Annotated in this window: 57 protein-coding genes (2 of these 57 cut by a window edge); 22 read left to right on the top strand and 35 right to left on the bottom strand. The window is 60.6% G+C overall.

Annotated elements, in window-relative coordinates; translation table 11 throughout:
• The 4 genes in view from HGP14_RS27410 to HGP14_RS27425 are tightly spaced (at most 58 nt apart) and all read right to left on the bottom strand, a layout consistent with a single transcriptional unit that may run on beyond the window.
• Nucleotides 1–806 carry the 5' portion of an ABC transporter substrate-binding protein gene (locus HGP14_RS27410; protein WP_246704606.1) on the bottom strand. 280 nt of this gene lie to the left of the window's left edge, so only the first 806 of its 1086 coding nucleotides appear in the window; the start codon lies at nt 804–806; the stop codon falls past the left edge of the window.
• Nucleotides 807–864: 58 nt separating this feature from the next.
• A complete protein-coding gene (locus HGP14_RS27415; RefSeq protein ID WP_168833022.1) occupies nt 865–1977 on the bottom strand; it encodes a cupin domain-containing protein in 1113 nt (370 codons plus the stop codon).
• A 38-nt stretch (nt 1978–2015) separates the two neighbouring features.
• A complete protein-coding gene (locus HGP14_RS27420) occupies nt 2016–3755 on the bottom strand; it encodes an ABC transporter permease (RefSeq protein ID WP_168833023.1) in 1740 nt (579 codons plus the stop codon).
• 52 nt (nt 3756–3807) lie between these two features.
• The gene (locus tag HGP14_RS27425; protein ID WP_168833024.1) at nt 3808–5577 is read right to left on the bottom strand and encodes an ethanolamine ammonia-lyase reactivating factor EutA; all 1770 of its coding nucleotides are present in this window, start codon (nt 5575–5577) and stop codon (nt 3808–3810) included.
• Nucleotides 5578–6153: 576 nt separating this feature from the next.
• Here HGP14_RS27425 and HGP14_RS27430 point away from each other — a divergent pair.
• The 6 genes from HGP14_RS27430 (at nt 6154) to HGP14_RS27455 (ending at nt 12075) form a co-directional block, all read left to right on the top strand.
• Entirely contained in the window at nt 6154–7155 is a 1002-nt protein-coding gene (locus tag HGP14_RS27430) for a Bug family tripartite tricarboxylate transporter substrate binding protein (RefSeq protein WP_168833025.1), read from the top strand.
• A gap of 100 nt (nt 7156–7255) precedes the next feature.
• A complete protein-coding gene (locus HGP14_RS27435) occupies nt 7256–7990 on the top strand; it encodes a hypothetical protein (protein ID WP_168833026.1) in 735 nt (244 codons plus the stop codon).
• 166 nt (nt 7991–8156) lie between these two features.
• A complete protein-coding gene (locus tag HGP14_RS27440; RefSeq protein ID WP_168833027.1) occupies nt 8157–9158 on the top strand; it encodes a tripartite tricarboxylate transporter substrate binding protein in 1002 nt (333 codons plus the stop codon).
• Between the two features lie 96 nt (nt 9159–9254).
• Entirely contained in the window at nt 9255–9887 is a 633-nt protein-coding gene (locus HGP14_RS27445) for a cupin domain-containing protein (protein ID WP_168833028.1), read from the top strand.
• A 1-nt stretch (nt 9888) separates the two neighbouring features.
• Nucleotides 9889–10494: a cupin domain-containing protein gene (locus HGP14_RS27450; protein WP_168833029.1), complete on the top strand. Its 606-nt coding sequence runs from the start codon at nt 9889–9891 to the stop codon at nt 10492–10494.
• A gap of 36 nt (nt 10495–10530) precedes the next feature.
• Nucleotides 10531–12075 carry an ethanolamine ammonia-lyase reactivating factor EutA gene (locus tag HGP14_RS27455; RefSeq protein ID WP_168833030.1) on the top strand — a complete coding sequence of 515 codons (1545 nt, stop codon included), beginning with the start codon at nt 10531–10533 and terminating at the stop codon, nt 12073–12075.
• Nucleotides 12076–12115: 40 nt separating this feature from the next.
• Here the strand turns inward: HGP14_RS27455 and HGP14_RS27460 are convergent, their stop codons facing one another.
• The 14 genes from HGP14_RS27460 to HGP14_RS27525 all read right to left on the bottom strand — a co-directional run bounded on the left by HGP14_RS27460 (nt 12116) and on the right by HGP14_RS27525 (nt 28074).
• Nucleotides 12116–13189, bottom strand: a complete 1074-nt coding sequence (locus tag HGP14_RS27460; protein WP_168833031.1) for an ABC transporter substrate-binding protein — start codon at nt 13187–13189, stop codon at nt 12116–12118.
• 176 nt (nt 13190–13365) lie between these two features.
• Nucleotides 13366–14124, bottom strand: a complete 759-nt coding sequence (locus HGP14_RS27465; protein WP_205927367.1) for an SDR family NAD(P)-dependent oxidoreductase — start codon at nt 14122–14124, stop codon at nt 13366–13368.
• Between the two features lie 23 nt (nt 14125–14147).
• Nucleotides 14148–14972, bottom strand: a complete 825-nt coding sequence (locus tag HGP14_RS27470; protein ID WP_168833033.1) for an NAD(P)-dependent oxidoreductase — start codon at nt 14970–14972, stop codon at nt 14148–14150.
• A gap of 18 nt (nt 14973–14990) precedes the next feature.
• Nucleotides 14991–16760, bottom strand: coding sequence for a hydantoinase B/oxoprolinase family protein (locus tag HGP14_RS27475; protein ID WP_168833034.1), 1770 nt, complete (start codon nt 16758–16760; stop codon nt 14991–14993).
• Complete coding sequence (locus HGP14_RS27480; RefSeq protein ID WP_168833035.1) at nt 16747–18819, bottom strand: hydantoinase/oxoprolinase family protein; 2073 nt, start codon at nt 18817–18819, stop codon at nt 16747–16749. The genes HGP14_RS27475 and HGP14_RS27480 overlap by 14 nt, the downstream gene beginning before the upstream one ends.
• A gap of 148 nt (nt 18820–18967) precedes the next feature.
• Entirely contained in the window at nt 18968–19918 is a 951-nt protein-coding gene (locus HGP14_RS27485) for a LysR family transcriptional regulator (RefSeq protein WP_168833036.1), read from the bottom strand.
• Between the two features lie 15 nt (nt 19919–19933).
• Nucleotides 19934–20947, bottom strand: coding sequence for a LysR family transcriptional regulator (locus tag HGP14_RS27490; protein ID WP_205927368.1), 1014 nt, complete (start codon nt 20945–20947; stop codon nt 19934–19936).
• 82 nt (nt 20948–21029) lie between these two features.
• On the bottom strand, nt 21030–21806 hold the full coding sequence (locus HGP14_RS27495) for a DUF1194 domain-containing protein (RefSeq protein ID WP_168833038.1): 777 nt from the start codon (nt 21804–21806) through the stop codon (nt 21030–21032).
• A 434-nt stretch (nt 21807–22240) separates the two neighbouring features.
• The gene (locus tag HGP14_RS27500; protein WP_168833039.1) at nt 22241–23026 is read right to left on the bottom strand and encodes an SDR family oxidoreductase; all 786 of its coding nucleotides are present in this window, start codon (nt 23024–23026) and stop codon (nt 22241–22243) included.
• Nucleotides 23027–23159: 133 nt separating this feature from the next.
• Complete coding sequence (hydA, locus tag HGP14_RS27505; protein ID WP_168833040.1) at nt 23160–24623, bottom strand: dihydropyrimidinase; 1464 nt, start codon at nt 24621–24623, stop codon at nt 23160–23162.
• Entirely contained in the window at nt 24616–25623 is a 1008-nt protein-coding gene (locus HGP14_RS27510; RefSeq protein ID WP_168833041.1) for an NAD(P)-dependent oxidoreductase, read from the bottom strand. Before HGP14_RS27510 ends, hydA begins: the two co-directional genes overlap by 8 nt.
• 82 nt (nt 25624–25705) lie before the next feature.
• Nucleotides 25706–26482, bottom strand: coding sequence for an amino acid ABC transporter ATP-binding protein (locus tag HGP14_RS27515; RefSeq protein WP_409527109.1), 777 nt, complete (start codon nt 26480–26482; stop codon nt 25706–25708).
• Nucleotides 26483–26484: 2 nt separating this feature from the next.
• Nucleotides 26485–27216 carry an amino acid ABC transporter permease gene (locus HGP14_RS27520; protein ID WP_168833042.1) on the bottom strand — a complete coding sequence of 244 codons (732 nt, stop codon included), beginning with the start codon at nt 27214–27216 and terminating at the stop codon, nt 26485–26487.
• Nucleotides 27217–27270: 54 nt separating this feature from the next.
• Nucleotides 27271–28074 (bottom strand): ABC transporter substrate-binding protein, encoded by an 804-nt coding sequence (locus tag HGP14_RS27525; protein WP_168833043.1) that lies wholly within the window; start codon nt 28072–28074, stop codon nt 27271–27273.
• A 164-nt stretch (nt 28075–28238) separates the two neighbouring features.
• Here HGP14_RS27525 and HGP14_RS27530 point away from each other — a divergent pair, with 164 nt between their 5' ends.
• The gene (locus HGP14_RS27530; protein ID WP_168833044.1) at nt 28239–28871 is read left to right on the top strand and encodes a GntR family transcriptional regulator; all 633 of its coding nucleotides are present in this window, start codon (nt 28239–28241) and stop codon (nt 28869–28871) included.
• Nucleotides 28872–28971: 100 nt separating this feature from the next.
• Here the strand turns inward: HGP14_RS27530 and HGP14_RS36520 are convergent, their stop codons facing one another.
• Complete coding sequence (locus HGP14_RS36520; RefSeq protein WP_168833045.1) at nt 28972–29637, bottom strand: GntR family transcriptional regulator; 666 nt, start codon at nt 29635–29637, stop codon at nt 28972–28974.
• 186 nt (nt 29638–29823) lie between these two features.
• On the opposite strand from HGP14_RS36520, the gene HGP14_RS27540 reads away from it, so the two are divergent.
• From HGP14_RS27540 to HGP14_RS27570, 7 genes are read left to right on the top strand one after another with little or no spacing between them, the layout of a single operon-like run.
• A complete protein-coding gene (locus tag HGP14_RS27540) occupies nt 29824–30303 on the top strand; it encodes an ureidoglycolate lyase (RefSeq protein ID WP_205927369.1) in 480 nt (159 codons plus the stop codon).
• Between the two features lie 4 nt (nt 30304–30307).
• Nucleotides 30308–31219 carry an allantoinase PuuE gene (locus tag HGP14_RS27545; protein ID WP_168833047.1) on the top strand — a complete coding sequence of 304 codons (912 nt, stop codon included), beginning with the start codon at nt 30308–30310 and terminating at the stop codon, nt 31217–31219.
• 28 nt (nt 31220–31247) lie between these two features.
• A complete protein-coding gene (locus HGP14_RS27550) occupies nt 31248–32111 on the top strand; it encodes a substrate-binding periplasmic protein (RefSeq protein WP_168833048.1) in 864 nt (287 codons plus the stop codon).
• 55 nt (nt 32112–32166) lie between these two features.
• Nucleotides 32167–32838, top strand: a complete 672-nt coding sequence (locus HGP14_RS27555; RefSeq protein ID WP_168833049.1) for an amino acid ABC transporter permease — start codon at nt 32167–32169, stop codon at nt 32836–32838.
• Between the two features lie 9 nt (nt 32839–32847).
• Entirely contained in the window at nt 32848–33528 is a 681-nt protein-coding gene (locus HGP14_RS27560) for an amino acid ABC transporter permease (protein ID WP_168833050.1), read from the top strand.
• Nucleotides 33525–34493 carry an NAD-dependent epimerase/dehydratase family protein gene (locus HGP14_RS27565; RefSeq protein WP_168833051.1) on the top strand — a complete coding sequence of 323 codons (969 nt, stop codon included), beginning with the start codon at nt 33525–33527 and terminating at the stop codon, nt 34491–34493. Before HGP14_RS27560 ends, HGP14_RS27565 begins: the two co-directional genes overlap by 4 nt.
• A 23-nt stretch (nt 34494–34516) precedes the next feature.
• Nucleotides 34517–35287, top strand: a complete 771-nt coding sequence (locus HGP14_RS27570) for an SDR family NAD(P)-dependent oxidoreductase (protein WP_168833052.1) — start codon at nt 34517–34519, stop codon at nt 35285–35287.
• Here HGP14_RS27570 and HGP14_RS27575 read toward each other — a convergent pair.
• The 8 genes from HGP14_RS27575 to HGP14_RS27610 form a co-directional block, all read right to left on the bottom strand.
• A complete protein-coding gene (locus HGP14_RS27575; protein WP_168833053.1) occupies nt 35210–35890 on the bottom strand; it encodes a LysR family transcriptional regulator in 681 nt (226 codons plus the stop codon). The two genes, HGP14_RS27570 and HGP14_RS27575, sit on opposite strands and share 78 nt — an antisense overlap.
• Before the next feature lie 227 nt (nt 35891–36117).
• The gene (locus tag HGP14_RS27580) at nt 36118–36657 is read right to left on the bottom strand and encodes a chromate transporter (protein ID WP_168833054.1); all 540 of its coding nucleotides are present in this window, start codon (nt 36655–36657) and stop codon (nt 36118–36120) included.
• Nucleotides 36647–37255: a chromate transporter gene (locus HGP14_RS27585; RefSeq protein ID WP_168833055.1), complete on the bottom strand. Its 609-nt coding sequence runs from the start codon at nt 37253–37255 to the stop codon at nt 36647–36649. The genes HGP14_RS27580 and HGP14_RS27585 overlap by 11 nt, the downstream gene beginning before the upstream one ends.
• A 44-nt stretch (nt 37256–37299) precedes the next feature.
• Nucleotides 37300–38070, bottom strand: a complete 771-nt coding sequence (locus tag HGP14_RS27590; protein WP_168833056.1) for a class II aldolase/adducin family protein — start codon at nt 38068–38070, stop codon at nt 37300–37302.
• Between the two features lie 44 nt (nt 38071–38114).
• Nucleotides 38115–38885 carry a class II aldolase/adducin family protein gene (locus HGP14_RS27595; RefSeq protein WP_168833057.1) on the bottom strand — a complete coding sequence of 257 codons (771 nt, stop codon included), beginning with the start codon at nt 38883–38885 and terminating at the stop codon, nt 38115–38117.
• A 48-nt stretch (nt 38886–38933) separates the two neighbouring features.
• Entirely contained in the window at nt 38934–39449 is a 516-nt protein-coding gene (locus tag HGP14_RS27600) for a tripartite tricarboxylate transporter TctB family protein (protein WP_168833058.1), read from the bottom strand.
• Complete coding sequence (locus HGP14_RS27605) at nt 39446–40948, bottom strand: tripartite tricarboxylate transporter permease (protein WP_168833059.1); 1503 nt, start codon at nt 40946–40948, stop codon at nt 39446–39448. Before HGP14_RS27605 ends, HGP14_RS27600 begins: the two co-directional genes overlap by 4 nt.
• A 24-nt stretch (nt 40949–40972) precedes the next feature.
• Complete coding sequence (locus HGP14_RS27610; protein ID WP_168833060.1) at nt 40973–41929, bottom strand: Bug family tripartite tricarboxylate transporter substrate binding protein; 957 nt, start codon at nt 41927–41929, stop codon at nt 40973–40975.
• A gap of 576 nt (nt 41930–42505) precedes the next feature.
• On the opposite strand from HGP14_RS27610, the gene HGP14_RS27615 reads away from it, so the two are divergent.
• Together HGP14_RS27615 and HGP14_RS27620 are read left to right on the top strand one after the other, a co-directional pair.
• Nucleotides 42506–43582, top strand: a complete 1077-nt coding sequence (locus HGP14_RS27615; RefSeq protein WP_168833061.1) for a helix-turn-helix domain-containing protein — start codon at nt 42506–42508, stop codon at nt 43580–43582.
• A 90-nt stretch (nt 43583–43672) separates the two neighbouring features.
• Nucleotides 43673–43975, top strand: a complete 303-nt coding sequence (locus HGP14_RS27620; protein ID WP_168833062.1) for an MliC family protein — start codon at nt 43673–43675, stop codon at nt 43973–43975.
• Nucleotides 43976–44047: 72 nt separating this feature from the next.
• On the opposite strand, the gene HGP14_RS27625 is transcribed toward HGP14_RS27620, so the two are convergent.
• Both HGP14_RS27625 and HGP14_RS27630 read right to left on the bottom strand, forming a co-directional pair.
• Nucleotides 44048–44326 (bottom strand): hypothetical protein, encoded by a 279-nt coding sequence (locus tag HGP14_RS27625; protein WP_168833063.1) that lies wholly within the window; start codon nt 44324–44326, stop codon nt 44048–44050.
• 337 nt (nt 44327–44663) lie between these two features.
• Nucleotides 44664–45464, bottom strand: a complete 801-nt coding sequence (locus HGP14_RS27630) for a class I SAM-dependent methyltransferase (protein ID WP_168833064.1) — start codon at nt 45462–45464, stop codon at nt 44664–44666.
• Between the two features lie 104 nt (nt 45465–45568).
• On the opposite strand from HGP14_RS27630, the gene HGP14_RS27635 reads away from it, so the two are divergent.
• The 4 genes from HGP14_RS27635 (at nt 45569) to HGP14_RS27650 (ending at nt 49496) form a co-directional block, all read left to right on the top strand.
• A complete protein-coding gene (locus tag HGP14_RS27635; RefSeq protein ID WP_168833065.1) occupies nt 45569–46708 on the top strand; it encodes an ABC transporter substrate-binding protein in 1140 nt (379 codons plus the stop codon).
• Between the two features lie 32 nt (nt 46709–46740).
• A complete protein-coding gene (locus HGP14_RS27640) occupies nt 46741–47808 on the top strand; it encodes a FecCD family ABC transporter permease (protein ID WP_168833066.1) in 1068 nt (355 codons plus the stop codon).
• A complete protein-coding gene (locus HGP14_RS27645; RefSeq protein ID WP_168833067.1) occupies nt 47802–48557 on the top strand; it encodes an ABC transporter ATP-binding protein in 756 nt (251 codons plus the stop codon). Before HGP14_RS27640 ends, HGP14_RS27645 begins: the two co-directional genes overlap by 7 nt.
• Before the next feature lie 294 nt (nt 48558–48851).
• Nucleotides 48852–49496 carry a metallophosphoesterase family protein gene (locus HGP14_RS27650; protein ID WP_168833068.1) on the top strand — a complete coding sequence of 215 codons (645 nt, stop codon included), beginning with the start codon at nt 48852–48854 and terminating at the stop codon, nt 49494–49496.
• A gap of 12 nt (nt 49497–49508) precedes the next feature.
• On the opposite strand, the gene HGP14_RS27655 is transcribed toward HGP14_RS27650, so the two are convergent.
• On the bottom strand, nt 49509–50723 hold the full coding sequence (locus tag HGP14_RS27655) for an MFS transporter (RefSeq protein ID WP_168833069.1): 1215 nt from the start codon (nt 50721–50723) through the stop codon (nt 49509–49511).
• A 132-nt stretch (nt 50724–50855) separates the two neighbouring features.
• Here HGP14_RS27655 and HGP14_RS27660 point away from each other — a divergent pair, with 132 nt between their 5' ends.
• A complete protein-coding gene (locus tag HGP14_RS27660) occupies nt 50856–51443 on the top strand; it encodes a TetR/AcrR family transcriptional regulator (RefSeq protein WP_168833070.1) in 588 nt (195 codons plus the stop codon).
• A gap of 57 nt (nt 51444–51500) precedes the next feature.
• On the opposite strand, the gene HGP14_RS27665 is transcribed toward HGP14_RS27660, so the two are convergent.
• From HGP14_RS27665 to HGP14_RS27685, 5 genes are all read right to left on the bottom strand, one after another.
• Complete coding sequence (locus HGP14_RS27665; RefSeq protein WP_168833071.1) at nt 51501–52247, bottom strand: ThuA domain-containing protein; 747 nt, start codon at nt 52245–52247, stop codon at nt 51501–51503.
• A gap of 13 nt (nt 52248–52260) precedes the next feature.
• Nucleotides 52261–53346, bottom strand: coding sequence for an ABC transporter ATP-binding protein (locus HGP14_RS27670; RefSeq protein ID WP_168833072.1), 1086 nt, complete (start codon nt 53344–53346; stop codon nt 52261–52263).
• 22 nt (nt 53347–53368) lie between these two features.
• Entirely contained in the window at nt 53369–54280 is a 912-nt protein-coding gene (locus tag HGP14_RS27675; RefSeq protein ID WP_168833073.1) for a carbohydrate ABC transporter permease, read from the bottom strand.
• 1 nt (nt 54281) lies between these two features.
• Nucleotides 54282–55169 carry a carbohydrate ABC transporter permease gene (locus HGP14_RS27680; protein ID WP_168833074.1) on the bottom strand — a complete coding sequence of 296 codons (888 nt, stop codon included), beginning with the start codon at nt 55167–55169 and terminating at the stop codon, nt 54282–54284.
• Nucleotides 55170–55248: 79 nt separating this feature from the next.
• Nucleotides 55249–56541 carry an ABC transporter substrate-binding protein gene (locus tag HGP14_RS27685; RefSeq protein ID WP_168833075.1) on the bottom strand — a complete coding sequence of 431 codons (1293 nt, stop codon included), beginning with the start codon at nt 56539–56541 and terminating at the stop codon, nt 55249–55251.
• Nucleotides 56542–56741: 200 nt separating this feature from the next.
• Here HGP14_RS27685 and HGP14_RS27690 point away from each other — a divergent pair, with 200 nt between their 5' ends.
• Nucleotides 56742–57671 carry the 5' portion of a Gfo/Idh/MocA family protein gene (locus HGP14_RS27690; protein ID WP_168833076.1) on the top strand. It continues 78 nt past the right edge of the window, so the window shows 930 of its 1008 coding nt (coding positions 1–930); its start codon is at nt 56742–56744; its stop codon lies beyond the right edge, outside the window.

The raw sequence follows: 57671 nt of genomic DNA on the forward strand, positions 1-57671 counted from the left end.
GCGCCGTCCTGCTTCAACTGCTCGGCCTTGTATTGGTAGACCGTCATCGACAGCGGCACTTCGCCCGATGCGACGAGATTGGTCAGCAACGTATGGCCGGAACGGACGGAAAGACCGTTCGTCTCGCTGAGCTTGCGGAAGAAGTCGATCCCTTCCTGCTCGGAGGGAAACCGTTTGATGACGGCCGCCATCCAGTCGGAATCCGAGGCCTCGACGCCGAGCTTGCCCTTCCACTGCGGATCGAGGAAATCGGTCCACTTCTTGGGCGCGGAAGCAGCGTCGACGAGGTTGGTGTTAAAGGCCGACGTAATCACGTTCAGGCGCGTGCCGACCCAACCGTGATGTGGGGACACGGCCTCCGGCAGCATCTGCTTGAAGGTCGGCGAAGAAATGGGCTGCAGGACGTTTTCGCGCGTCAGCGCTTCGAGCTCCGGACCGTTCGTCTCGAAAACGTCGGCGGTGTAGCGGCCGGCCTTGGTTTCGGTCACGCCACGCTGAAGCACGTCTTCAGAGCTGCCACGCCATATCTCGACCTTGATACCGTATTTTGCGGTGAAAGCATCCGTCAGCGCGGTCATGTCGTCGACTGGTGCGGAAGTGTAGACCGTAAGCGTACCTTCCTGCTTGGCGCCGGCAACCAGTTTCTCCATACGATCCGCCCCTTCATACTTGGCGAGATCGGCAATGGTCGACTGGGCAAAGGACGGCGCCGCGGCGAGCAGCGAGCCGGCCGCTACGGCGGCCATTCCAAGGCAGTGGAGCCAGGCGGACCGGCCGCCCTTGCTCCGGGTTGAATCCATGCTCATTTCTTTCCTCCTCCATTGTGGCCGGGACAGCAGCCGGCTCTCTGATGTTTTTGGCTGTCTATTTCGACGGCAGGTCCGCAAGTTCCGCCTCGTAGGCGGCATCCATGCGGGGGGTCAGGCCGTTCTTGGCCAGCGCGTCGGCGAATGTCGTTCGCACAATCGAGCTCTCGTCGGCATAGTCGATCTGGTCGCCCCCGAGGCGCCGGCTGATCCAGGCTTTCGGCACACCCTGCGCATTTCGGATCGAGACGACCTCATGCTTGAAGGCGAGGTAGCGGGCGGGCGTCGTACCGGTGTTGAAGTGCTGGTGGAACCACATGTTCGGCGGCACGATCAGCGTCCCGACTTCCCAGTCGTAGCGCTTGGGCTCCTCGCCTTCCGGCCACATCAGCGAATAACCTTCGCCGCTCAGGATGATGACGTAGGCGCCCGGCCCGTGGGCATGTCCCTTCTTGTAGGTGCCGACCGGGAACTGCGAGATATGGCTGTTCATCGAGCCCTTCGCCATGTTGAAGCGGATATGGCCGCCGCCCGCACCGCGCTCCTTGGCACTGATCAAAGGCAGGCTGACGGCGTCCGCGACGAAGTTTGTCTGAAGCAGAAGGCCCTTCTGCTCGCCCTTGTTGCTGAAGTAATCGGGCTCACCGGCAAAACGGTTCGGGAAGTCGTGCTTGCTATTGAAAACGAAATCGAGATCTTCGTAGAGATTGATGATCGGCGGCGCGTTAGTGACGCCGATGTAACGCGCCGGCTGCTGGCCGGACCCGTTGAAATGCTGGTGCCAGGTATTGAGCGGGATGGCGAAGAGCGATCCGGCCTGCCACTCGAAGGTGATCCTCTGGCCGGCGTCGTTCCAGACCGTCGTCGAGCCGCGCCCCTCGAGCACGAGGACCATTTCCTCGTAGAGCTGGCGATGAGGCGCAAGCTTCCCGCCTGCGGGAATTTCCATGACGTAGCTGTCATTGGACGTGCGGGAGGCGTCGTGGTTGACGAACACGGCATTGCCGCCCCGCCGCGCCCAGGGCTTCAGAGGCACGGTCCTCAGATTGCGCACGTAAAGGGCGGGGATGATGTCCAGCCCCTCGTCCCGAATCCAGCGTGTGTAAGGCGTTTCCTTCTCGGTCGCGAATTTCTTCGCCAAATCTTCCGAAACGAGTGCGTCTTTCGCCATTGGGGCTTCCTTTCAATGCGTTAGTTAAATGAAATGGCTCAGCTCTCGCTGACGCCGAAACGGCGGCCGACGAGCTGTGCGATGATGACGATTACAAAGAGTGCGGCGATCAGCATGACGCCGAAGGCCGAGAGTTCGACATATTGGCCGTTCTGCCAGAGCTCCCAGATCACGATCGAGACGACTTCCGAACCGGAGCTGTAGAGAAGCACGGAACTGGACAATTCGCGGACGGAAACGACGACCACGTAGATCCAGCCGGCGAGCAGGCCGGGTTTCAGGAGCGGCAGCAGGATGCGCCAGAAGGTGGTGAGCCAACCAGCTCCGCTCATCGCCGCGGATTCCTCGAGCTCCTTATGAATCTGCAGCATCGAGGTCATGTTGTAGCGCATGCCATAAGGCATGAAGCGCGTGACGTAGGCGATCAGCATGATCCAGAGCGTGCCGTAGATGCCGATGTCGAGGTAGAGGTAGCAGATCATCACCGACAGGCCGAGGACGAGGCCTGGGAAGACCATCGGCAGCGAGGCGAGATTGTCGAGCAGCCAGCGGCCGGGCAGCTTGGTGCGCACGACGATCCAGCAGATCACCGAGGTCATCAGCATGACCAGCGCCGCCGATCCCAGCGACAGGATGAGGCTGTTGATGACGGCGCGGTCGACCGTCGGGTAATTGATCATCTTGATATAGGCGGCGAAGGAAATGTTCTTCAGCGCCGCATAACTCGGCACGCTGTAGTATTTCTGCAGCGACGACCAGAGCAGCACGAGGAACGGCAGCACGACGACCAATAGGGTGTAGAAGACCAGGACGATGGCGGCCGGAACGCGCCAGACGCCGAGATCCATCGGCCGCGGGCGAAAGCCCTTGCCCGTCACCGTCGAATAGCGGCTGCCGCGGGCAACCAGCCGGGACTGGAAATAGATGCCGAAGGAGGCGATCGCCAGCAGCGTGATGGCATAGGCAGAAGCGAGGCCGACATTGCTCGGGTATTCGTGGATCGCCTTGTAGATCGACGAGGTGAAGACCTGGATACCGACAGGCAATCCTAGAAGCGCCGGCACTTCGAAGGATTCAAGCGAGCGGACGAACAGGATCAGGAACGAGCCCAGAACCGCCGGCCAGGCCAGCTTGAAGGTGATCCGCATCGCAATCTGCGGGATGGAGGCCCCGCTCATCATCGCCGACTCTTCCAGCGACGGATCCATGGCGCGGAAGGCGGCCGACATCAGCAGGAAGGCGACCGGGGAGTAGTGCAGGCCGTCGACCCAGATCATTCCGCCCATGCTGTAGACGTCGAAAATCGGGTCCTGAATGCCGAAAATGTTGCGCGCGAGCAGGTTGAAGATGCCGATCTTCGGGCTCGCCAGCATGATCCAGGCGACCGTGAAGAGGATGCCTGGGATAACGAGCGGCACAATCGCCGCCGCGTAGAAGAGCATTTTGAACGGCGTGTTGGTCCGCTCATTCAGCCAGGCCAGAAAGCCGCCCACGACGAGCGCGAGAGTGGCAGTGCCGAAAGCGAAGACGACCGAGTTGACGAAGAGGCTGAAAGTCTCGGGATTGGTGTAGGCCTCGATATAATTGCCGAAGGTCGCAACGGCAGGCGACGCTGCGGTGCCAGGCGTCAAGAAGCTCTGCCAGACCAGAAAAACAAGCGGCACGAGCGCCAGCCAGGCAACGGCCGCCACGACAATACCGATGACAATCCATTTGGCATCGAAGCGTGGAGTTCTCAGCGAAGCCGACTGCCCCGCATACTCCTGTTCGATCGTCATTCACATCCTCCCGATTATTTCTGCCTAGTGGAACCCGCCCCCCGGCTGCGGCTTACCGTTGACGTAGACCGCTTTTTTCCGTGGCGACGCCATGCGAATGCGCCTCGCCGCCATGATGGTGATGGTGGTGACCATGGTCGTGATCATGACCATGATGATGATGGTCATGGTCATGGTCATGACGATGCCCGCCGGTGGCGGAGCCGCTTTCACTCCATTCGCGGTGATGAATGCGCTGCGGCCGGTCGACCGTCGCTTCCGCCTCGCTGAAAACCAGGGACTTTACAGTCACCGGGACCGTTCGCGACGGCAGCCGGACACGCCCGAGGTCAAGGAAATCGAAATCGTGCAGCGACAGTCCATCGAGGACAAGGACGTCTTCTTCTACGCCAAGCTCCTCCTTGAGGATCGCACCGAGCGTCATCGCGACATCCCCATCGAGCATCACAAGGATGGGGCGATCGATGACTGCCGACTTCAGTGCTTCTGCGAGCGCCCGGATGCGGCCATATTCAGGTTCGCCGGCCCATTCAAAGGCCAGCGCAAACTCGACACCGCTGCTGTCTATGTCGAAAAGCTGCAGGTGGCGTGCAATTGCCGCGGCAACGGCCTGCGCATCGATTTCGCCCGAGAGATCGACGGGCGGGCGCAGCACCTGAAGATTGCGGCGCGGCAGCAGCCTGCCGGGATCGGAAATGAAGGACGTGCTGCCACTCAGCTGCACGCTGTATTCCGATGCGCCGAGCGCCGTGGCGCGGATGCACTCGCCTGCATCGAGCAGAGGCCAGGGCAGGACACCTTGATCGAGCCTCGCGCGCAAGGCTCTTCCGAGCCGGCGGCCGAGATCGCCGAAGTCGCGCTCTTCCCGCCCATAGAGATATTCGCCGACGCCGCCCGAGAAGATCAGGCCATCGATCTTGCCAAGCACCGGCAAGCGTTCGGTTAGGAAGAGATGCATGACCGACGGCTGAGGCTGCGGATCGGCAATCGCCGAGAGCAAGGTATCGGCCATGACGGCGGCGATATGATCGAGATCGGAGGATGAAACGGTGTCGCCCTCGCTCCAGTCGAAGCCCGCCTGGCGCGCGTGATGGCGGCCCGCGGGATCCAGCCGGACGATGCGATTGTTCTCGTCGACGACGATGAGGCGCCCGCCGACATGGACGGCCGCCGTGGCAACGACCTTACCGTGCTCGATCAGGCCGAGTTTTGCCGTGCCGCCGCCGATATCGACATTAAGGAGGCGCGTCTGGTCGTCATAGGATCGGCGGGCAGCGCCCGAACCATACGCTGCGAGCATCGACTCCATGTGATGACCGGCCGTGGCGCAGACGAACTGTCCGCCCTTGGACGCGAGAACCGCAGCGATGGCGCCGGCGTTCTCGCGGCGCAGAGCCTCGCCGGTCAGGATCACCGCACCCGTATCGATCTCATCCGGCGAGAGACCGGCGGCCGCATAGGCTTGGTCGATGATCTCCCCGAGCGCCCGCGCATCGATCAGTGTCTCGTTTTCATAGGGCGTGAACTGCACGGTCGACTGGAAAAGCGTGTCGCGCGCGACGATGATATAGCGGCTGGTAAGATCCTCGCCGCTGCGGCGCAGGTGAATGGCCGAGAAAATAACTTGCGTGCCGGAGGACCCGATATCGATCCCCACACTTTTCAGAAAGACGTTGTCCTGCAGCCAGATCGGATTGTCTTCGAGCGCTCCGATCGGGCCTAAATCATCATGGTCGTGATCGGAATCCGGCCCGTGCTCATGACTGAATGAATCCTCGTAACGATGGTCGTCCAGCGTATGGCTTTTCGTCTCACTCGTCATGCCACCTCCCTTTCCATCGCCGAAACCGACACAAACGCCGGCACACACGGCCTTTGCGGCCGTTGCTCGCGACAATCGATTCTTTAAATTGCGGCCCGCGGCCGCATCGGGCCGCAAAGCGCTTATCTCAAAGGCCACCGCATCTATCGAACGACCGCCTCACTGCGCTTCCTCCAAAGCGCATTCCCGGCCTTATTAAGTTTCGAGTGAAAGCGCGGACAGTCGCGCCTGCCATTTTCAGCGCCGCCGTTCCTGCCTGTCTATGAAGGCCTCGATGACAAAAGCCTATAGAGATGCTGAACGGCTGTCCAAGATCGTTCAGCAATGCAAGACATAACTTTTTTGCCGTAGCGATCAGGTCTGATCGCGTCCTTCGAGCCGAAGCCTGCGCAAGTTAGTGCGGGCGCAAGCGATGTCTATTTCGAGAGGCGAAACAATATGACCTGTCACCAAGTCACCTCTTTGGCCATTGCATAAAACTTATACCTTGCCACGCTTATCACTATTAGACACGCACCTCTGACCTTGTGACAATTGCCTCATGCCCAGGGAGACTGGGGCTAGAGGAGGAACATCATGTTTAGAGCCATATTGGGGCCGGCCGCTGCCGGCCTGCTGATCACTGCTGCCTGTTCACCGGCGCTTGCCGATTCTGGCGCGGATTTTTTCAAGGGCAAAACTGTCAATTATATCGTCGCGACTGGCCCCGGCGGCGGCTTCGACAGCTATGGCCGTCTCGTGGCCGAATACATGCAGAAGTACTTACCCGGCACCACCTTCGTCGTCCAGAACATGCCGGGCGCGGGGCATATGCTCGGCGCCAACTATATCGCCGGCTCGAAGCCGGACGGCCTGACGATCGGCACCTTCAATACTGGTCTCGTCTACAGCCAGCTCGCCGGCGTCAGCGGCGCCCGCTTCGACCTCGGCAAGATGTCCTGGATCGGCAAGGCAGCTTCCGATCCGCGCGCGATCATCGTTTCCAAAGATTCGGGTATCACCGATATCAAGAGCTTCATGACGGGCAGCAGCAAGGTGAAGTTCGCAGCCGCCGGCGTCGGCAGCGGTTCCTATGTGGAGACGCTAATGCTGGCGCAAGCAGCCGGGCTGCCGGTGGATATCGTCAGCGGCTATAATGGCAACGAGGACGAGCTCGCCATGATGCGTGGCGAGATCCAGGGCGTCGTCGCCTTCCGTTCCAGCTATGAGGACTTCGTCAAGGAAGGGCGCGGCAAGTTCATCGCTCAGATCGGCGGCTCCAGCAAGGATCTGCCGCAGCTTGCCGATCTCACCACATCCGAACAGGCCAAACAGGTGATTGCGCTGATTGCCTCCCAGGGCACGATTGCGCGGCTGACCGTCGGGCCGGAAGGCATTCCGGAAGATCGGTTGGCCGCGCTCCGCGATGCCTACAAAAAGGCCGTCGCCGATCCGGAATTCGTTGCCAAGGCAAACAAAATGGGCCTTCCTGTCGATGCCATGGTTGGCGACGATGTCAGCAATGCCATCAAGGCGGCGCTCAACCAGTCGCCGGATACGGTGGCGCTGATCAAGCAATCGCTATCCAAGAGCCAGTGAGAGGCTGTCCCCCCTGCCCGACAACTGCGGCGGCAGACATGCCGCCGCCTTTCTCGCCGGATTCCCGACCGAATGATTTAAAGGCATATTGGAGAAAAGCATGAGTTTCAGCAGCTGGCGCGGTACGATCGGATGCATCAAACCAACGATGCGTCCCGGCTCACTCGAGGAGCTTATCCGGATCCTGCCCGAGGGGATCGGTGTCATTCCCCTGTTTCTCGACATTAAGAAAGGGGCGAAGGACGAACTCGACCGGGCCGTGCAGGGCTACGAGCCGCTGATCGCCCGGCTGGTGGAAGAGAAGGTCGACCTGATCCATCCGGAGGGCGCGCCTCCCTTTATGCTGCTCGGGCACAAGGGAGAGGCGGAGCTGATCGCCGGCTGGGAGAAGACCTACAACACGCAGATCTTTACCTCCGGGACCAATCATATCCGGGCGCTGAACGCGCTCGGTATCAAGCGATTCGTCGGCGCCTCCTATTTCGGCGGCAAGATCAACGAGGTCTTTGCGCGCTACTTCACCGATGCCGGTTTCGACGTGCTGGCGATGGAGGGCATCGACGTGCCCTTCACCGAGGTCGGGGCACTCTCGCCGGAGACCGTCTATGCCCATATCAAACGCATCTTCCTACCCCATAAGGGAAAAGCCGAGGGTATCTACCTGCTCGGCTCGGGTTGGCGGGTCCTCCCGATCATCGACATGCTCGAACAGGATCTTGGCGTGCCGGTGCTGCATCCCGTGCCGGCGCGCTGCTGGGAAATCCAGCACCGGCTTTCGATCCGCCAGCCCGTGCGCGGCTATGGAAAACTTCTGGCCGAGATGCTGCCCGGATGAACCCGGGCTGCAGCAAGCGTCTTACCCTGTCTTCGGAAAGGGTTGGCGGAGGGACCATTCGCTTGAAGCAGATTGAATCTTGCCCGGGTCCGCGGAAGACCCCGTCACGGCTGGGAGGGCTGCGGCGTAGGACTTCATAAATTGATCGATTTTGGAGGAGGAAAACATGAATCTCATCGTTGATAGGCTCGCCGCCGCGGGCGTCGCCCTCGTCCTTCTGGCGGCGCCTGTCGCTGCGCAGGAGGGGGCGGAATTCTTCGACGGCAAGACCGTCAACTATATCGTCACCATCGGTCCGGGCGGTGGCTTCGACACCTATGGGCGGCTTGTGGCGCAATACATGCAAAAATATCTGCCCGGCTCCACCTTTGTCGTCCGCAACATGCCCGGCGCCGGCCATGTCCTCGGCACCAATTTCATCGCCGCCTCGGAGCCGAACGGATTGACCTTCGGGACGTTCAACACCGGCCTCATCTACAGCCAGCTCGCCGGCGTTTCCGGCGTCCGTTTCGATCTGGGCAACATGAGCTGGATCGGCAAGGCGGCGTCCGATCCTCGCGTCGTGGTCGTCTCCACCAAATCCGGCATCGACAGCATCGAGGAACTGATGGCTGGGAAAGGCGAGATCAAATTCGCCGCCGATGGGGTCGGTAGCGGCTCCTATGTCGAAACCATCATGCTGCAACAGGCCGTCGGCCTGCCGGTCAAGATCATCAGCGGCTATAACGGCAACGAGGCTCAGCTCGGCATGATCCGCGGCGAAATCCAGGGCGTCGTCGCCTTCCGCTCAAGCTACGAGCAGTTCGTCAGCGAGGGTAACGGCAAGTTCCTGGCTCAGATCGGCGGCAACGACACGACGCTGCCCCAGATGGCCGATTTCGCCTCCACCGACGAGGCGAAGCAGGTTATCGCGCTGATCGCCTCTCAAGGCACCATCGCCCGCCTGACCGCCGGCCCCGCCGGTATGCCGGACGAGCGGCTGGCTACTCTTCGCGAGGCGTACCGCAGAGCGATTACCGATCCGGAGCTCATCGCCAAGGCCGACGGCCTCGGCTTGCCGGTCGATGCGATGATCGGCGAGGATGTCGCCACTGCGATCAAATCGGCGCTCACCCAATCGCCCGAAACCGTCGCGCTCATCAAGCAGTCGCTGTCTTCGGGGCAATAGGAGGTGCCTTGAGCCCTTGTCGCCGGCCGACATGCTGCCGGGCTGAAGCGGTGTCCGACAATTCACAATTCCGAAAGCAGAAAGGACCTGGATCATATGGACCAGAAAAAAGACCGGGAGGAGACACCCGGAATCTCCCACAATTCCAAACACCTGACCCGCGATGAGAAGATCGCGGGGCTCTATCAATCAAAGAAAGACCGCGTCTTCGTTCGTCCTATCCAAGGCGCCTACAACCTAAAGGAAGAGCTGGATCGTTTACGCTCGGTCCCGCGTGTCAAGAAGGCGAAAGAAACGGCCTTCGTCGACGGGCCGCAGGCCTTCACCCGCCACTATGTCGAGCCGAAGGACGGGATCACCCAGACCTTCCACCTGCACCTGGAAGAATACGCGCCCGGCGCCGCGTCGCAGAAGCATGCGCATGTCAACGAGGCCGCCTTCTACATTCTCGACGGCACCGGCTACGAAATCCATGACGGCGTTCGTTACGACTGGGAAGCCGGCGACGTCGTTATCGTTCACAACAACTGCGTCCACCAGCACTTCAACGCCAGCAAGGAACGGCCGGCGCGCGCCATCGTGATCAAGACCAAGCCGATGTACATGTTCCTCAACATGCTCTTCCAGAAGACGGTTATCGACCGCTCCGTCGACGACACGGAGGAAAGTTTTGGCTTTGAGGTACGCGAAGCGGAAGAAGATCTGAACCATCCGAAGGGAGGCTATTGATATGGCTTGGGATGAAACCTCCGTATGGCTGAACGGCGCGGCCAATGAGCGCCTCTATCAGCGTTTGCTCGACGATGCGCAGGACGCACCCTCGCGCAATTCCCGCCGCAAGAAAATCCTGAAGCCGGGCGAACTGCCATGGGAAATGTCCCGCCAGGGGCTTTTGAAGCACCTGATCAACGAGAACATGAATACCCGCATGGAGACCGTTGACGCCTATATGCAGATCATTCCGCCGGGCTCCCGCTCCGGCCGGCATCGGCACCTCGCCGAGGAGTGTATCTACGTCATCGAGGGCAAGGGTTACGATATCCATCAGGACTGCGATGTGGAGGTCGTGGATGCCTTCGAATGGGTGCCGCAGGAAGAAAAGAAGCGTTATGAATGGGAAGCCGGCGATGTGATCTACATCCCGCCGAACACCATTCATCAGCACTTCAATCTCGATCCGGATCGTCCCGCCCGACTGATCGCGGCAACCAACCGCATCTTCAAGCAGATCGGTCTCAATACGCTCGACCAGCTCGATGATGCGCCGGAATATGATCCGCGTGTCGTCTTGACCGATGAGATCATCAGGGACTACGTCCGGGGTAACCGGCGCTGAGCGATCACCCTCGGCGCCGATGACGGAGTATTGCTCGTGGCGGACAGACCTCACTCGATCAACGACCACGCCCTCGGTGCCGATTACGACCACGATCATGGTTCCGGTATGGTCGACCACGACCATGATCACGACTTTCCCGAAGAGTCCGACATCCTGAAGCCGGTGACGTTCCTGAGCGCCGGCATCGATATCGGCTCTTCAAGCACGCAGGTCGCCTTCTCCAGGCTGTCGATGGCGTACACCGGTACGGATAGCCCGGGTTATCGGCGCGAGACGCTTTTCCTCTCCCCCATCGCGCCGACGCCATTCGACGAAAACGGCTTGATCGACGAGAGCCGGCTCTTCGCCATCCTCGGCAATGCATTCGAGGCTGCGGAACTAACGCCTGACGATATCGAGACAGGTGTCGTCATTCTGACTGGCGAGGCGGCCTTGCGGCGCAATGCCGATGCGATCGCCGGCCTCGTCTCCGAAACGGTCGGCGAACTCGTCTGCGCGGCGGCCGGCGATCATATGGAGGCAAGGCTCTCCGCCCATGGTTCCGGCGCGGTCGAGTGCTCGCGGCAGGAGGGCGGGCGGCGCATCCTCCTGGTCGATATCGGCGGCGCTACCACGAAGCTCGCGGTCGTGGAAAACGGATGCATCGTCGAAACCGCCGCGCTTGCTGCCGGCGGACGCCTTGCCGTCATCGACAAAGAAAACCGCATCCGCCGCCTCGACGCGGCCGGCGCTGCCTACGCCCGTCGCGCCGGTTTTGATTGGGAGGTCGGCGGCGTGATCGATCCCGCCGTGCGCCGCGCCGTCGCGTCCACGATGGCAGATACGATCCTCGACGCCATCACCGGGCGCATGTCGGAAACGCTCCAGCAAACCTTGCTGACTGCGCCTTTGCGGCAGGCTGCCGTCGATGGTGTCATGTTTGCCGGTGGAGTTGGGGAATATGTGTACGACAGGGAGAAACGCGATTTCAGCGATCTCGGCCGCACACTCGGAACCACACTGCGGGAGCGCATCCATACGGGGCTCTTGCCCTACCCTCTGCTTCCGCCCGGTGAATGCATCCGCGCTACCGTGCTTGGCGCTTCCGAGCATAGCGTCAGGCTGAGCGGCGACACGATTTTCATCTCGTCGCCGGCAACGCTTCTGCCTCGCCGCAACCTCCAGGTCTTCCGCCCGCTTATCCACCTCGAAGCCGATACGCTTGTCGCGTCCGAAATCGGTACGTCGATCGAAGGGCATGTCGCCGCCTTCGATATCGATCCATCCCGCCCCATCGCAATCTCGCTCGGGTTCGGCGGGATGCCCGCCTATCCTCGGCTGAGGGCGTTGGCAGAAGGGATTACCTCTGGCCTGGCAGCCCAGATTTCCCGTAACGTGCCGCTTTATATCCTCGTTTCAGGCGATATCGCCCGCAGCCTCGGCGCCATCCTCAAGGAGGAATTGCAGGTTGCAAGCGAAGTGATGGTGCTTGACGGCATCGAAGCAAGCGACTTCGATTTTGTCGACGTCGGTCGCGTCCGGCTGCCATCCTTCACGGTGCCGGTGACGATCAAGACACTGCTTTTCGGTACGCGATAGAATGAGGCGGGAGGTGCCGCGGCCCTCCCGCCTCGCAAGCTCAGCGCTCGGCAGTGACGATCTGCTCGTAGAGATCGCTCCATTTCTTGCCCTGGTCGAGCAGGAAGGCGGGGCTGATAATCTTGATCTTCGTATCCGCCGGCAGCGGAACACGCTTGATATTGGTCGTCGTCACATTGCGCTTGGCAAGCACCTGCTGTCCCTCGCTGATCATGTATTCATGGAACAGGATGGCCGCATTGGGATGCGGCGCGTATTTCGAGACGGCAACACCGTTGAGCCGCGCCGGGATCGCTCCGATGGTAAAGAGATCAAGCGGAGCACCGTCACTCTTTACCTGCTTGGCGGTGAAGTCGAAGACGGTAAAGGCGAGCGGAACTTCGCCGGACGCAGTGAGATTGGTGAGCAGCGTATGACCCTTGCGCACCGAAACGCCGTTGGTGGCCATAAGCTTCTTGAAGAAATCGATGCCCTGCTCTTCTGTCGGAAATTCCTGGGCAATGGCGGAGAACCAATCGTAATCCTCGTATTCGATGGCCAGCTTTCCCTTCCATTGCGGATCGAGGAAGCCATCCCAGGATTTCGGCAGCTGGCTCTTTTGCACTAGGTTTGTGTTGTAGACGCCGACGACGAGGTTCATGCGCGAGCCGACCCACATATGGTGCGCAGGAACGGCATCGGGCAGGATCTCCGGCAGCGTCGGCGAATTGATCGGCTCCAGCACGCCTTCGCGGGCCAGGGCTTCCAGCTCGCGGCCGCTGTTTTCGAAGACATCGACGCTGTAGCGGCCGGCCTTGATCTCGGTCAGGCCGCGCTGAAGGACGTCTTCGGACGAGCCGCGCCATACCTCGACAGGAATGCCGTATTTGGCGGTAAAGGCATCGGTGACGGCCTTCATGTCATCGACCGTGAAGGAGGTATAGACGGTGAGCGCGCCTTCCTTTTTGGCCCCCGCCGCAAGTTTTTCGAGGCGGTCCGCCCCATCATATTTGGCAATGGCGTCGACCGAGGCCGATTGCGCGGATGCCGTGGCTGCGAGGCCGACGGCGGCAATCGCCGCAGCGGCGAAGCCAAGCACGGATTTGCGTAAACTGCGATGAATGTTCTGTCGCATATCTCTCTCCCTTTTTATGCGAACAACGTGTCTCTCCCTGGCCGAAGCCACTCGCGCGACACAGGCCGGCGGCGTCGATGAATGAGCGGTGACATGTCTTGTGATCGGCGGACCGCTCCTCTGCGGCCGGCCTCACATAAGCGCCCGCACATCATGCGCGGGCGCCTGGACCTTTTTTACTCTGAACCCGGCATCAAGGCCGAAACACCGCCGTCGACGAAGAGCGTCGTGCCGTCGATGAAGTCGGAATCCGGTGAGACCAGGAACAGGATGGCACGGGCCAGATCCTCCGGCACGCCGGGCCGATCGCGCAGGTTCACGACCGGGCGCGTCGGATCGAAGGTGTCCTTGCCGACCGGCGAGCCGATCTTGTTCGGCACCACGCAGTTGACGCGGATCTTGTGCTTGGCGAGCTGGACGGCAAGCGAGCGGCTGAGATTGGCGACACCCGCCTTCGCCGCTGTATAGGCGATCGCGCGAGGGCGGCCGTAGAAGCCGGAGGTCGAGCCGATATTGACGATCGCTCCGCCATGTCCCTGGGCGACCATCTGGGTCGCGACATATTTCGACATCAGGAAGGTGCCGGTCAGCGTCACCGCGATCACCCGATCCCATTCCTCCTTGGTGACGTCGAGAATATGCTTGTTGTCGCTGATGGCGACATTGTTCACCAGGATATCGACCTTGCCGAAGTGGGCAGTCACGTCGGCCACGAGTTTCGTGACATCGGCTTCCAGGGCAATATTGGCCGTGAAGACTTCTGCCGCGCCACCTTCTTCGCGGATTGCCCTCGCAACGCCGGATGCGAGATCGCTGTTGACGTCGACAAGCGCCACGGAAGCGCCGCTGGCCGCCAGCAGCTTCACCGTCGCCTCGCCGATATTGCGGCCGGCACCGGTAACAATGGCAACCTGACCTTCAAGCTTCTTTTCCAACTCTCGTCCTCCTTGATCCATACTCAGGCGAGCAGGCTCTGCATCTTCTCGCGGTTCATCGTTTTCATGAGCTGGTCGACAAGACCGTTCAGCGGCAGCGGTAGCTTGGCCGACTGGGCGAGGTCGAGGGCGACATCCAGATCCTTCTCCGCCCATTTGCCAGTGCTCTTGCCCCAACGCGACAGCGACCAATTGGCGCCGCTGGAATGGCTCAAGGCCGCAACCAGCGTCGGAACATCGGCCCCGAGCGCACGGGCGAGGCTAAGGGCCTCGTAATTGGCGCAGATGCAGGCCCAGAGCAGCATGTTGTTGGCCGTCTTGGCGATCTGGCCGGTGCCACTCGGGCCGATATGCAGAATGTTGCGGCCGAAGGCGGAAAGCACCGGCCGGGCCTTGTCCAGCCACTTCGCCTCGCCGCCGACGAAGACGGTGAGCGTGCCGTTGTCGGCCGCTTCCTGACCAAGCACGACTGGCGTGTCGAGCACCCCGATGTTGCGCTCCGCGGCCTGGCGTTCGAGCTCGCGGCAGGTTTCCGGGGCAATCGAACTGGCGATGCAGATCACGGATCCAGGCGCCATCGAGGCCAGGAGTCCGCCCGGACCAATGACGTCGACCACCTGCTTGTCGGTCTGCACCATGACGATGACGACATCCGAGCGGCTGCCGACGGCGGCGATATCACTGCCGACCGTGATGCCGATGTCGGTCGATTTCTTCACCGCGTCGGCAGAGACATCATAGCCGGTGATCGAGAAGTTCTTTTCCTTCAGGTGCCGGGCCATCTGATAGCCCATGGCGCCGAGGCCGATAACGCCGGCCGTAGGGTTCTTGGTTGCATTCACATCCATCTCTGTCATTCCTCCCAATCAGGCCGAAGCGGCCCGTTTTTCATTCAAGGCTCTGAGTGTTGCCGTCGCCTTCTCGTCGATGGCAAACCCTTCGGTGCCGACGACAATGGCGACGCCGTAGAATTCACGCGCTCTCTCCGGCGAGACGTAGCCTTCGCGGACGTCGGCAAGCACCATGCCGGCATCCCGCGTCAGCGGGTCGCCGTAGCCGCCGCCGCCGGGTGTCTCCAGTTCGAAGACATCGCCGGCCATCAGCGGGTAGTCGGCGCAGCGTGTCGGCAATCGCTTCCGGTCCTCGCGGTCCGGATTGACCTGGATATCCCCCGTGCGCCCCGGCAATCCGTCGGAATAACCTTCAGCCGGGATGACGTGCTTGGTCGAACGGATCGAGAAGCGCGCATCGGCCAGGTTCAGGTATTTCCGCCGGATGCCGAGGCCTCCCCGGAACTTGCCGGCGCCGCCGGAATCCTTGATCAGCTCGAAGGCGATGAGGCGGGTCGGGAATTCGCTCTCGATGATCTCGACGGGTGCGATCTTGGCATTGCTCTGGTTGACCGTCGTTCCCGACGCACCGTCGCGGCTTGCCCTTGCCCCGGCGCCGCCGCCGACGATCTCGTATTGCACATAGCCCTTGCCCGTATTGGTGCTGCGCCCGCCGAGGATGATCGAGCGGCTGCCGCAGCCATCCGCCCGCGAGCGCTCCGGCACGACATGGCCAAGGGCCGCGAAGATCGCATCGACGACCGCGTGTACCGTCGGGTTATAGGTGTTGACGGGTGCGGGATAGCGCGGGTTGACGACGCTCCCCGGCCGAGCCGTCACCGCGTAGGATTTCAGGATGCCGCTGGTGATGAAGATGTTCGGGTCGACCAGCGAGATCAAAGCATAGGCGCAGGCCGCTTGCAGAAGCGGCGGACGGATATTGGCCGGCCCGCGCGTCTGGTCCGCCGAGCCGCTGAAATCAAAATGCATCGCGTCACCGGTCTTTTCGACGCGCACATGGATGCGGACCGGTTTCGCAAGCTCGATGCCGTCGTCATCGACGAAGCGCTCGGCTTCGAAGGTGCCGTCCTTCCAGGTTTCGATCACCGCCCGCATACGACGCTCGGCGATATGGCCGAGCTCGTCGAAGGCAGCGAGGCATTTGTCGAGGCCGAATTTGCCAAACAGCGCCTCCATCCGGCGCTCGCCAAGGCGCGCCGAACCGAGCTGACCGCGGATATCGCCGAGCACCAAGGCCGGCGTGCGGCTGTTGGCGGCGATGATACGCTCGATGTCTCCCCACGGCTGGAAATTGCGCTGGTAACGCACCGGCGGCAGTTGGAGTCCTTCGTTGAAGACTTCGCGCGCCTGGCCCGAGCAACTACCCGGCACCGGACCGCCGATATCGCCCTTATGCGCTATGCTCGCGCAGAAGCCCGAGAGCGTGCCCTCGAAGAAAATCGGCGTGATGACGGCCATATCAGGTGCATGCGGACTGCCGCCCTCATAGGGGTCGTTGATGAGGAAGGCATCGCCCGGCGCAATGTCGTCGCCGAAGGCGCGCAGCACGGCTGCGGTGCAGGCGGGGAAGGCGCCGAGATGCAACGGCAGCACAACGTGCTGGGCAATGACGGCGGCATTGGCGTCGAGCAGTGCGCAAGAGGCATCCTGGGATTCGCGGATGATTGTGGAAAAGCCTGTGCGGAACAGTGAGTTCTGCATTTCCAAAACAATGCCGCCAAGGCTTGCCCGGATCACCTCCAGCTCGATTGCCGTCGGTTTTGCTGAAAGATCACGCTGCAGCATTCTTGGCTCCCGTAACTACCAGATTCTTGAATTGATCAACGCGGACCGTCTGCTCCGGCATCACCACGGTCGTGCAATCGAATTGCTCGATCACCGCGGGCCCGTCGAAGGTGATGCCGACATCGAGACGCTCGCGCTGATAGACGGCGCATTCGATATCGCGACCATCCATCCGTACCCGCCGGCGGCCGAGGAAGGCATCATCAGCCGTGCCGCCCTGAGGCTGGTATTGCTTGGCATTGACAGGCGGCACGAGCCCGACCGCCTTGACGCGGTAAGAGATGATCTCCACGGATTCGCCGGAGGCCTTGTGACCAAACATCAGTTCATGCTCGTCGTCGAAGCGCTTCCGCACTTCATCGAGTGCCGCGCGGCTGCCCACATCCTCGACAGCGACGGTCAGCTCGTAACCCTGGCCGGCATAACGCATGTCCAGGGCCCGGGTAATGCGGATCTGCGACGGGCCGAAGCCTTCCTCGCTGAGTTCCGCCAGCGCATCCGCCTCCATGTCCGCAAAGATCTCGCTCACCGTTTCCGGCGCAACCTTGTCGAGCTGGGCCAGACGGGAGCGGACATAGTCATGGGTGACATCGGACATGATGAGGCCCATGGCCGAGAAGACGCCGGCATGCAACGGCACGACGATGCCGGCCATACCGAGATCACGGGCGATGCGGCACGCATGGAGCGGGCCGGCGCCGCCGAACGGCAGCAGCATGAAATCGCGCAGGTCGTGACCGCGCATGGTGGAAATGGCCTTGATCGCCTCTTCCATCTTCACGTCGATGATCTTGATGATGCCTTCCGCGGCATCGCGGACATCCATGCCGAGCGGCGTGGCGACGGCGGTTTCCACGGCCTTTTGTGCTTTTGCCGTGTCGAGGCGCATCTGGCCGCCGAGAAAATTATCCTCTGAGAGATAGCCGAGCAGGAGATTGCAATCGGTGATCGTCGGCTTGGTGCCGCCGCGGCTGTAGCAGGCCGGGCCCGGCACGGCGCCGGCGCTTTCCGGCCCCACCTGCAGCACGCCGAAGCGATCGACCTCGGCAAGCGTGCCACCGCCGGCGCTGACGGTATTAATGTCCATCATCGGCATGGCGATGTCGCGGCCTTCGACCTTGCCGCGATTGCTGATGACGGGCGCGCCGCCCTTGATCAGCGCCACGTCGCAGGATGTGCCGCCCATGTCGAAGGTGACGATGTCGTTCCAGCCGGTGGAACGCGCCATGGCGACGCTTGCCGTCACGCCGCCGGCAGGGCCGGAGAGAACCGTCGTGACACCCTTCCTCGCCGTCGTCGCGAAAGTTGCCATGCCGCCATTCGACTGCATGATGAATTTCTGCGGCGTATCGACGCCGATCGAGGACAGCTTGTCGGCCAGCCGGGCAATATAGCGTGCCAGGATCGGCTGCAGATAAGCATTGACGACGGTCGTGCTCAGCCGGTGATACTCTCGGATCTGGGGCACGATCTCCGACGAGAGTGAAATTTCGCAGTCCGGGAGTTCCTGACGGATGATCTCGCGGACACGCTGCTCGTGTCGCGGCTGAAGGAAGGAGAACAGCAAGCAGACGGCAACCGACTCGATGCCCTCGTAGCGCAGGTCCCTCAATGTCTCGCGCAATGCGCCCTCGTCGAGATCCTGAAGCACGCTGCCATCGAAAATGACGCGCTCGGAAACCTCGCCGGTCGTAGACGGCAGCACGATCGGCGCGGGCCGCTCATACATTACGTCGAAGATGGCAGGACCATGCGGTCTTGCCTGCTCACCGACCTCGTAAATGCCGCGGAAGCCCTTGGTGACGAGCAGTCCTGTCTTGGCGCCCTTGCCTTCCAAAAGCGCATTGGTGCCCACTGTCGTGCCGTGGCAGAAATAGCTGATCTGCTCGGGTTTAACGCCCTTCTGCAACAGCAGCTCGATACCGGAAAGGATCGCCCGTGACGGGTCGTCCGGCGTCGAAGGAACCTTCGAAATCGATGTTTCGCCAGTCGCTTCATCCATATAGACGAAGTCGGAAAAGGTACCGCCCGTATCGACGGTGACCCGATAGCCCCCCATAGCTTTCTCCTCATGAATCAATAACTTGCGAGAGCATCGGCCCGATGCCGCGTCTCGTTTGTTGTTGAGGAGAAGGTAGTTAGATCGGGTCTTGGTGTCCAAGACCGTTGAAAGCGATGAGCTATTAGTTTTTTGCTATGGCCCTGCCCTAGCAATCGGCAAAGCGCGGATCGACGATCGTGGCGTAAGGCCGCGAGGCCAGCCAGATATGCTGCACAACCTCCTTAATGAAGGGACCGACTGCACTGTCTTCGAGCGGGGAATGTTCTTCGTTGCGCCGGATCATGAAAAGCGTGCGGCTGGGGACCGGCCGCTCGATGCGGCGGATGGCGAAGATGCCGCGGCTCACACCATCGGCCACCGTTCCATAGGGCAGGAAGCTGGCTCCGCCTTCGGCGATCCGGGCGCGGATGGCAGGAACTGACTGCATGTCGGAGCGGATCAGCGGATCCAGTTGCAGACGTTGCGCCATCTGCCGGACAAGGGGTACGATGCCCTTCTCGCCGGCGAAGAACAATTCCTCCTGCAGTGCATCGGCAAAGCTGATCGGCCCCTCCCCCTTGCTCTTCGCGGCCGAGGTAACGAAGAGCAACTCGTCTTCGATCACCGCATCGCGCACGAGGCCGGTGCGACCTTCAACGTCATAAGCGAAAGCGAGATCGAGCTCCGACCGTTCCACCGCCGCGATCAGCGCATAGCTGAGCTCCTCGACCAGCTTCACCGGCGTCGAGCCTAGCCGCTGTGATGCGGACAGCAGGATATCGGCGCCGACAAGACGCATATGGCTTGGTGTCAGACCGATGATGAAAGGCTTCGCTACCGCCTGACCGGCCACGCGCACGTCCTTCAGCGCCTGTTGGAGGAAGCGTTCCAATTCGTTGTAGCGGTCGTAAAGCAACTCGCCGGCCTTTGTCGGCTCGACGCCGCGCGAGTGCCGCTTGAAGAGACTGACACCGACGGCCAGCTCGAGATCACGGATCTGCAGGCTGATCGCCGTCTGCGCCAGACCCAAACGATGGGCAGCACCCGAAATGCTGCCCGTCTTGATGACCGTGGCGAAGTAGCGCAGCTGCCGAAGATTTATGGTCGTATCGTCCATCTCAATCTAACGAGTTCAGCCGTTTCCCGGCGGCGTGTCAAAAGCGGCGCGCTTGCCGATCAAAGCGCCATAAGGACCCATCCTCTCGACGAGCAAGCCCACCATCGAACCCAGAAACCCCATCAGCGCCTTTTCGTTGACGAAAGCGGATCGGCCGGCGGCGTTGGTCAGATACAGCGTCCGCTTGATCGACGGTTCGCGGATAGGACAGGCAACGACCAGGCCCTGGTTTACCTCTTCGGCCATCAGCCCGTAAGGTACCACGCTGGTAGCTGCGCCGCGCGCGACGAGTGCCTTGATCGCCGGCATGGACTGCACCTGGAAGGCGACGTTCATGTCGATGCCCAAGCGAGCGGCCTCATCATGCATCAGCCGCCAGACAATGTCGCGCTCACTGACAAGCGCAAGGTCGGTCCGTGCCGCCTCCTTGAAGGTAATAAAGTCTCGCTGCGGCTGCGTCTTGGCACTCGCGACGAAGAGCAGCTCCTCCTCGGCCACGGACGTCGTCACCAGTTCCTTGCGATGGTCGAGCTCATAGGCCAATGCCAGGTCGAGTTCACGACGCAGGAGTGCGTCGACGAGCACGAAGCTCAGTTCCTCGACGATGCGGAGCGATATCCTCGGGATTTTCAGCGGCGCAGTTTCGAGCAGGTCCGGCCCGATCAGCGCTTGGATGCTGGGCGTGATTCCGAGATTGATGGCCTCCCTTTTGCTCTCGCTGCGCGCCATCACCTCGCGGCGCGCTTCCTCCATCGCAGCAAGGATGGATAGGGCATGCCGATACAGCACCTCGCCTGACTCTGTCAGCGAGATGCCGCGCGAATGCCTCACGAAAAGCTGCACCCCGAGCGATTCCTCAAGCTGGCGGATCTGCTGCCCCAGCGCCGTCTGCGCGACGTTCAAACGTTCCGACGCCCGAGTAATGTTCCCGGTTTCAGCGACTTTGACGAAATAGCGAAGCTGCTTGATATTGATGGCGCGGCCCTCGACGACGCGGAAGATCAAGCCTATGGATAGTGGAACGGTCAAAGCTTGTATAGAGAAGCTTGAGCAAGTCGGGATGCTGCGCCTTTACCTTTCACCGAAAGCGGATCAGGTGAGTCAGCGAGCATCATCGATCGAACAGGTCCAGCCATTGTTTCTCGCCGATCAGACAGTCAGAACCTGGCTGGTTGCCAGCAATTCTCTGCACCGTCTCCCGTGGGGTAAGGCCACTGATCTCCAGAACCAGCTTCCGGCGTATGGCAACGGCGAAATCCTCGATCTTGTGGACCGGCAGCACGAAGGAGCCGGGGCCGCCGATCACGCAATCCGCATAATATTTGTCGAGCCCGCCCGGTGCATCGGCGGGCCTCAGCATTATCGCAAGACCGTTGATGACGATGCCTGCTTCCATCGCCTTGTCCCGGACAGGTGAGACCGGATCGCCGGCATTGTTCGGACCGTCCCCCGAAACATCGATCACCTTTCGCATACCGTCATGGGGACCAGAAGCGATCATCGCTGCGCCTTGACCGATCGCGGCAGAGATCGATGTGCGGCGATACGTGTTGATCGGCCGGGCTTGGAGCCTGCCGGCGAAATCGAGCGCATCCTGCTCCGTCGCGATCACCTGCCAGTCGATCACGGAATCGGGCACCACATAGCCCGCCCACTCGAAATAGCTGATAGCGATGCGACCGGTGAGACCGCCCTTCACCGCATCGATGAATTCCTGATGTTTGAGCGCCTCGACATAACCCTCGCGCTGGATGCGAGCTTCCTCATAATCCATGGACCGGGACGTATCGACGGCAAGAACCAGTTCCACATCGACATCGCCTCCCCCGGCTTGCGCTAGCGCGGCCGTACCATAGAGGCCCATAAGTACCGCGAGTGTTATAAGCATCGGCCACCCAGACTGCGCTTATCCAAGACGTAGAACTGTAACACAGCCCGATACGGCGGTGACGTTCTGCTGCGGGGGGCCTTTCAATTTTCAGTGATCACACGCAGGCCACAGAAGGCAGTGCGTGCGGCATGGCAATGTGCGGGACAGGGCAAAACAGGAGGCGCAGCGGGATCGGCTGAAGCACGGATACGCGGTGATGCCTGAGCTGCGCACTGTTGGAAACACAGCCCCTGTCGGCACGAGCTCGAACGGTTTCGCCGCAAACTCGAACTCGGCCGACAGGGACCTCGTAGTTCGTGGTCACGCAGTGGGGCGATCGAACTGTTCAGCGGGTGGATGGCGCCGGATTGTAGGCTTAGGTCGCCTGTCATTTGCGCATCAAATGAATCATTTCGATCCCGGCCAATGCGTGCCGGTGCATGACCGCTTCCTCACACGCTCGCGATCAGCCCGCCGTCGACACGGATAACGGAGCCCGTCAGATAGGAAGCGCGGCTGCTCGCCATGAAGGCGACCACGTCCGCATATTCCTGCGGATCACCATAGCGGCCGATCGGAATGGACGCGGTGCTCGCCGCCGAAACCTCTTCGACTGCCCTGCCCTCGCGCTTGGCCTTCTGCTCGTCGAGGAAGGTGATGCGCTGGGTCGCAACGCGGCCGGGCAGGACGATGTTGACGGTCACGCCGTCCCGGCCGACTTCACCGGCCAGCGTCTTCGACCAGCCAAGGAGCGACATGCGCAGGGAGTTCGAAAGGCCGAGATTGGGGATCGGCGCGACCACGCCCGAGGAGGTGGAGGTAATGATGCGGCCCCACTTCTTCTCCCGCATCTTCGGCAGCACCGCGTCGCTGATGGCGATCACCGACAGCACCATGCTGTCAAAATACTTGCGCCAGCTCTCGACGCTCTGGCCGGACACCAGCGTCGGCGGCGGGCCGCCGGTGATGTTGACCAGCACGTCGACCGAACCCAGCTGCTGTTCGATGGCGGCAAGATTGGGTTCGATGGCGCCAAGGTTGGCCAGGTCCCATTCGAGCGCCATTGCCGATCCGCCGTTCGTGCGGATGTCGGCAACGGTCTTTTCCGCGGCTTGCCTGTTGATATCGGCAACGGCGACCAGCGCCTGTTCCCCGGCAAGCGTCCTTGCGATCGCACCGCCAAGGCCGCCGCCGGCCCCCAGCACGAGGGCCATCTTGCCCTTCAATCCAAGATCCATGGTCTGTTTCCTTTCGGTTGTTATTCAGTTCGTACTAGGCGTTTCGCCTCGGCCGGCCATCCATCCGCCATCAGGTTGACGCCGGTGATGTAGCTCGCGATGGCGCGCGTAATCGAGCGCAGCGGGATCAGCATCAGCGAAACTTCATGGTATTGTCCGTAACATCGAAGCCGGTGACCGGCTGTCCGGTCGGTTTTGCTGCGTTCGGCCGTGCGCATACGAGCAGCCGGCCGCCTCCGGTGTCGGCGAACAGCTCACCACGATGGCAAACGATTTCCCCCCTGACGAGCGTGGTCTGCGGCCATCCCTCGACCTGCATTCCCTCGTAGGGCGTGTAGTCCAATTCGTCGTGGAGCGTGTCTTTGCCGATCCGCACGCGCTTTTTCTCGTTCCAGACAACGATGTCGGCATCTGCACCAAGAGCAAGAATACCCTTGCGTCCCTGCAGACCGTAGAGCTCAGCCGGCCGCTCGGCTGTTACCCGAACGAAGTCCCCGAGCGATAATCTGCCTTTGCCGACGCCCTCCGAGAACAGAAGCGGCAATCGGGTTTCAAGTCCCGGCAGGCCGTAGGGAACCTTGTTGAAAGCGGCATTTTTGCCGTTCCGCATCTTTCCGTCCGGCCCTTCAAAAAAGAAGGCCGAGTGGTCCGACGAATAGACGTCGATCGAGCCATCAGCCAGCCCCTTCCACAAGGCCTTCTGATGCCGCTGGTCACGCAGCGGTGGACTGCAGCAATATTTTGCGGCCTCGAAATCCGGCCTATCGAGATCCTCTTCGCTGAGGACAAGATATTGCGGGCAGGTTTCTGCATAGGTGCGTACACCCTCGGTGCGCGACCATCGGATTTGCTCGAGGGCATCCTTGGACGATACGTGAACGATCAGGATAGGAACGTCGATGAGCTCCGCCATCGTGATCGCATGATGCGTTGCGTCCCGCTCAGCGATGATCGGCCGCGAACGGCTGAGATACTTCAGGTCGCCGTAGCCGTGCCCCAGCATCCGTTCCGTCAGCCACGCAATCAGGTCATGACTCTCGGCATGGATCATCACCATCATCTGCTCGCGGCGGGCGACTGCCAGGACATCCAAGGCGGATCGATCGTCGAGCCTCAGCGCGTCATAGGTCAGGTAGATTTTCACGGAGGTGAAGCCTTCGGCAGCAAGCGCCGGGATGTCCGTTTCAAGGGTTTGCGGTGTCGGATCGGTGACGATGAGGTGGAAAGCATAATCCACGACGGATTGGCCAGCCGCCCGCACCTTGTAGTCCTCGACCGCGGCCCGCAATGACGTGCCGCGATGCTGTACGGCAAAGGGCATCAGTGTTGTTGTTCCGCCGAATGCGGCTGGAATGGATGCCGATCGAAATGTGTCCGCCGTTCTCGCACCTGTCGATGTCAGCTGGTCGATATGGCAATGGGCGTCGATCCCACCGGGCAAAATCAAGTGGCCTTCGGCATCGAGCTCACGCCGACCACTTGGCAGCCCCTTGCCGATTGCCGCAATCACTCCTCCAGTACTCGCGATATCGCCTTCGACGAGGCCATCGGGCGTGAAGATGCGCCCGTTTCTCACGACGAGATCAAAGTCAGCCATAGCCCTGCCCTTTCAAGAAGTTGCTGTGAGGAGCGATCCAGCCCATGTAGTCGGCGAAGGCGGCGTCGAGGCCATAGCGCGGCTCGAATCCGATTTCGCCGCGCAATCGCTCGATCGCGAGAGGAGGTCTGTCACTTCCACCGTGGAAATCGACCGTCGCCTCCTCCCCGGGTTCGGCGAGGCGATACTCAAATGCTGGAAAAGAGCGGGCCAGTCGATCGCACCAATCGAGAACCGTCCATTCATATCCCAGCCCAATATTCACAGGCCCCGATATTGAGCCCTCTGCATTCAGAACCTTCGTAACCGCATTGGCGACATCGCGGCTGTAGATCCAGTCTCTGCGCCCGCGCCGGGGCAATACGCAGGGCTGCCCACCAAAGAGAGCAGTTGCAGTCGCCTGCAGGATCGCGCTTAACGTGTTTCGAACGCCTGAGGAATGCTCCCACGGCCCGAAAACTGAACCCAGGCGCACGCAGCGAAGGGAAATTCGCTTGTGCGACGCGAGCCGTTCCGCAAGACGCTCGGCGGCGTATTTCGAGATTGCGTAAACCGAGCGCGGCGATGGCGCGGTACGAACTTCATCCAGCGTCTCCGTCGTGCCGGCATGGGCGCCATAGACCGACGCAGACCCAAGAAAGACCATCCTGCGAAGACGTGTGCGGGCCGCGGCACGAATGGCGTTGACCGTGCCGCCGACATTGACTGCAAGCGTCAAATCAACGGATGACGCCTCGTTGGCATCATTGGGCGTCACCGCCGATCCGTGAATGACCGCATCGGTATCCTGAGCCGCCGCCAGCAACCGCTCGGCGTCACGGATATCGCCTTCGACGATTTCGATCCGACCGGGCAGTCGGCTGAATTCGTCGAGCGCCGTCGGCAAGGCGGGTTTTCTATCGAAACTGACGACCTCAACCCCGGCAGAAAGCAGCGCCTCCGTGAGGCTGAGGCCCACGAAACCGGAGCCGCCAGTGATAAGAACCCGCCGCACCGTCATCTATGCCAGCCACCCGCCATCGGCAGGCAGAATCGCGCCCGCCTTGCAGCTCCATCTGTCGCTCGCAGGAAACAGGGTTCCCTCATTTCAGTATTCTTTCCAGGAAGCGCTGCAGCCGCTCGCTCTTCGGATTGTCGAAGAGCTCTGCCGGCGTGCCGGCCTCGACGTCACGTCCCTGGTCCATGAAGACGACACGATCGGCGACCCGCTTGGCAAAGCCCATCTCGTGCGTCGCCACAATCATCGTCATGCCTTCCGCGGCGACCTGCTCCATGGTCAGCAGCACCTCGCCGACGAGCTCGGGGTCCAGCGCCGAGGTCGGCTCGTCAAAAAGCATCACTTTCGGTTGCATTGCAAGCGCCCTGGCAATCGCCACGCGTTGGCGCTGACCACCCGAAAGGTGGTCAGGATAGCTCCCGGCTTTATGATCGAGGCCAACCTTGGCCAACATTCTGTGACCGACATCCACCGCCTCGGCCAATGGCATGCCGCGAACGTCGGTCAGGCCGAGCGTGACATTCTCGATCGCGGAGAGATGCGGCCACAGATAAAAGAGCTGAAACACCATCCCAATTCCGGCGCGCAACTCCGCTAACTCGCGCCCCCCCATGGCGCGGCGTCGGACCGAGCCATTCTCGACGTAGCCGATCGGCCGTCCATCAACCCGGATTTCGCCGATATCTGGGACTTCGAGATGATTGATGCACCGAAGAAAGGTGCTCTTGCCCGATCCACTCGGACCAATGAGACAGACAACCTCTCCCTTGTTCACATCCATCGAAACGCCGCGCAGCGCTTGGACCGCCCCAAAGGACTTCTGAACGCCGCGGGCCTGGATCATCGTTTCCATGCTTCCCATCCTTATGCGCTCGCCGCAATCGCGACCGGCTCGCCGTCAATGACCTTCAGAAGCCGCTTGCGCCGCGCGCTCAAACCGCGCTCCTCGAACTTCATCTGGCCTTCGAGAAGCACCTGAAGCCCAGTCAGGCAGCTTGTGAGACAAAGATAAATGACACCCGTTGCGGACAGGATTTCGATGGCACGATAGGTGCTCGAATAGATCGCCTGCGCCGTCAGCATCAGTTCCTGAACCGTGATCACCGAGGCAAGTGAGGAGTTCTTCGTGTGGCTGATGAAGTTGCTCATGTAGGGTGGAATGATGATCCGAACCGCCTGGGGCAGAAGGATCTTGCGGACGATTGCGGGGTATCGCATGCCGATCGCCTGGGCGGCTTCGATCTGGCCGATGTGGACCGCTTGCAGGCCGGCGCGAAAGATCTCGGTGTTATAGGCAGCCGAACTCACCGAGAAGGCAATGATCGCAGCCGGGAATGCATCCAGCGTGACGCCGAACATGGGCGCGGCGTAGTAGACAAAGAAGAGGTGCAACAGCACCGGCGTTCCGCGAAAAATCCAGACATAGGTCCAGACGAGCCCACGCAGCCAGGCCATTCGCGATAATCGGCCTAGCGCGAGGAAGAACCCGGCGATCGTCCCGATGAACTGGCTGATCAGCGTCAGCACGACCGTCATTATGGCGGCGTTGAGCAAGGTCGGAAGGTTTTTCCAGACCACCGAAAAATCGAGATCCATGATCGTATCTCCTTATGGGTTGTCTCCCGGCGGCCGCCGAGAGACAAGACGTCATCAGGGAACCTTATCGACCAGCTGCGCGCTGAAATTGTCGATGCCGAAATACTTGCTCGCCCACTGATCCAGCAGGCCTTTCTGGCGCATTTCGGTAATTGCTGCGTCGATTGCCGCCTTCAGATCCGGAGATCCCTTCGGCATCGGCACGCCGACATATCGGATCTGGTACGGCTCCCCGACAATCGCGCCGATACCCTGGCGCTGCTTGAGGAAATTGGCGGCTGCCGTGTCTGGCGCGATGAGAGCATCTACACGGCCGATCGCCAGATCCTGGAACATCTCGGCGTAGCCTGCATATCCCTTGAACTGGCTGAATGCGCCGAACTTCGAAGCGATGTCCTGCGCGGGCATTTCACCATCGTTGGCGCCCGAGATCGCTCCTACGCGCTTGCCCGCCAAATCCTTGTAGCCGTTGATACCTTCCGCCTTGGAGCTCTTCACAACCACAACCGCCGACCGGGAGTACGGGATTGAATAATCGAAGGTCGCCTTGCGGTCCTCAGTGATGTTGACGTTGGAAAAGACGGCATCGAAACGTCCTGTTTGCAGGCCGGGGAGAATGCCCTTGAAGTCAAGCCGGTTCATCCGAATCTCCACCCCAAGCTTATCCTGGACGTACTTCTCGACCTGGATGTCATAGCCATCCAGCTCGTTGTCTTCGTTGAGGAAGCTTACAGGCGGCAGATTACCGCTCGTTGCGGCGTTCAGATAACCGCGGGCTTTGATGTCAGCAAGGCTGGCGGCGTTCGCAGCAGCGGCGACGATTGAAATCGCGGCCGCCGAAATCAAAAGTTTCAGCATCCTTCATTCCCCTTTGGTTCTGGTGGGAAATCCCTAGACAATCCCACTGGTATCCCACTAAGATACCGTAACAGCGACGAACCAAAAGTGTCAATCGCCAAAACAACGAACTCGCGGGGAAGACGGGTCACATCATTGAGGAGGCAGCAATGAGGGGAAGCGCTATGGTTGATGCAAGCCGCCTGTCCGAGCAGACTCATGAGCATTTGCTGTCGCTCATCGAAACCGGCGAGCTTAGACCTGGCGACCTCTTGGAAGAGCGAGCATTGGCAGCAAGGCTCAATGTCTCCCGAACGCCGATCCGCGCTGCTCTCTCACGCCTCGTCGGTGAGGGCCTTGTCGATCGCGCGCCAAATGGATTGTTGACGGTCACCGAACTTGGCCTGGAGGACTTTGCTCAGCTCATCCAGTTTCGGCGCCTCCTTGAGGGCGAAGCAGCGTTGCAGGCGGCGGGGAAAATTCCAGAAGCCGAACTGGGAAGTCTGATCGACAGGATTGAAGGAGCTATGGCCTCGCCTGATCCATCAGAGCATTGGCGGCTGGATGATGAACTGCATGCGCTGGTCGCCAGATATTGCGCGAACCGCTGGCTTGGCCGGTCCGTTACAACGGTGCGCCGCCTGATCAGAATGTGCAACGTCGAGAAGTTGCCTCACCGTTTCAATGAGACCTGCATGGAACATCTCGCAATTTTGCGCGCACTCCAGGAGACCAATGGAGATCTCGCTCGGGAATGCATGCGAAATCACATCGACCAAGTGAGGCTTGGATTCTTGAAGCTGTTGAGCATGCGCTAGAAAAGCGCCGCCTAGCATATGGGCTCAGGTACCGTAGAGCCGGAGGATTCGCGCCGAAGCGACCTGAAATCCGAATCTGCATCCGCTTCAGGGTGCCGGCCTATTCCGTGAAGAGCCAGCGCATGAAACGCTCCCTCACGCGGTCGATGTGGGTTGCCATTGCCTGCCGCGCTTCATCTGGCTTCTTTTCGGCAACAGCCTCCAAGACGGCGATATGCTCGCGGGCCTGCTGCTCGAAATTCTTCTCCATCCGGACCACGTGGCACATACGCGCCTTGTCTCTAAGATTGCGGATATACTGCGCAAGCAAGGGTTTGCCGCTCGCGTCCGCGACGAAGAGGTGAAACTCGTCGTCGTATTCCCAGAACGGATCGAATTCCAGGTCGGGGTCCTCAAGGATGGCGCGGCTCTTTTCCAGGATCTTGTCGACGCTACCGGGAGTGCTGCGATGGGCGGCCTGCGCGGCAGCCTCTCCCTCGAGCAGCCGGCGAATGACGAGGATCTCCATCAGCTCTTCGACGGCGACTTGGCGGATGACGATACTGCCGTTCGACAAGCGGGCCACGAGGCCCTCACCGACGAGCCGATTGATTGCGGCCCTTAGCGGCGTTCTCGACGCGTTGATCTGCTCGGCGAGTTTGCGTTCCGTGAAAACGTCTCCCGGCCCGAGTTCGCGCGCCAGTATCAGGCTCCGCATGTACTGGTAGGCCTGCTCGGAAATCTTTGTTTGATCCCGCGTTGTCGCGAGTGCGGCGTCGTTCTGCACTTTTATTCCTTGAATTATCCCGTCGAATTCTCCTTAGACGATTGGAGCTTGGGGAGCAATCCCAACGGGGTCCCGCCGGTACAAGCCGGCCCTGGCTTTTTCATTTCCGCTTTACAATATATTTTTTGCCGATAAATTCCATTCGTGCCCCGTTGGTATCCCAGTGGGATTTATGATGGAGTTTGCGTGGATCGAATTATTCAACCGCTCACCCAACGGGAATTCGCCGGATTCGGCGACGTCATCGAACATGAGGGTGACCAGCGCCGTCGTGCGCTGTCGATCGACTTCATCGACGCGCAAGACGACATGCGTCGTGCCTTCTGGGTTTCGAAGGTATCGGAGGCGGCGACTTTGCCGACGAAAGTAACACAGCTTGAGCGGCATCCCTATTCCGACCAGGGATTCGTTCCGCTACGCGATACGCGATTCCTGGTAGTGGTGTGCCCAGACGATGCCAAAGGCGATCCCGATGTCGAGCGGATTAAAGCCTTCGTCGCTGAGCCAGGTCAGGGCGTGATCTATCGCCGGAATGTTTGGCACGCGCCGCTGTCGGCGCTGACCGCGCCGGCGGAATTCTTCGTCACGATGGGAGTGACGGACAAAGCCGACAACGACGAATTTTTTGAGCTGGCGACGCCGCTCGGCATAAGCTCGGGAGGATAGAGCGATGAAGCCGATAGAGCATCTTACCAGAGACTTTGTTGGATACGGATCACAGGGCTATGACCCGAAATGGCCGGACCACGCACGACTGGCGCTGAATTTCGTCATCAATGTCGAGGAAGGTTCGGAGCCTTCTATCCTTGACGGCGATGCCGCCAGCGAAGCTGCCTTGACAGAGGGCGGCTCCGGCAATTTCCCCGGCCGCGACCTCGCCGCGGAATCTATGTTCGAATATGGAAGCAGGGTCGGGTTCTGGCGCGTGGCGAAATTGCTCGAGGAGCGAGGTTTTCCTGCGACCGTCATGGCATGCGCTCTGGCCTTGGAGCGCAATCCCGACATAAGCAAATACCTGCGCAAGAGCGCATTCGATGTCTGTGCGCACGGTTGGCGCTGGGAGCAGCACCGCGGACTTTCGATCGATGAAGAACGGGAGCGAATTGCCAGGACAGTGCGCAGCATCGAGGCGTCGATCGGCACCCCGCCGGAAGGCTGGTATTGCCGCTATGGACCCAGCATCAACACCCGCAACTTGCTCGTTGAACATGGCGGTTTTTCATACGATAGCGACGCGTATAACGACGAGCTGCCCTATTGGGTGAAGGTCGGCGACCGCAATCATCTCGTCGTACCCTACAGTTTGACCAATAACGACGCGAAATTCATGCGCGGCGCCATGGCCACGGCAGATCAATTCTTCCAATTCCTGCGCGACGCATTCGACCTCCTTTACGCGGAGGGCAAGCAGTCGCCCAAGATGATGTCGGTCGGTCTGCACCTTCGCATCGCCGGGCATCCCGGACGCGCCGCCGGGCTCCAGCGCTTCCTCGATCACGTCTCCGGCCATGACGGCGTCTGGGTCTGCCGTCGTGGTGACATCGCCAGGCACTGGCATCAGCATCATCAACCATCACCGTAACCAACGCATGCAACAAAAGGGGAATGCAATGACAAAAAAAACAATCAGCACAATCGCACTTCTGACCGCCCTCGCAGCCTTCGGAATGTCACGCACCGCCGCGCTTGCAGACGATCATCCGCAGGACCAGCCGCTCGTCGTCGGCTCCGATTTCGGCGTCGCGCCATGGATGGTGCGCGGTGCCAGCGGGCCTGAAGGTTTCGGCGTCGATCTCATCAACGAAATCAGAAAGAAGGTCAGCCGTCCGTCGGTCGATATTCAGGACGTCAACTTCTCCGGGCTCTTCGCCGCCTTGTTCGCAAAGCGCATCGAATTCACCGTCAATCCGCTCAACATCACCAAAGAGCGCTCGGAAAAGATGCTCTACACCGAGCCCTTCTTTGCGACGGGCAACGGTTTTCTCGTCAGAAAGGGTGAGAAGCTTGCGAACCTGGACGACCTCAAGGGGCAGATCCTTGCCGTCAACCGCGGCACAATCTCCGACACCTGGGCAACGCAAAACTCTGAAAAATATGGCTTCGAGGTTCAGCGTTACGAAACTTTCCCGGATTCAGTTCAGGCAGTGATTACCCACCGCGCCTTTACCGCCTTGAACGAGATTCCGACGACGGTCTATGCGGCCAGCCAGAACCCGGCAATCGAGGTCGGGTTCAAGGATTTCAACGGCCGTAACTTCGGTTACGCGTTCCGTTACGGCGACGAGGCCTATCGCGACAAGGTCGAGGGCGCCATCGAGTGCCTGAAGCAGGACGGCACGATGGCGAAGCTTTATGAAAAATGGTACGGGGAAAAGCCGGCTGACGGCACCGCACTGACCACCGTCTATGCGGGCTATGGTGCTCCGGGTTTCAAGGGCTACGACGAGAAGCCCCATCAGCTCGCCTGCAACTGACCCTGTTTGAGATCCGGCGCGGCTTGGCCGCGCCGCGTTCCATGGCGAGGGTTATATGAACCAGATTCTCGAAAACTACTTCAATGGACCGGTAATGGCGCAAGCGTTGCCGGATGTGTTCAGCGGCTTCATCGTCACGGTTGAGGTGGCCGTCTGTGTGATCGTCATCGGTGTCATGGCCGGCCTCTTCCTGGCCCTGTTGCGCTGTACGAATAGCCAGTTGATCAATGGCTTGGTGACCATCTACGTGGAGGTCTTTCGGACCCTTCCGCAGCTGGTCATCATCATCTTCATCTATTTCGGCTTGCCGTATTTGGGGCTGACTTTCTCACCCTTCTTCGCCACCGCGCTGGCCCTGGCGGCTGTGCTTGCGGCCTTCTCCGCCGAAATCTTCTGGGCGACCATCATGGCGGTGTCGAAAGGCCAGTGGGAAGCTGCGTCCGCCCTCGGGATCTCCCGCGTGCTGACACTGCGTCTGATCATCCTTCCCCAAGCCATTCGGCTGGCCATCCCGCTTGTGACAAACCGCTCGATTGCCATAACCAAGGGCACTGCGCTTGGCGCTGCGATCTCTCTTCCGGAAGCCCTTGGCAGCGCGCAGAGCGCCATGTCCATCTATGCCAATCCGTCACCTCTGACGCTCGCCGCCGGCTTCTATCTCGCTTTCTTCATTCCGCTCGTATGGCTGAGCCGCGCTTTTGAAAAGCGGTTTGCCCGGTCTCAGTAAGGAGCAGCCATGGATCTCTTCCTCCAGAATTTCGCGAGCGTACCGTCTTTCCTGAAGATCTATCCGCTGTTGCTGCAAGGGCTAGAACTGACGGTCCTGCTGGCGCTTGTCTCGTTGCCGCTGTCCGCACTGTCGGGACTCGCGGTAGCAATGATCTACAGCTTCGGTGGAGCATTCTCCCGTCGCGCGGTGATCATGCTGATCGATTTGCTGCGTTCCTTTCCGGTTATCGTTTTGCTCATTCTGATCTTTTACAGCCTGCCTTTCTTTGGAGTGACGCTCGGCAACTTCACCGCTGTCGTCGTTGCTCTGGTGATCAACAATACAGGGTATTTCGGCGAGATTTTCCGCGCCGGTCTTCAGTCGATCCCAAAGGGTCAGCATGAGGCCGCGGCAGCCCTCGGTCTGCATCGTTTTCACACCATGATCCTCGTCATCTTGCCGCAGGTTCTCAAGACGGTGCTCGCTCCTTTGGCGAGCAATTCCCTGGAACTCATCAAGACGACGTCGATCGCCTCGATGGTGGCGCTGCCCGAATTGCTTCGCTCGGCGCGCGTCGCACAGGAGCAGACCTATAACCCGACACCGCTCACAGCGGCCGCCCTCATCTTTTTCATTATGCTTTGGCCCTTCTCCCATTGGGTATCCCGCATGGAGAGGCGAGCCATCATCGGGAGCAACCAGCGATGAGCATCGTTATCACCGGGGGCACCGGCTTTGTCGGTCTGGCGTTGACCGAGGCGCTCGAGCGCGCGGATCGGGATGTCGTGTTGTTCGGACACGAACCGATGCCGGACCGTTTCGTCCCTCTTCTCGGCAACGCATCTTTTATCGCCGGAGACATCGCAAATGGCGCCGATCTGGATCGTCTTTTCGACACAGCGCAACCGGAGGCAGTGGTTCACCTGGCCGCCGTGACACCCGACCGGGAAGCAGAAATGCACGATCCCGCGGCTGTTATTACCGTCAACATCGGCGGCACCGCAAATCTCATGCGATCGCTTTCGCGTTTGGCGTCGCAGCCGCGGGTTATCATTGTCAGCAGCGTGGCTGTTTATGGCGAGGACCCTCCGGCGTGGGGTACATATCGCGAGGATGAATCTCTGCCGGCGCCGACAAGTCTTTATGGCATCTCCAAGCTCGCGGCCGAAAACACGGCCATCCGCCTCGCACAGCTTTATGGCATGGACCTGACAATCGTCAGGCTCGGTCCAGTCTATGGGCCTTGGGAGTACAAGACGGGCCTGCGCGCCATCCTCAGTCCGCACGGCCAGGTGCTCGATACCTGGCTGCGGGGCGAGGACGTCGTTCTTCCCCGCGCGCTCAGAGGGGACTGGCTCTATAGCCGGGATGCCGGCCGGGGCATCGCGGCGCTTTTAACCGCCGGCTTTCTCCCGCACACGATCTACAATCTCGGCGGCGAGGTGCTGACGAGCCTCGCGGAGTGGGCCGAGGAGCTTCAATCGTTCCCCCAGGCGCGAAAATGGAAGATCGCGGGACCGGGAGAAGCCGCAAATATCCGGTTCGGACTGTCACGTGACCGAGCCCCACTCAATATTGAGCGGATCAAGACCGATATCGGCTTCCAGCGGGCATTTTCGGGCCGCGTGGCGGCAGAGGACTACATGTCCTGGCTTGCCTCGGTCAGCGGCTAGCCTCCAACAGGGAAAGAACCGGCATGCGTCTGCGAAACAAGACCGTCATCATAACCGGGGCATCGTCCGGTATCGGCCGCGCAATAGCGACCCGGTTTTGCGAGGAAGGCGCCAACATCGTCGCCGTCGACATTACGCGCGAAGTCGTGGAAGGCGGTGTGCCCGTTATCGAGGCGCTCAACGCCATCAGCCAGAAGGCCATCTTCATGCAGGCCGACATTGCGCGGGCTGATGATGTGGAACGGGTGTTCGCAGAGAGCAAGGCGCGATTTGGTCGGCTCGACGTTCTTGTCAACAATGCAGCAATCCACGCGCCCACACCGCTTGCCGATACCGAAGAAACGGATTGGGACAGGGTCATGGATGTCAATTTGAAGGGCGCGTTCCTATGCAGCCGAGCCGCGGTTCGCGTCATGCTCAAGCAGGAAATCGTCAATGAGGCTCGCGGCCGCATCATCAACATTTCCTCCCAGCACGGCATGGTTTCCGCGCCAAGCGACCTCGCTTATGGCGTCAGCAAGGCAGGTCTCGTCTATATGACCAAACAGATTGCGGCCGACTATGCCGCCGACAGCATCATCTGCAATGCGGTCGCTCCCGGAAAGATACTGACCGGCAAGACCGGCCGAGCTGTCCTGCCGGAAATGTTGGACTACTCCCGGCGGCGCACCCCGATGCCGCGGCTCGGCAAGCCCGCGGATGTCGCGAATGCTGCATTATTCCTGGCGAGCGACGACGCAACCTACATCACCGGCCATAATCTGCTTGTCGATGGTGGATGGATGGCCGCGTGACCGACTGGGCAGGATGAGAGGCAGGGCCGCCGCCTCGGCGAAGGTATAGCTCTCCTGCTTGAGCGATCCCGACTTGCCGACGACCCAGAGATATTCGTCCAGCAGATGAGTGACGAGAAAGTCATCTTCTGAAGGGGCCTCATGCATGACCACGAGGCTGATCTCGTTGTTGTTCAGCATACGAAGCAGATCGCCGCTGAAGGCCTCACGAAAGCGGAGTTCGATTTCAGGATAGTTCTCGCGCACATATTCCAGAAGCGGCGGCGCGATCAGTTCCCCGGGTGTCGGCGGCATTCCGACCGTCACCACGCCGCGCGCGACATTTGCCGTGATGGCGATATCGTGGACAGTTTGTTCGACCTGATTGAAGATCGTGTAGGCGCGGGTAAGCAATACCTCGCCGGCCTCCGTCAATTGCACGCCCCGAACGGATCGTGTGAAGAGCGGCGAGCCGAGCGCCACCTCCAGCTTGGATATCTGCCGACTCAAGGCCGGTTGCGCAACATTGAGCCGCTGGGCTGCCCGGGTGAAACTCCGCTCCTCCGCCACGGAGACAAAATAGCGGAGCGAAGCAAGTGTCATTTCGTGATGTATAGCTAGCACGATGTCCCGAAGCTCTTTCCAAAGCAGTCCGATCAGTCAACAGGCGACATTACCGACCAGCTTAGGCACCGCCTGACATTCAGCTAGTACGGCATATCTTCATTATGGGACAATGAGATACAGTGCCAGAGGGCAGATCTTCCATCAGCGTCGTGCGACGTTGCGTAACGCGCCAGGTCTGTTGTCAAATCGACGATGGAAAGCTCGGCTTAGCGCCGCTTCGCCGGTCAGCTCAGCACCCCATACATCATCCAAGTGATGCAGCCGCCGAGCGCGATCACAAGCAGCGGCGGCAGGCGCGGGACTGCTATCAAAGTTACGGCCGCGGCAAGCGCGATTGCCACCGAGGCGATGTTTCCGCTCGTCAGACGCAATATCGAAATAACGCCGGCGATGATGAGACCGGTGCCGATCGGCGCGAGCCCTTCGCGCATGATGCGATGCCATGCTTTCTCGCGATGGGCGTTCGAGAACCGGAAGACGGCATAGCAAAGCAGCGAGGAGGGAAGGAAGAAGGCGAGCGAAGCCACGAGCGCACCCGTCCAGCCTGCCATTCTCCACCCGATCAGCGTGGCAAGCATGGTCCCGGGGCCGGGTGCCGCGCGGGAAACGGCGAAGAGCTCGACGAATTCCTTGGACGTCAGCCAGCCCCGCCCGGTGACGAGCTCGCTCTCCAGGCCCGCGATAATGCTGCCGCCGCCGCCGATCGAAGCCAGCGAGAAGGGCACAAAGATCATCACCAGCCCGATCAGAACATCATCGCGCATCGGCCGCCCCCCGTTTCCAGCGCAAGAGAACGCTGACCGGCGCAATGAAGGCCACAACGGGCAGAAGCGGCCATTGGAGGATGCCGACAGTAATGATGGTAACGATGGTGACGAACAGAGCCGCCCAGTTGCGGCGGGATCTCACGATGCCCCGCCAACCGACGGTGCTGAGCAGTCCCGTCGCCGCGGCGGCAACGCCGATCAGGCTCGCCTCGAGAGCTTTGGCATCGCCGAGATGGCCGATGATCACGCCAAGTGCTATGACGGCGAAAAAGGGACCGACCAGAAAGGCGAAGATGCAGGTGGCGGCTCCCAACGGCCCGCGCAGCTGCTCGCCCATGCAAACCACCATGTTGACGACATTGGCGCCCGGCAGCATCTGCGAAATCGCCATGCTGCTCGCAAAATCATCTTCGCTTATCCAGTTCCGCTTGCGGACGAACTCCTGATAGAGCCAGCCGGACAGACCTCCACCGAAGCTCAGGATCCCGATCCTGAAGCAAACGGTGAAAAGCATCAGCAGCGAAGTGGGTCTCAGAGGAATTGCCTGGTTTGCCTGGATATCCATGCTGGGCCGCGCGCTCTCATTGAAGCTCATGGAAGCGCGGCCGGTCCGGCCGGCTTCCCCGAACCGCCTGGCGGCTAACCGCCCGCCTGCCTATCCGCACGGGAATAGCCCTCGCCGAAATCCCAATTGCCCGGCACGTAGGGGCGGTCGACCTCGTGGCACCAGTTCTCCCAGCCGCGCTCGAACGTGAAGCCTGCACGACCGCGCTCGATGGCGGCGATCTCACCTGGGGAAAGATAGGTCACCTCCCCCAGCGCCATCGCCTTCATCTGCATGCCGGCATTGAGCTCCATGTAGACGGCCGTAAAGACAGCCTCGCGCAGCGAGCGCCCGACGACCGTGCTGCCATGCCCCCGCATGAGCGTCATCGTCCGCCCGCCAAGGCAGGCGGCGAGATCGCGACCCATGTCTATGTTGGTCACCAGAAGATTGGTGCTTTCGCCGAACTTGTGGCTGATATCCCACGTCGGAATGTCGTCGCCGATCGGCGCGCACATGTGCATGATCGGTCGAAGCTTCTTGCCGGTCACGGAAAACGGGATCACGCTCGGGCTGTGATTATGGACGACGGCATTGACCTCTGGTCTCGCCTCGTAGATGCCGGCGTGAATGAAACGCTCGGAATAAGGCTTGCCGGGCTCCGCGCCGATGCTCGTCCCGTCCAGCGTGAATTCCATGATATCAGAGGCTTCGATGATTGCCGGCGCCCGCGCCCGTGACAGGAAGAAGCTGTTCGGGTTCTCAGGATTTCTCACGCTGACATGTCCGAAGGAATCCAGAACCCCTTCGTTGGCCAAGATTCGGTTCGCCGTTACCAGTTCCTCAAGGAGATCGTGCTGATCCATCATCATATTTCCGTATATCGCCGCAGGGGTTGTCTTGTCGCTGCTCAGGCAACGACCGATGACCAGGTTTCAGGAATGATTCCATCGTCGACGGCACGGCCGACATAGTATTTCCAGAGCTTGGCCACGTGCCGGTCGCGATTGAAGGTGCGGCCGAAATCCTCGAGTTCGGCGGCCGTCAGGGGCTCGACCTCTCCCAAGAGATGCGCGTCGTAGAGCGCCTTGGCATTTTCGACGAAATGCACGGAATCGATCAACAGCGCCTTGACGGATTCGGCAACGATGACCTGGCCATGGGCGCGTATCTGCAGCGCCTGATGACCGCCAAGCGTCTTCGCCAGGGCGTGGCCGAGCTCGGAATCGCTGACATGGCTCGGATCCGGATGTACCGGGATGCCGCTCGCCCAGCGGATCGCGTGGTTCTTGACCGCCAGCAGCGGCTTGTTCTTGACGATCGTAAAGGTCGTGGCGAGATCGTCATGGAAATGCGCCACGGAATTGACGTCGGGACGCGCCTTCAGCACTTCGGTGTGGAGATAGACTTCGGCCGGCGCGCGGATGCCCTTCGGTCCGACGACGACCTTCCCTTCCATATCGCAGATCAGAAGATCGTCCGGTCCCAACGAGGCGCGGCTCTGGTCGAAGGACTGGATCAGGATATGCTGTCCGTCCGGCAGCCGGGCGCTGACATGGCCGCTATAACCGAGGATATCGAGACTGTTGAGAATCAGCGTGCAGGAGGCCACCTCCTCGCGCAGCCGGCGCTCCTCGACGTCGTATCCCGTACCGGACCTTGCTTCCTGAAAACCGCTCATTGAAACTCCTTGATGATATTCCTTGAATGTGAATGTAGAGGCCGCTCGTCAGTCCTCGAAGAGGACGCCGCGATAGAGCGGAATGGAAAGGATCTCTTCGAAGCTGACCCACAGGAACAGAACGACGGCAGCCGCGATCAAGATGCTGAAGAGCGGCTTCTTGCGGCCCTCCAAGATCATGTAGGAGGCCAGATAGACGGGCACTGAGGGCAGGATGCCGACAAGCATCACGCCCGCCGTAAAGGCGGCAACCCAACCGACCGCCAGCAGCTCACGGCGGCCGGATGGATGCTCGTCCTCCTCCTCGCTCTTGGGCATCTGAGTGATGCTGGTTCCAGGATTGAGATATTTACGGACGAGCTCGCCGGTGCGGGTCGCCGTGCGCGAGAGGATATCGAGCGCGATCAGCACCACCAGCGTATAGCAGACTAGGAGCGGGACCTCGCGCGAGGCGGGCGGATATCCGTAGGATGCGACGATGAAGATGCCGGTGATGGTAAGCAGCACGAGCGGCGGCGCGAAATTCTGGGCAAGCGCGCTGAAGCCTTTGGGGGATTCCTTCATGACAATTCCTCGGCCGTTTTCTGCCGCCGCGAGAGCGAGCGCAGCATCGGGAAGGTGAGAGCAAAGACGATCATAAACAGCAGCAAGGCCGAGATCGGACGGGTGACGAAGATCGACCAATGCCCGCTCGAGATCATCATCGTCTGGTCGAAACTGCGTTCGGCAAGTTCGCCGAGCACCAGCGCGATGACGAGCGGCAGGCGCGGATAATCGAAGCGGATCAGCAGATAGCCGATGATGCCGAAGACGAAGGCGAGCACGATGTCCCCCGCCAGCGAGTCGTTGGCATAGGCGCCGACGAAGGAAATGGCGATGACGGCGGGCACCAGGATATGGGCGTCGAGGCGCGTGATCATCGCCAGCGGGCGGACCATCATCAGGCCGATCACCGAAGCAAGTACGGATGACAGCGTCAGCGTCAGGATGAGACCGTAGATCTCCGCCTCGTGATGCATGATCATCGTCGGTCCGGGCTCCATACCGTGCAGCACAAGGACCCCGAGGAGCACGGCCATTTCGGCGGTGCCGGGAATGCCGAAGGCGAGTGTCGGAATGAGGTTACCACCGTCCTTGGCATTGTTGGCCGCTTCCGGAGCGATGACCCCCTCGATGTTGCCCTTGCCGAAGCTGTTCGGATCCTTGGAGGCTTGAACGGTGCTGAAATAGGCAAGGAAGGCGGCGACTGTCCCGCCGACGCCAGGGATCGCGCCGACCAACGTGCCGATCAGCGAGCCGCGAAGCAGCGTCTTCCAATATTTGAAGGAGGCCCATACGCCGTCGAGCGTCCCTGTCAGCCCCACCTTGTCCTTGTGCTTGGCGATCGAGCCGCCCTTAGCGGAGAGTTCGATCATCTCCGGGAAGGCGAAAAGGCCGATCATGGCCGGAGCCAGCGGAACGCCCTCCCACAGATGTTCGATGCCGAAGGTGAAGCGCGTGCCGCCATTGACGTTGTCGAAGCCGACGAAGGCAAAGAGCAAGCCGATACCGCCGACGATCATGGCCCGCAGCATGTTGCCCGGCGCGCAGGCGGCGATCGTCACCAGCCCGAGCACCGCAAGCAGGAAGAATTCCGACGGGCCGAAGGCGAGGACGATCGTCTTCGAGATCGGAATGACGAGCAGTAGCGTGAAGACGCCGATGACGCCGCCGACGGAAGACGAACTTGCCGAGGCGCCGAGCGCGAGACCTGCCTTGCCCTGCTGGGCGAGCGGATATCCGTCGAGGCAGGTCGCTGCGTTCGGCGCGCCGCCGGGCAGGTTGATGAGGATCGAGGTGACCGAGCCGCCGAAGGACACCGCACCCATCAGCCCGCCCGCTAGTGAAAGGGCGGCATAGGGGTCGAGACCGACGGTCATCGGCCCGAAGACTGCAAGCGCTGTCGTGCCGCCCATGCCGGGAACGACGCCGACGATGAGACCAATCAGCATCCCGATCGTCAGAAACAGAAGCGACTGCAATGTAAATACATTGCCAGCCGCGGTGAGCGCGACGTCAAGCATCGATCTTTCCCGATCCTCTGGTGCTTAGTTGGCAGGGCCAAGATATTGGCTGTACTGCTTGTAGAAATCGAACTGGCTTTCGAGCGAAGCCTTGGCCGCAGCCGCGTCGCCGGGTTCGATGTCGATGCCGCTTTCCTTCGACCACTTCACGGTATCCGGATCCTGCATGGCGGCCATCAGGCTGTCAGCCAGCGTTTTTGCGACCTCGGGCGGAAGGTCCGGTGGGCCTGCGACAAGCCTGCCGAGCGTCAGTTTGGAAAGTTCGGGGCGGCCCATTTCCGTAGCATTCTGCGCGCCGGGAACGGAGGACTTCTCCTCGAACGTACCTATAATGCGCATCTCGCCGGATTCGGCGAATTTCTTGAGAAGCGGCAGCGGGCCGATGACGGCATCGCCATCGCCGCGGATGACGGCAAGCACGTAGTCGTTGCTGCCCTTGTAGCCGGAGATGATCTCGCGCTTGATGCCGAGCATGTCGGTCGCGATCATCGTGGTGGAATAGGCGGTGGAAGACGGGCCGGAGGCTGTGAACTTGACCGGACGCCCGAGCGCCTTCAGGTCCGCTACAGTCTTGTAGGAAGAGGCGGAGGGAACGCCGACGCCGTAGTCATCGTGGCCGAAGCTTGCAAGCCAGGTCATCTTGGTCAGATCGTACTGCAGACCGCTGTCCCCACGGATCTGAGGAACCAGCATGCCGGGGATGTTGAATATGCCGATCGTGTAACCATCGGCCTTGGCACGGAAAACCTGCGCCGCGCCGCGCGCGCCGCCAGCGGCCGGAACGTTCGTCGGGACGACGTTGACGGATTGCGGCAGGTGGCGCTCCATGGTCGGCGAAATCGCCCGGACATACGTATCGAACCCGCCGCCGGGGCTTACCGGGATCACGAATTCAATATTCTTGGCCGGAAAATCGGCGGCCACCACCGGGGTCGCTGCCAGCGCAAGACAAGCAACGACTGTCTGAATAATCCCTCTCACTCTCACTCTCCTCCTCTTAACGTCCCGTGGGTATGGTCGGATACCGGACCGCATCGCCGGCATCGGTCGCCTTGCGCTCAACGAACGAAATTTGACCCGAAAACACGCATCAGGCGCCGGCGCTGCGAATGCTGTGCAGATCTGTGGCGCTGAAGTGCAATTTGAGAATGAGATCGACGTCCGACTGGTCGAAACGCATCTGCACCCTCCCCAACTGCTAGCGTGACCCAAACGGATACAGCCTGCCGGGTTCATAACAAGGATAGATTTTTGCTCGCTGCTATAATTTTAATTCGTAGCTCGCCACGCGCGAAATCCGCTTGCTCGGCAACTCCGCGCGGTCTCCGTCCTTTAGCGCGTCGCAAGCGGCCGGCATAATCGTGGCGAAACTCCCGACCCTACGCGGGATAGAATTTTGCTGCAACTCGATCTCTTTTGTATGAAAATTATGCCCAAATTCGTGTTCTTCCCAAAATCCCCGGAAATCCTTATGTAGGCTTTCTATTCCTTGCTACTCAGACCTCAAGAAGCCAAATGAGCGTTGAAGCCGCGCCCAATACAGACGGACAGCCGCTGTTGTTCGATACGGCTGCTTTCGCCTCGCCGCAGCAGGGGTTCGAACGGTTGTGCGAACTGATCGTCGACATCTGCGACGCGGCGATGCTTGGCGAGGTGGAGAATTTCCGTGTCGTCGCCAGCACCCTGCATCTTGGCAACGCGTTGCTGCTGGACGGGCGTTCGAGCGCCTTGCGCTATAACAGGACGCCCGAGCATATCGCGCGCGGCCTCGATCACTTTCAGCTCGTAATGTATCTCGGCGGCGGCGCTGAATTCATCGTTGGCGAGCGCACCTTCCTGCAGCGGGCGGGCGACGTCTCCCTCATCAATATGAGTAAACCCCACCTGACGCGTGAAATTCCGGGCGACGACGGCGTCGCCCGAGTTTTGAGCTTCATGCTTCCTCGCCCCTTGCTCGCGCCCCTGTTCGCCGCGATCGAAAACGTTCCGACGATCACCGTTGCAAGGCGCGAGACCGCATTTGGAGCCCTGATCGGCGAACATATGCTGGCGCTGAAGCGTTACGCGGCGCAACTGACGCAGGCCGAGCGCCAGGCGGCAGCGCAATCGCTGGCGCAGCTTGCAGCCGGCGGCATGGATTCCCACGCCGACAACACCGCCCCCCTCCCGAGCTCATCGCAAGAGGCGCTGCGCGCCCGGATCAAACGGCACATCGAGGACAATCTGAGCACAGCCTCGCTCGATGTGACGAACCTGTGCCGCCGCTTCGCGCTGTCGCGCGCAAGCCTCTATCGCCTGTTTGCGCCGCAGAGCCCCGCGAGCTACATTCAACAGCGCCGGCTGCACCGCGCCTTCGCCATCCTTGTTTCTCCGGCATTCCGCCCCTGGCGGATCATCGACGTTGCCGTCGAATGCCAATTCAGCTCGGACGCGACCTTCATCCGGGCCTTTCGTCGCGAGTTTGGCCTCACGCCCGGGGAGGCGCGCGAGCGGTCGCTGCGGACCTCCAATGCGCCTCCGGACGATCGTCCGGCCGAGCCTCGTCCCGACGCCGAAGCGGCGCGCTGGGTGGCCGAGCTCACAGGCGCCATTCCGCAACTCTCCGCGCTTCGCACCATCCGCCAGGAGAAATGAGACGGAGTGCAAAGCAAGCAGGGATGGAGAGCAAAGCCGCCGCTGTCGTCTTCTGCTACGGGCTGCGCTTTGCGATACAAGGAGATAGGCGTGATCAGGATCGGAATCGCTGTGTTTGGAGCTGCACTGCCTTTGATGAGCGTGGCCCCTGCTTTCGCGCAGGACCAGGCCGGAGTGATCTATCGCTGCGACGACGGCACGGCGGTCATTGCAAGCTTTGTGAATTCCACGAACGAGGTCCTGATCACGACAGGTGGCCGCAGCTTCCGTTTGCCGCAGGCGAGGTCCGGCTCAGGCGCGCGCTATACGGATGGCAGCGTGGTGTTCTGGATCAAAGGCGACGATGCGCAGTTTGAAGTGGCCGGCAGATCGACCAACTGCCATACGCAATAGTTCGAAGCTTGGATCGAATAAAAAAGGCGCCCACTCGGGCGCCTTCCGGAAGCAGCTTTGCGGCAACCGCGATCAGTTGGCGACGGCCATGCCGGCCTGCACCTCGACGATCGCCTGATCGACCAGGCTGATCGCGTTGAGGCGGTGGCCTCCCTTGTTGGTCGCACCTTTCTGCAACGATGATTTCGCAGAGACCAGCGAATTCAGCGCCGACTGCATGTAAGGCTGGTTACCGCCCCACTGAGCTTCGACGCGGCTCGGCTGCAGAAGGATCGCGGCGCTCGAAGCGAAGGCTATTCCAAGGCAAAAAGCGAGCGCCGTTCGGCGCGGCGGCAATGATAAAGATTTCATCAATAACTCCATTAAATCCAGCTTTGGTGGCGCAAGATCAATTATTTACGCCGAGCAAAATACGTGCGCGCGAATGAAGGGCAATGACCGGAGCGCATATTTATGAGGCTGGGAACGAAATTGATACGTTCAGAATACTTCGCTGAGACGATTGGCAAACGCTTGATATTATTATCGCTCAAACAAGGCCGGAGACGCGTGCGTCCCGCCGCTCTCGCCAAACATCTATCCACGCCAGCGTCTCATGTGAGAGCCGAATCGCGACTCTCCCGACAGTCGATCTGATTTCTCGCGTGTCCGGCTTCTCGGCCCTGACATCCCGTCCGATAAGGTCAGCTCACGCCTTCACCGCACAGATTGCGTAGCGGTGCTGCGTCGCCCTTTCCAGGCCCTTCAGGAAGGTGAAATTCCCTCTCTGCGTTTTGTGGATCGTGCGCATGTTCGTATCGATGCTTATGGTCGAGAAGCCAGCGTCCGTCAGCAACGCCGCCACCGCCTCGGCACGCGCACCTTTGGAAAAGTAGACCCGCGAAAGGATGCTCTTGTGCGTTTCGGCAAGGGCGGGCGGCTGATGCGGGCGAGCGGAGCTCCGGCGAAGCCGGGACAACGCATCGGCGAGCCGGTTCGCGAGGCGTGAGACGAGGCTTGGATTGACGAAATCGCTGTCGATGATCAGCAGCTTGCCGCCGGGTTTCAAAACACGGTGCCATTCGGCGAAAGCCGCCTTGGGATCGACGAGGGTCCAGACGAGATGGCGATTGATGATGATATCGTAGGAGGCGTCCGCCTCCATGGTATTTTCCGCGTCGCCCATGAGAAAACGGATTGCCTGGCCACGCGACTTCGCCTTGGCCCGTGCTCGCTCCAGCATTGGCTCCGCCCAATCGATGCCGGTGACGGAAAAACCGAGATCGTCCAGAAGATGGGAGACGACGCCCGTACCCGAAGCCAGATCCAGCGCCCTGCGGCTCTTGCCTTCTCCAAGATGCCTGAGAATGAGCTCATGCCAAGCAGCCCGCTCGGCCTCGGAGAAGATTTCATGACCCGGTTGCGTGTCGAAGGTCTCTGCCCTCACCGACCAATAGGCCTTGATCTCGTCTTTCAGACTGTAATTTGATTGGGCAGCGACCTGATGCATACACCCTCCAGAACCCGTGCCTGGAATTCTTCTAAAAGAAATAACTTGACTGTAAAAGTCATAAAATCATAAATCCACACCGAAACATTTCAACGGGGGTAAACGTGTTCAACGTTCGTGTGGTGGCAACCGCCGCCGCGCTTTCGCTCGCTCTTTTTTCGGGTGCAGCGGAAGCCGGCGAGAAGATGATGATAAAGGATATCAGTGGTCGCGAGGTCGAGATCAGCGTTCCCGTCGAGCGCGTTATCCTGGGTGAAGGACGGCAGATCTATTTTACGGCAACCCTGGACACCGACGCACCTTTCAAACGCATCGTCGGCTGGCGCGACGATTTCAAGAAGGCGGATCTCGACGGCTATAATGCCTATCTCGAGAAATACCTGGAGATGGACAAGATCCCTACCTTCGGCGGCATGAAGGACGGCACCTTCGACATCGAGCAGGCGGTCACGCTGAAGCCCGACGTCGTCATCATGAACATCGATGCCAAATCGGCGACCGAGGAAAGCGGTTATATCGAAAAGCTCGCCAAGGTAGGAATTCCGCTCGTCTACGTGGATTTCCGCGAGAAGGCCATGGAGCATACCGATGATTCCATGCGGATCATCGGCAAGCTCTACGGCAAGGAAGGGCGTGCCGAAGATTTCATCAAGTTCCGCAACGAGCAGCTCGCCCGCGTCACCGGCGTGATTGCCAAGGCGACGGACCTGAAGAAGCCCGTGGTCTTCATGGAGCGCGCCGGCGGCTATAGCGACGATTGCTGCATGTCCTTCGGCGACGAGAATTTCGGCGAGATGGTTGAACTCGCCGGCGGCACAAACCTGGCCAAGGACATCATCCCCGGTACCTTCGGGACGGTGAACCCGGAACAGATCATCGCCTCCAATCCCGATCAGGTGATCGTCACCGGCGCCAACTGGGAGCTCTACGTTCCTGGCGGCAAATGGGTGGGTTTGGGCGCCGGTGCCGACAAGGCGGAAGCCACCAGGAAGCTCGCGGCGCTGATGCAGCGGCCCGCCTTCACGGATATCAAGGCGGTTAAGACCGGCAACGTCCACGCGATCTGGCATCAGTTCTACAATAATCCGTACCAGTTCGTAGCGGTTCAGCAGATCGCCAAGTGGCTGCACCCTGACCTCTTCAAAGACCTCGATCCGGACGCGACCTTCAAGGAATTGCATCAGCGCTTCCTGCCGGTCGAATACCGCACGGGCTATTTCGTGTCGCTCAATACGGGTCTTTGAAATCTCGTGACACTTGAAAAGGGCTCGGCTTGATGGCCGTCACAATCGAAAACACGGCAGTTCTCCCAGGACGTGGTCAGTACCGCGCCCTGGCGGCGCGCCGGATCCTGATATTGTCCGGCCTTCTCGCGGCATTGATCCTGAGCGTCGCTGTGGACATGGGCCTCGGCCCCGCGCGATATACGCTGAGCGAAGTTCTCGCCGCGATCCTTTCGCCAGACACGGTCGAAAACAAGTTGCGGGTCGTAATCTGGGACATTCGCATGCCGATCGCGCTGATGGCGGTGACGGTCGGTGCCTCGCTCTCGCTTGCCGGCGCGCAGATGCAGACCATTCTGGCCAATCCGCTGGCCAGTCCCTTTACGCTGGGCATTTCCGCAGCCGCCGGCTTCGGTGCCGCACTGGCGCTGGTCGCGGGCATTGCCGTCTTTCCTGCTGCAATCCAGTTCATGGTGCCCGTAAACGCCTTTCTGATGGCGATGCTCGCCTCGCTCTTCATCTATGGCGTTTCGACGCTGCGCGGCGTCACCGTCGAGACCATCGTGCTGCTCGGGATAGCGCTGGTCTTCACATTCAACGCGCTTTTGTCGCTGCTTGAATATCTGGCATCCGAACAGGCGCTTGCCGCCGTCGTCTTCTGGACCATGGGCAGCCTGACCAAGGCCACCTGGATGAAGGTTGGCGTCACCTGCGCCGTCCTCGTCCTATGCATACCGCTCTTTGCCCGCCGCGCCTGGGCGCTGACGGCACTTCGCCTCGGCGATGACAAGGCTGCGAGCCTCGGTGTCAACGTCCGTTCACTGCGGCTCGAAACCATGCTTCTCGTTAGTCTGCTGGCGGCGATCCCCGTCTCTTTTGTCGGGACGATCGGCTTCGTCGGGCTCGTCGGGCCGCACATCGCGCGCATGCTGGTCGGCGAGGATCAGCGCTTCTTTCTGCCCGGATCAGTCATCTGCGGCGCGCTGTTGCTTTCGGTCACCTCCGTTGTATCGAAGACCCTGATTCCCGGAGCGATCCTGCCGATCGGTGTCATTACCGCACTCGTGGGCGTTCCCTTCTTCTTCTCCCTTATCTTCACCAACCGGAGGCGGGCATGGTAGCGCTCAGACTGGAGGGGGTCGGCGCGCGCTACGGCCGCACACAGGTATTCAACGGCATCTCGACCGATGTGCTGCGCGGCGGCGAATTGACCGCTGTGATCGGCCCAAATGCCGCCGGCAAATCGACATTGTTCAAGCGGATAGCTGGCCTTCTTTCCGGTCCGGGCGTTGTCCATGTCGAGGCAGACCGCGACGGCCATAGATCGATCTGCTACATGCCGCAGGATACCGGCGCCAACGCGGTTTTGACCGTCTATGAGTCGGTATTGCTCGCCGCCAAGCAGGGCTCCGGCTGGCGGGTCGCCGATCGCGAGCTGACGGAGATCGACCGGATTCTATCGGCGCTGCATATTTCAGATCTTGCCTTCCGGGATCTCGGCGCGCTTTCGGGCGGGCAGCGGCAATTGGTGGCGATTGCCCAGGCCTTGGTCCGCAAGCCCGAAGTGCTCCTAATGGACGAACCGACGTCGGCGCTTGATCTCTTCCGGCAGATCGAGGTGCTGGAGTTCATGAGAAAACTCGCCGCAGCCGACGGCATGGCTGTTCTGATCGCGCTCCACGATCTCAATCATGCGCTTCGCTACTGTACCCAGACGATGGTAATCGCCGGCGGCGGTTTAATTGCAAGCGGCCCGACCGAGGATGTCATCACACCGGATATGCTGCGCGAGGTCTACAACGTCATCGCTCGCATCGAATGCTGCAGCGAAGGCAAGCCGGTGGTCATCGTCGACGGCACGGTGGGATAAGAGAGCAACTCCCCTGCCCCGCGAACGGATTTGAAGCCATATATCTTTCGTTGGCTACCCTTGTCAGTGACGCCCGCTGATCGGAAACCCGTGCCCTTGCCGCCCCTTGCCGCGTTTGGAACTGGACGCGAAGCTTAAAGCCGTGAATAAGCACTTCCTTAAGTAATTCGATAGCGACTATTGCCTCGATGAGAATAAGATCGAGGCAAGTCGCACCGGTGATTCGCTGTTCCCAGTCTCAAAGCCAATCGTCTTGATGGGAAACGTATCCGACGCGCCGAAGAGAGGGGCCGCGTGAGCTACACGTTCGCAATAGGCGATATTCATGGCTGCATTGATCCGCTGAAGCGCCTGCTCGCTAACATCGCGGCCTACGCTTCGGGTGGCACCGTCGTCTTCCTGGGAGACTATGTCGACCGCGGACCGGACAGTCGATCCGTCGTCGAAAGGCTGATTTCCGGCCCGCCATCCTCCAGCTGGAAATGGATAGCGCTTAAAGGCAACCACGAAGATATGATGGTTGGTGTGCATGCTGGGCAATGCGATCAGTCATGGTGGCTCGCAAACGGAGGGCTCAAGACTATCCAGTCGTATGAAAACGAAATCCCCGAGTGGCATCTGGAATGGGCGCACAGCCTTCCGCTCATGCACATGGATGAGCATCGGATATTCGTTCACGCCGGCGTCCGGGAGGGCGCATATCTCGAAGACCAGACCCCCAAAGATCTATTGTGGACGCGAGTGCCAGATGACTATTCCAGCACTTACTGGGGTAAGCATCTCTGTCACGGTCATACGCCTTCGCACCAGAACCCTCTCACGGTCGGAAACCGCACCAACGTCGACAGCGCTTGCGTCTTCGGTGGCAAGCTGTCCTGCGCTGTCTTCGATGACAGCGTCCCTGGCGGCCCGATTGCTTTTCTCGATGTAAAGGCCTGAGCTGTTCGGAGATCAGCTCTCTTGGGCAGCAGTCGTCGCCCTTTCTGGGCGCGCGCGGCTTGCCATGAGCCCCGTGAGGCCGGTGGCGATGATGGCGGCCGCATAGATGTCGGTCGTCAGCTGGTAGCCGAGCGTCTTTACAAGAAACCCGGCAAGAATGGCGGGTAGGCTGAAGGCCAGGTAGCTCTGGACGTAGAAGGCTGACAGCAGCCCGGCGCGCTCATCCGCTTTGGCAAGCGGCATGATCGATCCGACAGTCCCGAGAAAGCTCGTGCCGAACCCCATCCCGGTGACCAGTGTGCCGATGATCAGGACCGGCACGTTGGCGAGGTGGGTCCCGGCGACGACGGTGAGGAAGCCGACCGTCGTGGCCGAAACGCCGAAGGTCACGTTTGCCCGCGGACTGCGCGCACGGCGCAGGAAGACGCTGACAGAGCCAGCAGCCATCAGCGCGGCCACGACCGCTCCTCCGGTCAGCGGCGCCCTGCTGCCGGTGGTCGAGGCTACAAGCGAGGGCACCAGTGACAGATAAAAGCCGCCAAGGGCCCAGTTGGCGATGTTGACTGGCGTGGCGAGCGCCAATGGCCGCTTGACTTGGGGCGGAATGGTAAGCCGCGGCTTGAGGGAGGCCAGGGCGCCCGTGCGTCTGCCGCCCGTTTCCGGCGTCGTCCATATCGCCGCCGCCTGCGCCGCAAAGCCAAGCAGGAGCACGCCATAGACGAGGTGAAGCGGGAAAGGGCCGTATTGAATGAACGCGCTGGTGCCGATTGCGCCGAACGCCATGCCCGTCAACGGTGCGAGCGAGTTCACGAGCTGGCCCTTGGCGCGGTCGACGTCGACAAGTGCTGCGCCAATCGAGGCGCCGGCAATGCCGGTCGCAAGGCCCTGCACGATGCGCGCCGCGATCAGCCAGTTGGGCCCATCCGCAACGACGAAAAGCGCCATGGCTGCGACTTCGAGAAGCAGCGCACCGAAAATCACCGGCTTGCGGCCGAGATGATCGGAAATCGAGCCGGCAATCAGCAATGCCGTCAGGAGTGCGAAGGCATAGACCGCAAAAACAACTGTCATGATCACCGGCGAGGCAGCGAAGTTCTCCTGGTAGATACGATAAAGCGGCGTCGGCGCTGCGGATGCGCCGAAGAAGGTGGCGAGCGTGACGGCATGGAAAGCAATCGGGTTCTTTGCGGCAGCTCCGGACTCTCTGGATTCGCGGGAGGAGAACATATATAACCCTCAAAAGCTAAATCGTTGCGTTTAGGCGATGTAAGTGAACGCGCCACTAAAAGCAAATAATTTGCGTTTATGGCTTCATGAAAATTTCTGAACCATCACCGAAGGAAGGGCCAGGATAGGAAAATGGCAGGCAGGGAAGGTCTCCGTCCGGGCGGCAGAAGTGCCAGGGTCCAGGCATCGGTTCACAAGGCTGTACAGGATCTCGTTGCGAAGATGGATCGCGCGGACCTGACAATTCCGATCATCGCAGCTGAAGCGGGGGTAACACCGTCGACCATCTATCGTCGTTGGGGCGATCTTCAGGAGCTGCTTTCCGACGTCGCCGTCGAGCGGCTGCGCCCCGACATGCAGCCGGTCGATACGGGAAGCTGCCGCGGCGACCTGCAGGCGTGGGCCGAGCAATATGCCGAGGAAATGTCCTCGAACCCCGGCCGAGAGATGATACGCGACGTGCTATGTTCGCAGGACGGCAGCGGCGCCTTTCAATGCCGCAATTTCACCAAGCAGCAGATCGAAGTGATCGTGCAGCGTGCCAGGGAGCGCGGCGAAGCGTTTCCGGATGTCGAGGCGATCATGGACCGCGTTGTCTCTCCGATCATGTACCGCATCCTTTTCGGCGAAACACCGGATGCTGCACGTGTCGAGCGTCTGGTGGCAGGGGCAACGGAGCTGATATCGCCAACGCCGGCTTCCGCCCGTAAATCTGCGTGATGTCCCTTCGACGCGGAGAGGCCCAAACTGCAGAGGGCCAGCCCCGCGTGACAAAGATCAGCCTCGTTTGTCCGGACGGGCGTGGAGCGGTTGGGCCCGGTGCCAGTTTTCAAGGATACGGCCGTCGGTATGCGTCTGCTTCGCCCAGCGGATGCCGTTCGAAATGACCCTGTGCACGTTCTTGTCGTGATAGATCGGATAGGTCTCGTGGCCAGGACTGAAGAAGAAGATACGTCCGCGGCCACGCTGGAAAGTGCAGCCGCTCCTGAATACTTCGCCGCCCGAATACCAGGAGATGAAGACGAGCTCGTCCGGCTGCGGAATGTCGAAGGGTTCGCCGTACATTTCCGAGGCATTCACCTCGAAATAAGGCGGCAGGCCCTCGGCGATCGGATGCGAGGGATTGACGACCCAGACGCGTTCGAGATCGCCATCCGGCGTCTCGCGCCAGGAGAGATTGGCATTCGTTCCCATCAGTCGCCGGAAGAGCTTAGAGTGGTGGCCGGAATGAAGTACCAGCAGCCCCATGCCCCTCAGCACTCGCTGTTGCACGCGGTCGATCAGCCCATCGCTCACCTCTTCGTGCGCCATGTGACCCCACCAGAGCAACACGTCGGTGTCATTAAGCACTGAATCCGGCAGGCCTTCGTCGGGATCGTCCAACGTACCGCGGCGGATTTCGAAATCGGGATGCTGGATGCCGGCGGCGATCGCTCCGTCGATGCGGTCCGGATAAATCTCCTGCACTTCCTTGTGCAGTTGTTCGTGGCGTCCCTCGTTCCAGATGGTGACCTTGATTGTCATGGCGTCCTCTATCTTATGAAGCTTGAGCAGGGCGAATGACCCGCCCGGTGGAATCGAACAAATGGCAGGCCGAAGGATCGGCCGCGAGCGAAACGCGGTCGCCCGGTCGCAGAGCGATGTCGCCCTCGGCGCGCACCACGATCGGCTGCGCCTGCGAGCCGACCGTCATGTAGGTTTCAACGCCGAGCCGCTCGACGATCACGACCTCGGCGGAAAAGATGCCCGGGGCTCCCGGCGTGATCTTCAGATGTTCCGGCCGGATGCCGAGCCTCGCCTCCCCTTGCGGCACAGCGCCACCTGCATCCGGCAGATCGAGCGAAAGCCCGATCGGGCTTTCGGCATGCAGCGTCCCGGCTTGCGGGCGCGTGACCGTCACCGGGATGATGTTCATCTTGGGCGAGCCGATGAAGGTCGCAACGAACTCGTTTTCCGGCCGGTGGTAGAGCGTCATCGGCGCGCCCTGCTGCGCAACGACACCTTTGTTCAGCACGACGATCCGGTCCGCCATGGTCATCGCCTCGACCTGGTCATGAGTGACATAGACGACGGTCGCCTTCAGCTCCCGATGCAGGCGCTGCAGTTCGGCACGCATCTGTACGCGCAACGCGGAATCGAGATTGGACAGTGGCTCATCGAAGAGGATCAGCGACGGCTTCTTGATGATGGCACGGCCGATCGCCACACGCTGCCGCTGACCGCCGGAAAGAGCCGCGGGCCGACGATCGAGATAGTCGGTCAGTTGCAGGATCTCGGCGACGTTTTCCACCTGGCGGCGGATGTCCGTTTCCGGCACTTTCTTCAGGCTGAGCGAAAAGCCGATATTTTCCGCCACCGTCATGTGGGGGTAGAGCGCATAGGACTGAAACACCATGGCGATCCCGCGTTTGTCCGGCGGGACGTCGTTGATGCGCTGGCCGTTGAGGATCAGGTCGCCGTCGTCGATACCCTCAAGGCCGGCGATCATCCGCAGCAATGTCGATTTGCCACAGCCGGAAGGGCCGACGAATACGGCGAACTCACCATCCTCCACGGTGATATCCACGCCCTTGATGACTTCCAGCGCACCGTAGAATTTGCGAACGTTCTTGAGATTGATCATCTTTGAAACTTCTTTCCGGAAATCAGCCTTTGACGCCGCCCGCGAAGGTCTGCACGAGGAAGCGTCGCGCGAAGCCAAAGGCGACCACGGCGGGCAGGAGGTAGATGAAGGCGAGCGCCGCAAGCAGGCCGTAATCGATCTCGTTGATACGCAGGAAGGCACGGAAAAGGCCGAGCGGCAGTGTCTGCAATTCCGGCGACGACAGGAAAATCAGGGGCAGCAGGAAGTCGCCCCAGGCCGACATGAAGGCAAACAGTCCCGCGGCCGCCAGTCCCGGCAGCGCAAGCGGGATAAGCACCCGGCGGATGCGCTGCACGAGTGTTGCCCCGTCCATCACGGCGGCTTCTTCATAGTCGCGTGGCAGCCCGTCGAAGAAGGTCTTCATGATCCAGAGCGCCAGCGGCAATTGCATGGTCGCAAGCACGAGGATCAGGCCGAGATAGCCATCGATGAAGCCGGTCCAACGCATGATCGGCCGGGCATACTCGCCGAAGATCGGGCGAAGCACAGCCCCTTCGGCATTGTTCAGCGTCAACAGGAACTTGTAGAGCGGCACGACGAGCGCCGTCGGCGGCAGCACGCGGATCAGCAGGATCGCATAGAGGAACGGCAGCTTCCACCAGGCCCGGGTCCGCGACAGCGCATAGCCGCCGAGCCCCGCCAGCACCATGACCAATACCGTCGCGCTGCCGACCACGAAGAGCGAATTGAAGAGCCATTTCGCGCCGTCCTCCTTGGTGAAGACGCGCATATAGTTGGCAAGCGACCACTGCTCCGGCCAGCGCAGGAAAAGCTGCGCATTTCCGTCGAAGGAGGCAAGCAGCACCCAGAAGAAAGGCACGGCGCAGAAGATCGAGATCAGCGACAGCGTTGCATAGGCAAGCAAATCGGAGCGGGTCTTGTTCGCGTTCTCGGCGGGAGAGATGGCACCCATATCAGACGTCCACCTTCATGGCCCGGACATAGCCGATACCGAGGACCAGCGAGATCAGCAGGGCGACGACCGCGACTGCCGCGCCATAACCGAGCTGGAATGCCGTAAAGGACTGGTTGTAGATGTAGATGCTGACGAGCTCTGTTGCACCGCCAGGCCCGCCGCGCGTGAGCGCATAGACGAGACCGAAGACGGCAATCGTCGAGACCGCGGAAATCAGCATGTAGAGGAGGATCGTTGGCATCATCAGCGGCAGGGTGATGCGGCGAAACATTTGCGACGGGGTCGCGCCATCCATGCGGGCAGCCTCGTAGATTTCGGTTGGAATAATGCTGAGGCCCGCCGTCAGCAGGATCATGGCGGTGGCGATGCCGCGCCAGGTGTTGACGATGATGATCATCGACAGCGGAAAGACCTGCAGCCAGTCGGCCGGCGTGACGCCGAAAAAGCTGACGATCCGGCTGAGCGTTGCTTGCTCGCCACCCGCCAGCATCGAGATCCACATGAAGCCCGCAACGACTTCCGGTGCTGCGTTCGGCAGAAGGATGATCGAGGAGAATATCTGCCGGAAGCGGATGTTCCGGCGAAGCGCGATCGCAGAGACCAAACCGAGGACGAACTGGCCGATGACCGCCGAGCCCAGCACGAAGAAAAAGGTGACGAGTAGAGAGTTCCAGAACTTCGCGTCGTTCAGAAGCCGCGCATAGTTGCGGATGCCGACGAAGCGCGGCCGAAGTGCTGCAGCGCCGGTCAGCGCTTCATTGGTGAAGCTCAGATAGACGGAGTAAAGCGCGGGATAGATCACGAAGGCGAGAAGCAGCGCCAGCGATGGCAGCAGGATCAGGAGAAGCTGCCGCTCGGCGCGCTTTTCGTGGACGTTTCGGACCATGGAAGCTCACAATTCCGTCGAAATGAAACTGGAAGACGCGGCGGCTCAGCCGCGTCCCCGGAATAATCGGAAGGGCAGCCTATTTGACCATGTCGTCGCCGAGTGTTTCCTTGACGTAGTCGACCAGGATCTTCTGGGCGCCGGCCGCATCGGTTTCCTTGCGCAGCAGCGCTTCGGTTGCTCGGGCAACGCCTTCGGCAACCGCGCCGAAGCCGGCAGCCTGCTTCAGAAACACCCCGTTTTCAGCGGCCGCCTGGATAGGAACCAGTTCGGTCAGCTTCTTGAAGTCGGCATTCTTCGCAGCGTCCTTGCTGGCGGGAATGTTGCCGATGCGGGCCGCATAGGACACCTGGGTCTCTACCGAGCCGATTTCCATCAGCGCCTTCTTCGCCAGTTCGACATTGGTGGACTTGGAGTTGACCGCCCACGGCGCCGCAAGGTTGGCAATCACATACTGGCTGCCATTTTGTCCCGGAACCGTCCAGGTGCCGACGACTTTCGTCACGTCCGGGATCGGATTCTTGCTTTCGCGGCCCCAGTCGAAGATGTAGCACCAGGAGCCGCAGGTGGTTGCAGCAAGCTTGCCGGCCGGGAACATCTGATATTTCGGCACGACCCACGGTTCCGGTCCAAGCAGCGGCTGCGTCGGCATCAGATCGTTGTCGATTAGCTGCTTGTAGACGTCGAAGACGTCCTTGACGCCCTCGCCATTGAGGTCGAGCTTGCCATCGGCATCGACGATCTGCGGCGTCTTGGAGCCGACAATCAGGTGCTGGAAGCCTTCGTCGAAGGCGCCACTGCCCCAGGAAACGCCCGCCGGGAACAGCAGGCCGTAGGCGCCGGTCTTCTTCTTGATTTCGGCGGCGCGATCAAGAAGCTCCTTCCAGGTCTTCGGCTGCTCGGTGGAGATGCCCGCCTTATCGAGAACGTCCTTGCGGTAATAGATCTCCTGAATGCCGAGCATGAACGGCATCACATAGGTTTCGCCGTCCGGGCTGACGGCGAGCTGCTTGGCGACATCATAGAGGGAGCCGTAGCCTTCCCACGCCTTGAACTCGCTGCTGATCGGCGCGAGGTAACCGGCTTCGACCATGTCGGCGACGGCAGCCGTCGTCGGAATCGAGAAGAGGTCTGGAGCATTCCCGGCCCCGAGTTCCGTGAGCAGCTTGGTCAGATAGTCCTTGTCCGGCGCGGGATATTCGATGACCTCGACGGTCACCCCATACTTCTTTTCGATGCGCTCGACGGTCGACTTCATGGCGTCGATGCCGGCTTGGCCGTGGTTGGCGATTCGGATTGTCTCGGCATGCGCCAGCGTCGAAACGGCGCTGAGCAAAATGGCGCAGAGGCCACCAATGACCGTCTTCTTCAACGGAAGTCCTCCCTTTTGGTACACGGCGCCCTCCAGCACCGTGCGTAAAAATGTACACGCATTCGCAGTTAAGACAAGATGGATATTAAGAAGCGCTGAGCCTATGCATTATATATCTGATTTTACTTCATAATTTTAGATATTGCCTTCACTGCTTCGTTGTGTAATCGTATACACAATTGGATCGGGAGGACCTTTGCATGTCACAGAAATTGCGGCTTGGCGTTATCGGCGCCGGGCTGAAGGCGGCTGAATATGCGGAAAGCTGGGCGAAGATGCCTGAACTCGAGTTCGTGGCGCTCGCCGACACGAACCCCTCCTCCCGCCAGCGGCTGATTGACGTCTGCGTCGCTTCCGGCGCGCCGGCGCCGAGGAGCTTCGAGGACTATCGGGACGTGCTTTCCACCTGTCGGGACGAGCTCGATATCGTCTACGTCTCGACTCCGCACGCCTTCCACGGCGAACAGGCGGTCGCGGTTGCGGAAGCCGGTCTCGACCTCTTCCTCGAAAAACCGATGGTCACCACGGTGGCCGAAGCCGAGCGGCTGATTGCTGCGCAAAAGAAAAGTGGCGTGACGATCGTCACCGCCTTCCAGGGGGGCCTTTCGCCGCTGGTCATCGATACCCGCGAGCGCGCCGTAAGCGGCGAATTCGGCGATCTGATCGCGATTTCCGGGATGATCTGGGAAAGCTGGTCGAGCAACTACGACGGACACTGGAAGCAGCAGCCCGAAATCTCCGGCGGCGGCTTCATGTTCGATACCGGCGCGCACATGATGAACACCGTTTGCCTGCTCGCCAACTCCGATTTCGAAAGCGTCTCGGCCTACATGAACAATCATGGGAAAAGGATCGATATCGCAACCGCCGTCTCGGCGCGTCTCAAGAATGGCGCGCTTGCGACCCTGACGGCGGCTGGCGAAGGTCCTCCGGGCTGCGCCTCATACATCACGTTCTTCTATTCCAAGGCGATCGTTCGCATCGACGCCTGGGGCGGCTGGCGCGAAATCAGCGTAGGCCGCGCGAGTGGAGCGCGGGAGGAGGCCGAGATTCTCGGCAACCCGATGAAAAGCTTTCTCGCCATACGTGGCGGAACGATGGAGAACACCGGTTCGGTTGAAATGGGCTTA

The sequence above is a fragment of the Rhizobium sp. P32RR-XVIII genome, assembly GCF_012641395.1.
Taxonomy (GTDB): Bacteria; Pseudomonadota; Alphaproteobacteria; order Rhizobiales; family Rhizobiaceae; genus Rhizobium.

Bases quoted from the DNA above. Each gene is read 5' to 3' on its own strand.
- HGP14_RS27600 (WP_168833058.1), bottom strand. From the start codon at position 39,449: ATGAAGGAATCCCCCAAAGGCTTCAGCGCGCTTGCCCAGAATTTCGCG.
- HGP14_RS27420 (WP_168833023.1), bottom strand. From the start codon at position 3,755: ATGACGATCGAACAGGAGTATGCGGGGCAGTCGGCTTCGCTGAGAACT.
- HGP14_RS27425 (WP_168833024.1), bottom strand. From the start codon at position 5,577: ATGACGAGTGAGACGAAAAGCCATACGCTGGACGACCATCGTTACGAG.
- HGP14_RS27460 (WP_168833031.1), bottom strand. From the start codon at position 13,189: ATGCGACAGAACATTCATCGCAGTTTACGCAAATCCGTGCTTGGCTTC.
- HGP14_RS27510 (WP_168833041.1), bottom strand. From the start codon at position 25,623: ATGACGGTGCGGCGGGTTCTTATCACTGGCGGCTCCGGTTTCGTGGGC.
- HGP14_RS27430 (WP_168833025.1), top strand. From the start codon at position 6,154: ATGTTTAGAGCCATATTGGGGCCGGCCGCTGCCGGCCTGCTGATCACT.
- HGP14_RS27485 (WP_168833036.1), bottom strand. From the start codon at position 19,918: ATGGACGATACGACCATAAATCTTCGGCAGCTGCGCTACTTCGCCACG.
- HGP14_RS27440 (WP_168833027.1), top strand. From the start codon at position 8,157: ATGAATCTCATCGTTGATAGGCTCGCCGCCGCGGGCGTCGCCCTCGTC.
- HGP14_RS27605 (WP_168833059.1), bottom strand. From the start codon at position 40,948: ATGCTTGACGTCGCGCTCACCGCGGCTGGCAATGTATTTACATTGCAG.
- HGP14_RS27530 (WP_168833044.1), top strand. From the start codon at position 28,239: ATGGTTGATGCAAGCCGCCTGTCCGAGCAGACTCATGAGCATTTGCTG.
- HGP14_RS27660 (WP_168833070.1), top strand. From the start codon at position 50,856: ATGGCAGGCAGGGAAGGTCTCCGTCCGGGCGGCAGAAGTGCCAGGGTC.
- HGP14_RS27565 (WP_168833051.1), top strand. From the start codon at position 33,525: ATGAGCATCGTTATCACCGGGGGCACCGGCTTTGTCGGTCTGGCGTTG.
- HGP14_RS27500 (WP_168833039.1), bottom strand. From the start codon at position 23,026: ATGGATCTTGGATTGAAGGGCAAGATGGCCCTCGTGCTGGGGGCCGGC.
- HGP14_RS27665 (WP_168833071.1), bottom strand. From the start codon at position 52,247: ATGACAATCAAGGTCACCATCTGGAACGAGGGACGCCACGAACAACTG.
- HGP14_RS27675 (WP_168833073.1), bottom strand. From the start codon at position 54,280: ATGGGTGCCATCTCTCCCGCCGAGAACGCGAACAAGACCCGCTCCGAT.
- HGP14_RS27445 (WP_168833028.1), top strand. From the start codon at position 9,255: ATGGACCAGAAAAAAGACCGGGAGGAGACACCCGGAATCTCCCACAAT.
- HGP14_RS27435 (WP_168833026.1), top strand. From the start codon at position 7,256: ATGAGTTTCAGCAGCTGGCGCGGTACGATCGGATGCATCAAACCAACG.
- HGP14_RS27475 (WP_168833034.1), bottom strand. From the start codon at position 16,760: ATGCTGCAGCGTGATCTTTCAGCAAAACCGACGGCAATCGAGCTGGAG.
- HGP14_RS27655 (WP_168833069.1), bottom strand. From the start codon at position 50,723: ATGTTCTCCTCCCGCGAATCCAGAGAGTCCGGAGCTGCCGCAAAGAAC.
- HGP14_RS27495 (WP_168833038.1), bottom strand. From the start codon at position 21,806: ATGCTTATAACACTCGCGGTACTTATGGGCCTCTATGGTACGGCCGCG.
- HGP14_RS27625 (WP_168833063.1), bottom strand. From the start codon at position 44,326: ATGAAATCTTTATCATTGCCGCCGCGCCGAACGGCGCTCGCTTTTTGC.
- HGP14_RS27450 (WP_168833029.1), top strand. From the start codon at position 9,889: ATGGCTTGGGATGAAACCTCCGTATGGCTGAACGGCGCGGCCAATGAG.
- HGP14_RS27670 (WP_168833072.1), bottom strand. From the start codon at position 53,346: ATGATCAATCTCAAGAACGTTCGCAAATTCTACGGTGCGCTGGAAGTC.
- HGP14_RS27680 (WP_168833074.1), bottom strand. From the start codon at position 55,169: ATGGTCCGAAACGTCCACGAAAAGCGCGCCGAGCGGCAGCTTCTCCTG.
- HGP14_RS27555 (WP_168833049.1), top strand. From the start codon at position 32,167: ATGAACCAGATTCTCGAAAACTACTTCAATGGACCGGTAATGGCGCAA.
- HGP14_RS27645 (WP_168833067.1), top strand. From the start codon at position 47,802: ATGGTAGCGCTCAGACTGGAGGGGGTCGGCGCGCGCTACGGCCGCACA.
- HGP14_RS27550 (WP_168833048.1), top strand. From the start codon at position 31,248: ATGACAAAAAAAACAATCAGCACAATCGCACTTCTGACCGCCCTCGCA.
- HGP14_RS27515 (WP_409527109.1), bottom strand. From the start codon at position 26,482: ATGGGAAGCATGGAAACGATGATCCAGGCCCGCGGCGTTCAGAAGTCC.
- HGP14_RS27570 (WP_168833052.1), top strand. From the start codon at position 34,517: ATGCGTCTGCGAAACAAGACCGTCATCATAACCGGGGCATCGTCCGGT.
- HGP14_RS27480 (WP_168833035.1), bottom strand. From the start codon at position 18,819: ATGGGGGGCTATCGGGTCACCGTCGATACGGGCGGTACCTTTTCCGAC.
- HGP14_RS27415 (WP_168833022.1), bottom strand. From the start codon at position 1,977: ATGGCGAAAGACGCACTCGTTTCGGAAGATTTGGCGAAGAAATTCGCG.
- HGP14_RS27525 (WP_168833043.1), bottom strand. From the start codon at position 28,074: ATGCTGAAACTTTTGATTTCGGCGGCCGCGATTTCAATCGTCGCCGCT.
- HGP14_RS27580 (WP_168833054.1), bottom strand. From the start codon at position 36,657: ATGCGCGATGATGTTCTGATCGGGCTGGTGATGATCTTTGTGCCCTTC.
- HGP14_RS27640 (WP_168833066.1), top strand. From the start codon at position 46,741: ATGGCCGTCACAATCGAAAACACGGCAGTTCTCCCAGGACGTGGTCAG.
- HGP14_RS27560 (WP_168833050.1), top strand. From the start codon at position 32,848: ATGGATCTCTTCCTCCAGAATTTCGCGAGCGTACCGTCTTTCCTGAAG.
- HGP14_RS27590 (WP_168833056.1), bottom strand. From the start codon at position 38,070: ATGGATCAGCACGATCTCCTTGAGGAACTGGTAACGGCGAACCGAATC.
- HGP14_RS27470 (WP_168833033.1), bottom strand. From the start codon at position 14,972: ATGGATGTGAATGCAACCAAGAACCCTACGGCCGGCGTTATCGGCCTC.
- HGP14_RS27595 (WP_168833057.1), bottom strand. From the start codon at position 38,885: ATGAGCGGTTTTCAGGAAGCAAGGTCCGGTACGGGATACGACGTCGAG.
- HGP14_RS27630 (WP_168833064.1), bottom strand. From the start codon at position 45,464: ATGCATCAGGTCGCTGCCCAATCAAATTACAGTCTGAAAGACGAGATC.
- HGP14_RS27520 (WP_168833042.1), bottom strand. From the start codon at position 27,216: ATGGATCTCGATTTTTCGGTGGTCTGGAAAAACCTTCCGACCTTGCTC.
- HGP14_RS27585 (WP_168833055.1), bottom strand. From the start codon at position 37,255: ATGAGCTTCAATGAGAGCGCGCGGCCCAGCATGGATATCCAGGCAAAC.
- hydA (WP_168833040.1), bottom strand. From the start codon at position 24,623: ATGGCTGACTTTGATCTCGTCGTGAGAAACGGGCGCATCTTCACGCCC.
- HGP14_RS27545 (WP_168833047.1), top strand. From the start codon at position 30,308: ATGAAGCCGATAGAGCATCTTACCAGAGACTTTGTTGGATACGGATCA.